At 68.2% G+C, this 56,666-nt stretch carries 51 protein-coding genes and 1 pseudogene (1 of these 52 running past the window's edge); 34 read left to right on the top strand and 18 right to left on the bottom strand.

What is annotated here, in order from left to right; all coding sequences use genetic code 11:
- From fahA to GSQ95_RS12905, 10 genes are all read left to right on the top strand, one after another.
- Positions 1 to 98, top strand: partial view of a fumarylacetoacetase gene (fahA, locus tag GSQ95_RS12950; RefSeq protein ID WP_158893220.1) — the final stretch only. The gene continues 1,201 nt to the left of window position 1, outside the view; 98 of the gene's 1,299 nt are visible here — the last part of the coding sequence; its start codon lies beyond the left edge, outside the window; the stop codon is at positions 96 to 98.
- A 124-nt stretch (positions 99 to 222) separates the two neighbouring features.
- Positions 223 to 861, top strand: a complete 639-nt coding sequence (gene maiA, locus GSQ95_RS12945) for a maleylacetoacetate isomerase (protein WP_158893222.1) — start codon at positions 223 to 225, stop codon at positions 859 to 861.
- A gap of 137 nt (positions 862 to 998) precedes the next feature.
- Positions 999 to 2,078 carry a 4-hydroxyphenylpyruvate dioxygenase gene (hppD, locus tag GSQ95_RS12940; protein ID WP_158893224.1) on the top strand — a complete coding sequence of 360 codons (1,080 nt, stop codon included), beginning with the start codon at positions 999 to 1,001 and terminating at the stop codon, positions 2,076 to 2,078.
- A gap of 94 nt (positions 2,079 to 2,172) precedes the next feature.
- Entirely contained in the window at positions 2,173 to 3,264 is a 1,092-nt protein-coding gene (locus GSQ95_RS12935; RefSeq protein ID WP_158893226.1) for a sugar diacid recognition domain-containing protein, read from the top strand.
- 81 nt (positions 3,265 to 3,345) lie between these two features.
- Entirely contained in the window at positions 3,346 to 4,482 is a 1,137-nt protein-coding gene (locus GSQ95_RS12930) for a glycerate kinase (protein WP_158893228.1), read from the top strand.
- Between the two features lie 80 nt (positions 4,483 to 4,562).
- Positions 4,563 to 4,967, top strand: a complete 405-nt coding sequence (locus GSQ95_RS12925; protein WP_158893230.1) for a hypothetical protein — start codon at positions 4,563 to 4,565, stop codon at positions 4,965 to 4,967.
- Positions 4,968 to 5,124: 157 nt separating this feature from the next.
- Positions 5,125 to 5,826: a haloacid dehalogenase type II gene (locus GSQ95_RS12920; RefSeq protein WP_158893232.1), complete on the top strand. Its 702-nt coding sequence runs from the start codon at positions 5,125 to 5,127 to the stop codon at positions 5,824 to 5,826.
- Entirely contained in the window at positions 5,823 to 6,905 is a 1,083-nt protein-coding gene (locus GSQ95_RS12915) for a phosphotransferase (protein WP_158893234.1), read from the top strand. The genes GSQ95_RS12920 and GSQ95_RS12915 overlap by 4 nt, the downstream gene beginning before the upstream one ends.
- Positions 6,889 to 8,244, top strand: coding sequence for an aspartate aminotransferase family protein (locus GSQ95_RS12910; protein WP_158893236.1), 1,356 nt, complete (start codon positions 6,889 to 6,891; stop codon positions 8,242 to 8,244). The genes GSQ95_RS12915 and GSQ95_RS12910 overlap by 17 nt, the downstream gene beginning before the upstream one ends.
- Before the next feature lie 25 nt (positions 8,245 to 8,269).
- Positions 8,270 to 8,785, top strand: a complete 516-nt coding sequence (locus GSQ95_RS12905; protein WP_158893238.1) for an Lrp/AsnC family transcriptional regulator — start codon at positions 8,270 to 8,272, stop codon at positions 8,783 to 8,785.
- Positions 8,786 to 8,924: 139 nt separating this feature from the next.
- On the opposite strand, the gene GSQ95_RS12900 is transcribed toward GSQ95_RS12905, so the two are convergent.
- Entirely contained in the window at positions 8,925 to 9,767 is an 843-nt protein-coding gene (locus GSQ95_RS12900; protein WP_158893240.1) for a GNAT family N-acetyltransferase, read from the bottom strand.
- Positions 9,768 to 9,950: 183 nt separating this feature from the next.
- Between GSQ95_RS12900 and GSQ95_RS12895 the strand changes: the two genes are divergently transcribed.
- From GSQ95_RS12895 to argE (GSQ95_RS12845), 11 genes are all read left to right on the top strand, one after another.
- Positions 9,951 to 11,426: an aldehyde dehydrogenase gene (locus tag GSQ95_RS12895; RefSeq protein WP_158893242.1), complete on the top strand. Its 1,476-nt coding sequence runs from the start codon at positions 9,951 to 9,953 to the stop codon at positions 11,424 to 11,426.
- 324 nt (positions 11,427 to 11,750) lie between these two features.
- Entirely contained in the window at positions 11,751 to 12,422 is a 672-nt protein-coding gene (locus GSQ95_RS12890; RefSeq protein WP_158893244.1) for a haloacid dehalogenase type II, read from the top strand.
- Between the two features lie 27 nt (positions 12,423 to 12,449).
- Positions 12,450 to 13,742, top strand: coding sequence for an FAD-binding oxidoreductase (locus GSQ95_RS12885; protein ID WP_158893246.1), 1,293 nt, complete (start codon positions 12,450 to 12,452; stop codon positions 13,740 to 13,742).
- Between the two features lie 439 nt (positions 13,743 to 14,181).
- The gene (locus GSQ95_RS12880) at positions 14,182 to 15,819 is read left to right on the top strand and encodes an ABC transporter substrate-binding protein (RefSeq protein ID WP_158893248.1); all 1,638 of its coding nucleotides are present in this window, start codon (positions 14,182 to 14,184) and stop codon (positions 15,817 to 15,819) included.
- A gap of 71 nt (positions 15,820 to 15,890) precedes the next feature.
- Positions 15,891 to 16,847, top strand: a complete 957-nt coding sequence (locus GSQ95_RS12875) for an ABC transporter permease (protein WP_007161786.1) — start codon at positions 15,891 to 15,893, stop codon at positions 16,845 to 16,847.
- Entirely contained in the window at positions 16,844 to 17,746 is a 903-nt protein-coding gene (locus GSQ95_RS12870) for an ABC transporter permease (protein ID WP_158893250.1), read from the top strand. Before GSQ95_RS12875 ends, GSQ95_RS12870 begins: the two co-directional genes overlap by 4 nt.
- A gap of 1 nt (position 17,747) precedes the next feature.
- Positions 17,748 to 19,592 (top strand): ABC transporter ATP-binding protein, encoded by a 1,845-nt coding sequence (locus GSQ95_RS12865; RefSeq protein WP_158893252.1) that lies wholly within the window; start codon positions 17,748 to 17,750, stop codon positions 19,590 to 19,592.
- Positions 19,589 to 19,894 carry a (2Fe-2S)-binding protein gene (locus GSQ95_RS12860; protein WP_133861768.1) on the top strand — a complete coding sequence of 102 codons (306 nt, stop codon included), beginning with the start codon at positions 19,589 to 19,591 and terminating at the stop codon, positions 19,892 to 19,894. Before GSQ95_RS12865 ends, GSQ95_RS12860 begins: the two co-directional genes overlap by 4 nt.
- On the top strand, positions 19,879 to 21,294 hold the full coding sequence (locus GSQ95_RS12855) for an NAD(P)/FAD-dependent oxidoreductase (protein WP_158893254.1): 1,416 nt from the start codon (positions 19,879 to 19,881) through the stop codon (positions 21,292 to 21,294). The genes GSQ95_RS12860 and GSQ95_RS12855 overlap by 16 nt, the downstream gene beginning before the upstream one ends.
- Positions 21,291 to 22,451, top strand: coding sequence for an FAD-binding oxidoreductase (locus GSQ95_RS12850; RefSeq protein WP_158893256.1), 1,161 nt, complete (start codon positions 21,291 to 21,293; stop codon positions 22,449 to 22,451). The genes GSQ95_RS12855 and GSQ95_RS12850 overlap by 4 nt, the downstream gene beginning before the upstream one ends.
- Positions 22,448 to 23,599, top strand: coding sequence for an acetylornithine deacetylase (gene argE, locus GSQ95_RS12845; protein WP_158893259.1), 1,152 nt, complete (start codon positions 22,448 to 22,450; stop codon positions 23,597 to 23,599). Before GSQ95_RS12850 ends, argE (GSQ95_RS12845) begins: the two co-directional genes overlap by 4 nt.
- An 18-nt stretch (positions 23,600 to 23,617) precedes the next feature.
- On the opposite strand, the gene GSQ95_RS12840 is transcribed toward argE (GSQ95_RS12845), so the two are convergent.
- Complete coding sequence (locus tag GSQ95_RS12840; RefSeq protein WP_158893261.1) at positions 23,618 to 24,544, bottom strand: glyoxylate/hydroxypyruvate reductase A; 927 nt, start codon at positions 24,542 to 24,544, stop codon at positions 23,618 to 23,620.
- 231 nt (positions 24,545 to 24,775) lie between these two features.
- Here GSQ95_RS12840 and GSQ95_RS12835 point away from each other — a divergent pair, with 231 nt between their 5' ends.
- A complete protein-coding gene (locus GSQ95_RS12835) occupies positions 24,776 to 25,489 on the top strand; it encodes a cupin domain-containing protein (protein ID WP_158973819.1) in 714 nt (237 codons plus the stop codon).
- A 52-nt stretch (positions 25,490 to 25,541) separates the two neighbouring features.
- Here the strand turns inward: GSQ95_RS12835 and GSQ95_RS12830 are convergent, their stop codons facing one another.
- The 5 genes and pseudogenes from GSQ95_RS12830 to GSQ95_RS12810 all read right to left on the bottom strand — a co-directional run bounded on the left by GSQ95_RS12830 (position 25,542) and on the right by GSQ95_RS12810 (position 30,757).
- A complete protein-coding gene (locus tag GSQ95_RS12830) occupies positions 25,542 to 26,033 on the bottom strand; it encodes an Lrp/AsnC family transcriptional regulator (RefSeq protein ID WP_158896697.1) in 492 nt (163 codons plus the stop codon).
- A 29-nt stretch (positions 26,034 to 26,062) separates the two neighbouring features.
- Positions 26,063 to 26,752 carry a haloacid dehalogenase gene (locus GSQ95_RS12825; RefSeq protein ID WP_133861762.1) on the bottom strand — a complete coding sequence of 230 codons (690 nt, stop codon included), beginning with the start codon at positions 26,750 to 26,752 and terminating at the stop codon, positions 26,063 to 26,065.
- 55 nt (positions 26,753 to 26,807) lie between these two features.
- Positions 26,808 to 28,097 carry a 4-aminobutyrate--2-oxoglutarate transaminase gene (gene gabT / locus GSQ95_RS12820; RefSeq protein WP_158896698.1) on the bottom strand — a complete coding sequence of 430 codons (1,290 nt, stop codon included), beginning with the start codon at positions 28,095 to 28,097 and terminating at the stop codon, positions 26,808 to 26,810.
- Between the two features lie 143 nt (positions 28,098 to 28,240).
- Complete coding sequence (locus tag GSQ95_RS12815) at positions 28,241 to 29,704, bottom strand: NAD-dependent succinate-semialdehyde dehydrogenase (protein ID WP_158896699.1); 1,464 nt, start codon at positions 29,702 to 29,704, stop codon at positions 28,241 to 28,243.
- A 144-nt stretch (positions 29,705 to 29,848) separates the two neighbouring features.
- Positions 29,849 to 30,757, bottom strand: a pseudogene (locus GSQ95_RS12810) (LysR family transcriptional regulator).
- Between the two features lie 95 nt (positions 30,758 to 30,852).
- On the opposite strand from GSQ95_RS12810, the gene GSQ95_RS12805 reads away from it, so the two are divergent.
- Genes GSQ95_RS12805 through GSQ95_RS12790 form a run of 4 tightly spaced genes read left to right on the top strand, consistent with a single transcriptional unit; the run spans position 30,853 to position 34,727 of the window.
- Positions 30,853 to 31,989, top strand: a complete 1,137-nt coding sequence (locus GSQ95_RS12805) for a DSD1 family PLP-dependent enzyme (RefSeq protein ID WP_158973817.1) — start codon at positions 30,853 to 30,855, stop codon at positions 31,987 to 31,989.
- A complete protein-coding gene (locus GSQ95_RS12800; RefSeq protein ID WP_158897138.1) occupies positions 31,979 to 32,368 on the top strand; it encodes a RidA family protein in 390 nt (129 codons plus the stop codon). Before GSQ95_RS12805 ends, GSQ95_RS12800 begins: the two co-directional genes overlap by 11 nt.
- Positions 32,369 to 32,394: 26 nt before the next feature.
- The gene (locus tag GSQ95_RS12795) at positions 32,395 to 33,243 is read left to right on the top strand and encodes a GNAT family N-acetyltransferase (protein ID WP_158897139.1); all 849 of its coding nucleotides are present in this window, start codon (positions 32,395 to 32,397) and stop codon (positions 33,241 to 33,243) included.
- 29 nt (positions 33,244 to 33,272) lie between these two features.
- Positions 33,273 to 34,727: an aldehyde dehydrogenase family protein gene (locus GSQ95_RS12790; RefSeq protein ID WP_158897140.1), complete on the top strand. Its 1,455-nt coding sequence runs from the start codon at positions 33,273 to 33,275 to the stop codon at positions 34,725 to 34,727.
- Here GSQ95_RS12790 and GSQ95_RS12785 read toward each other — a convergent pair.
- The 11 genes from GSQ95_RS12785 to GSQ95_RS12735 form a co-directional block, all read right to left on the bottom strand.
- Positions 34,721 to 35,620 carry a LysR family transcriptional regulator gene (locus GSQ95_RS12785; protein WP_158897142.1) on the bottom strand — a complete coding sequence of 300 codons (900 nt, stop codon included), beginning with the start codon at positions 35,618 to 35,620 and terminating at the stop codon, positions 34,721 to 34,723. The two genes, GSQ95_RS12790 and GSQ95_RS12785, sit on opposite strands and share 7 nt — an antisense overlap.
- A 76-nt stretch (positions 35,621 to 35,696) precedes the next feature.
- A complete protein-coding gene (locus GSQ95_RS12780) occupies positions 35,697 to 37,724 on the bottom strand; it encodes a pyridoxamine 5'-phosphate oxidase family protein (protein WP_158897141.1) in 2,028 nt (675 codons plus the stop codon).
- 31 nt (positions 37,725 to 37,755) lie between these two features.
- Positions 37,756 to 38,367: a glutathione S-transferase family protein gene (locus GSQ95_RS12775; RefSeq protein WP_158973815.1), complete on the bottom strand. Its 612-nt coding sequence runs from the start codon at positions 38,365 to 38,367 to the stop codon at positions 37,756 to 37,758.
- Positions 38,368 to 38,492: 125 nt separating this feature from the next.
- On the bottom strand, positions 38,493 to 39,644 hold the full coding sequence (gene argE, locus GSQ95_RS12770; RefSeq protein WP_158895563.1) for an acetylornithine deacetylase: 1,152 nt from the start codon (positions 39,642 to 39,644) through the stop codon (positions 38,493 to 38,495).
- Positions 39,641 to 40,318 (bottom strand): DUF1028 domain-containing protein, encoded by a 678-nt coding sequence (locus tag GSQ95_RS12765; protein WP_158895565.1) that lies wholly within the window; start codon positions 40,316 to 40,318, stop codon positions 39,641 to 39,643. Before GSQ95_RS12765 ends, argE (GSQ95_RS12770) begins: the two co-directional genes overlap by 4 nt.
- 9 nt (positions 40,319 to 40,327) lie before the next feature.
- A complete protein-coding gene (locus GSQ95_RS12760; RefSeq protein ID WP_158895567.1) occupies positions 40,328 to 40,744 on the bottom strand; it encodes a RidA family protein in 417 nt (138 codons plus the stop codon).
- 28 nt (positions 40,745 to 40,772) lie between these two features.
- The gene (locus GSQ95_RS12755) at positions 40,773 to 42,065 is read right to left on the bottom strand and encodes an NAD(P)/FAD-dependent oxidoreductase (protein WP_158895569.1); all 1,293 of its coding nucleotides are present in this window, start codon (positions 42,063 to 42,065) and stop codon (positions 40,773 to 40,775) included.
- Between the two features lie 80 nt (positions 42,066 to 42,145).
- Complete coding sequence (locus GSQ95_RS12750) at positions 42,146 to 42,877, bottom strand: class II aldolase and adducin N-terminal domain-containing protein (protein WP_158895571.1); 732 nt, start codon at positions 42,875 to 42,877, stop codon at positions 42,146 to 42,148.
- A 19-nt stretch (positions 42,878 to 42,896) separates the two neighbouring features.
- Positions 42,897 to 43,736, bottom strand: coding sequence for an ABC transporter substrate-binding protein (locus tag GSQ95_RS12745; protein WP_158895573.1), 840 nt, complete (start codon positions 43,734 to 43,736; stop codon positions 42,897 to 42,899).
- Positions 43,737 to 43,764: 28 nt separating this feature from the next.
- Positions 43,765 to 44,637, bottom strand: coding sequence for a phytanoyl-CoA dioxygenase family protein (locus GSQ95_RS12740; RefSeq protein WP_158895575.1), 873 nt, complete (start codon positions 44,635 to 44,637; stop codon positions 43,765 to 43,767).
- A 28-nt stretch (positions 44,638 to 44,665) separates the two neighbouring features.
- Positions 44,666 to 46,186, bottom strand: coding sequence for an amino acid ABC transporter permease/ATP-binding protein (locus GSQ95_RS12735; RefSeq protein WP_158895577.1), 1,521 nt, complete (start codon positions 46,184 to 46,186; stop codon positions 44,666 to 44,668).
- Between the two features lie 379 nt (positions 46,187 to 46,565).
- Between GSQ95_RS12735 and GSQ95_RS12730 the strand changes: the two genes are divergently transcribed.
- The 8 genes from GSQ95_RS12730 to GSQ95_RS12695 all read left to right on the top strand — a co-directional run.
- Positions 46,566 to 47,495: a LysR family transcriptional regulator gene (locus tag GSQ95_RS12730; RefSeq protein WP_158895579.1), complete on the top strand. Its 930-nt coding sequence runs from the start codon at positions 46,566 to 46,568 to the stop codon at positions 47,493 to 47,495.
- A 129-nt stretch (positions 47,496 to 47,624) separates the two neighbouring features.
- Positions 47,625 to 48,137, top strand: coding sequence for a sigma-70 family RNA polymerase sigma factor (locus tag GSQ95_RS12725; RefSeq protein ID WP_158895581.1), 513 nt, complete (start codon positions 47,625 to 47,627; stop codon positions 48,135 to 48,137).
- The gene (locus GSQ95_RS12720) at positions 48,134 to 49,078 is read left to right on the top strand and encodes a FecR domain-containing protein (protein ID WP_372240089.1); all 945 of its coding nucleotides are present in this window, start codon (positions 48,134 to 48,136) and stop codon (positions 49,076 to 49,078) included. The genes GSQ95_RS12725 and GSQ95_RS12720 overlap by 4 nt, the downstream gene beginning before the upstream one ends.
- Positions 49,079 to 49,147: 69 nt before the next feature.
- The gene (locus GSQ95_RS12715) at positions 49,148 to 51,544 is read left to right on the top strand and encodes a TonB-dependent receptor (RefSeq protein ID WP_158895585.1); all 2,397 of its coding nucleotides are present in this window, start codon (positions 49,148 to 49,150) and stop codon (positions 51,542 to 51,544) included.
- Between the two features lie 339 nt (positions 51,545 to 51,883).
- Positions 51,884 to 53,257, top strand: a complete 1,374-nt coding sequence (locus GSQ95_RS12710; RefSeq protein WP_158895587.1) for a diaminobutyrate--2-oxoglutarate transaminase — start codon at positions 51,884 to 51,886, stop codon at positions 53,255 to 53,257.
- Positions 53,258 to 53,327: 70 nt separating this feature from the next.
- A complete protein-coding gene (locus tag GSQ95_RS12705) occupies positions 53,328 to 55,100 on the top strand; it encodes an IucA/IucC family siderophore biosynthesis protein (RefSeq protein WP_158895589.1) in 1,773 nt (590 codons plus the stop codon).
- Complete coding sequence (locus GSQ95_RS12700) at positions 55,093 to 56,301, top strand: type III PLP-dependent enzyme (protein ID WP_158895591.1); 1,209 nt, start codon at positions 55,093 to 55,095, stop codon at positions 56,299 to 56,301. Before GSQ95_RS12705 ends, GSQ95_RS12700 begins: the two co-directional genes overlap by 8 nt.
- The coding region (locus GSQ95_RS12695) for an MFS transporter (protein WP_158973813.1) at positions 56,298 to 56,666 on the top strand (369 nt) is incomplete at its 3' end. The genes GSQ95_RS12700 and GSQ95_RS12695, both read left to right, overlap by 4 nt.

Here is a 56,666-nt window from a genome sequence, read left to right as displayed (position 1 = left end):
ACGGCGACGAGGTCATCCTCAGGGCGCGCTGTCAGCGGCCTGGACTGCCCACGATCGGCTTCGGCGAATGTCGCGGCCAGGTGCTGGCGGCAGGGTAGGGCAGCGCGGAGTGGCCAACGACCTGAGTGCCGTTGACAAGGCCCCTGGGCAGGCGCAGATTCCTTTTAACGTAATGAACTTACGCATAATAAGAAGCCGGCAGGCAATCGCGGGGCAGTGTCGATGGACCTCTTCACCTATTACCGTTCGACCTCGGCCTATCGGGTCCGTCTGGCCCTGGCGCTGAAGGGATTGGACTACCAGGCCGTGCCGGTCAATCTGCTGGCCGGCGAGCAGCGCCAGCCGGCCTATCGCACGCTCAATGCCCAGGGACGGCTGCCCAGCCTGCGCCTCGACAGCGGCGAGGTGCTGATCCAGTCGCCCGCCATCCTCGAATACCTGGAAGAACGCTATCCGGCGGTTCCGCTCCTGCCGGCCGAGCCGCTGTTGCGCGCCCGGCATCGGGGGGTCGCCGCCCTGATCGGCTGCGATGTCCATCCGCTGCACAACGTCTCGGTGCTCAACCGCCTGCGCGGTCTGGGCCTGGAAGAGCCGGCCATCCTCGACTGGATCTCGCACTGGATCGGCGAGGGCCTGGCGGCGGTGGAGGCGCAGATCGGGTCCGCTGGCTTCTGTTTCGGCGACGTGGGGCTGGCGGACGTCTATCTGCTGCCCCAGCTCTATGCGGCGCGGCGTTTCCAGGTGGACCTGTCGCCCTATCCGCGCCTCCTGCGGGTGGAGGCCCTGGCCGCCGCGCATCCGGCTTTCCAGCAGGCGCGCCCCGAGGTTCAGCCGGATACCCCGGCACAGGTGGCCTCGTGAAGCGCCTGGGCTGTCAGCTTCTCCTGGGTGATTTCCTCGCCCGCAGCGTGCGCGGCATTTCCTGCGCGCCGCCCCTGACGGGGTGCTAGCCCGCGTTACCGACAACGTCCGTCACGTTACCCGTCAAGGAGCCAGTCATGGCCGATCTGTTTGAAAATCCCATGGGCCTCATGGGTTTCGAGTTCATCGAATTCGCCTCGCCCACGCCCAACGTCATCGAACCCGTACTGGAAAGCCTTGGCTTCAGCCACGTCGCCAACCACCGATCCAAGGACGTGGTGCTGTTCCGCCAGGGCGACATCAACGCCATCGTCAATCGCGAGAAGACCGGCCATGCGGCCTATTTCGCCGCCGAGCACGGACCTTCGGTCTGCGGCATGGCCTTTCGTTGCCGCGACTCCCACCACGCCTATGCCAAGGCGCTGGAGCTGGGCGCCCAGGCGGTGGACATGCCTACCGGCCCGATGGAACTGCGGCTACCGGCGATCAGGGGCATCGGCGGTGCGCCGCTGTACCTCATCGATCGCTACGAGGAGGGCAGCTCGATCTACGACATCGATTTCGTATTTCTGGAGGGAGTCGAGCGCAAGCCGGTGGGCGCCGGTCTCAAGGTCATCGACCACCTAACCCACAACGTCTATCGCGGGCGCATGGCCTACTGGGCCGACTTCTACGAGCGGCTGTTCAACTTCCGCGAGCTGCGCTACTTCGACATCAAGGGCGAGTACAGCGGTCTGACCTCCAAGGCCATGACCGCGCCGGACGGCCTGGTGCGCATCCCGCTCAACGAGGAGTCCTCCAAGGGGGCTGGGCAGATCGAGGAATTCCTCATGCAGTTCAACGGCGAGGGCATCCAGCACGTGGCCTTTCTCACCGACGACCTGGTCGCCACCTGGGATCGGCTCAAGGCCTATGGCACGCGGTTCATGACCGCGCCGCCGGAGACCTACTACGAGATGCTGGAAGGGCGGGTGCCCAACCATGGCGAACCGGTGGAGCAGCTGCAAGCCCGCGGCATTCTCCTCGACGGTACCTCCGAAGGTGGCGAGCGGCGCCTGCTGCTGCAGATCTTCTCCCAGACTCTACTGGGACCGGTGTTCTTCGAATTCATCCAGCGCAAGGGCGACACCGGTTTCGGCGAGGGCAACTTCAAGGCGCTGTTCGAATCCATCGAGCGCGATCAGGTGCGGCGTGGGGTGCTGAGCACCTCGGCGTAACGGCCTCCGGCCTCCTGGCGGCTTGCCCAGCGGCAGGTGACGCCTCTAAGGTGACGGCGCGTCGCAAGGACGCGCGCCAACCTTGGAGGTGGCCATGGAGCTGAGCCAGACCCTGGCGCAGGAAATCGTCGAACGCGCCATGCGCATCCTGCCAGGCAACGTCAATGTCATGGATGCATCCGGGCTGATCATCGGCTCGGGCGATCCGGCGCGACTGTTCACCCGCCATGCCGGCGCGCGCCAGGTCATCGCCGAAGGCCGTGCGGTGGCGCTGGATGCCGTCGCCGCCGCTCGGCTGGCTGGCGCCCAGGCTGGTATCAACCTGCCGTTGTATCGCGCAGGCGAGCTGGTCGGGGTCCTTGGCGTGTCCGGGGCGGACGCCGAGCACTTGCGCCTGCCTGCCGAGCTCCTGCGCCTTACCGCGGAAATGCTCATCGAGCAGGCCGCCGGGCAGCCGCCCGTGACCAGCCGCATGACCGCCCCCCTGCTGCGTCAGCTGCTCGCACCGGGCGCCGCGCCCGAAGTGGGTCGCCATGCCAGTCTGCTCGGCTTGCGGCCGGAGCTGCCGCGAGACGTGCTGCTGCTCGAATTCGCCGTGCCTGCACCGGGCTTTGGCGACTGGGCCCAGCAGCGGCTGACCCACAGCTGGTGCCTGCCGCGCGAAGAGGGGCAGTGGCTCTGGTATCGACCCGGCGCGCAAGCGCCTGAGGCGCTGCTGGGGGAGCTGCCGGGGCAGGGCTGGTCGTTGCAGCGCAGTGCCTGGATCCCGGAGGCCCGACTCTGGTCGGGGTTGGCCGAGACGACTCAGCGGGCCCTGGATCTGCTGACGGTGGCCAGGCGCCTGCGACCTGACCGCGTCCGGGTGGCGCAGGACGACCTGGCCCTGCCCACCTGGCTCCAGGGTCAGGCCGAGCGCTCGCACGGCGCCTGGTTGCTGGAGCCGTTGCTGCGCTTGCGTCAGGCCGACCGGGACGGCCAGCTGCTGGCGACGCTGCGCAGCTGGTTCGCCCAGGACGCCAGCCCCCAGGCCTGCGCCGAGGCGCTGGGGCTGCATCGCAATGGCCTGCGGCATCGGCTGGAGCGGATCCAGGCGCTGACCGGACGGGATCCGCGGCGTTTCGCCGAGGCCGCCGAGTTGTATTGCGCACTGCTGCTGGATCAGGACTGGGCGAATTCACAGTCTTGACCTCGCTGCGTTGGGCTTTTGTCCGGTTGTGGCGCCGGCCAAAGCGGGAAACACTCGACGCATAACAACGGAGAATCGCCCATGAAAATCGTCGTCGCCCCGGATTCCTTCAAGGAGAGCCTGTCCGCTGCCGGTGTCGCCCGCGCCCTGGCCCGTGGCCTGCGTCAGGCCCTGCCCGATGCCGAGATCCTCGAGTGCCCCCTGGGCGATGGCGGTGAAGGCACCCTGGATGCCGTACTGGCCGCGACCGGCGGCGAGGTGCGCGAGGCGCAGGTGACCGGTCCGCTGGGCGAGCCGGTGACCGCCCGCTGGGGCTGGCTGGCCGAGCAGCGCACCGCCTTCGTCGAGATGGCCAGCGCCAGCGGCCTGGAGCTGGTGCCCAGGAGCCGGCGCGACGTGCTGGTCGCCACCTCCCGCGGTACGGGCGAGCTCCTGCACGCCGCCCTGGACGCCGGCGCCGAGCGCCTGGTGCTGGCCATCGGCGGCAGTGCCACCAATGACGGCGGCGCGGGGCTGCTGCAAGCGCTGGGGGTGCGCCTTTTGGACAGGCAGGGCCAGACGCTGGGGCCGGGCAGGGCAGCCCTGGCGATGTTGGCCAGCCTGGACGTGACGGCGCTGCACCCACGGCTGGCGGAGGTGGAGGTGGTCATTGCCGCCGATGTCGACAATCCGCTCTGTGGTCCCCAGGGCGCCAGCCAGATCTTCGGCCCGCAGAAGGGCGCTTCGCCCGAGCAGGTTCGCCAACTCGACGCGGCCCTGGCGCATTTCGCCACCGTTACCGCCGCGACCCTTGGGCGTGACGTCCGGGAGCAGCCGGGTGCCGGCGCCGCCGGTGGCGTCGGCTTTGCCGCCCTGGCCTTTCTCCAGGCAACCTTCCGCCCCGGCATCGAGGTGGTGGCGGAACTGGTCGGTCTGGACGACGCCCTGATCGACGCCGATCTGGCAGTGACCGGCGAAGGGCGGCTGGACGGCCAGACCCTGAGGGGCAAGACCCCGGCAGGTGTACTGCGCCTGGCCCAGCGCCACGGCGTGCCGGTGGTGGCCGTGGCCGGATCGCTGGGCGAGGGCTACGACGCCCTCTATGAGCAGGGTCTCGCCGCCGCCTTCAGCCTGGTGCCGGGCCCGCTGAGTCTGGAAGAGGCCATGGCCCAGGCCGAGGGGCTGCTGGAACGCACCGCCCGCGATATCGGTCGGCTGTGGCGGACGGCGAAAGACTAGTCCCAGAGGGATGGGAGGTGGCTGGCAGGGCTGCGGGATTTACCTCATGCTGGGCGTCCCGCTCCAGACCGACTGCCGCTATGACCCCGACTGCGATCCTGCGTACCGGCCTGCTCACCGCGGCCCTGCTGCTGACAGTGCCCGCCGTCCAGGCAGCCATTCCCAGTCTCAAACCGGCCGACACCTGCGTGCGCAGCGCCTTCGTGCTGCGCTGTCAGGACGGGCAGGGCGGTTGGTACGGGGTGGCGGTGCAGGGCAACGACACCCTGATGCGTGGCTATGATCCGGTATCGGGCCGCTCCTGGGCCCAGACCAGTACGCGGCTGGGACGGCTGCAGTTCTTCAGCGGCCTGACCAGCGACGGCACCCTCTGGCTGGGCCGCACCCGGCAGCTGGGCTGGAGCGTCATCAGTCGCTTCTCCACGTCCCAGGGCGACCGCGCCCGCACCAGCTGCAACCGCGTGGCGGGGTGCGAGTGGCGTTGACCGGCGACTCGTCGGAAAGCCTCCCGCAGATCCTGCCAGCAGGCGCGGATTTGCGCAGGAATCTGCCTGAGCGCCCCTGTCGTAGAGCATCCCAGCGGGCGCGAACTCCCTAAGCTTGAGGCATCACCCCTCACCCAGGCGCTGGAGTTCGCGACACATGACGTACAAGCCGAAATTCATCAGCTTCGACTGCTATGGCACGCTCATCAACTTCGAAATGGGACCCACCGCGAAAAAGCTGTTCGCGGATCGTGTGCCGAGCGAGCGGATGCCAGCCTTCCTCGACAGTTTCCGTTTCTATCGCCTCGATGAAGTCCTGGGCGATTGGAAGCCCTTTTTCGAGGTAGTGGAAAACGCCATTCAACGCGCCTGCGCCAAGCACGCTGTGGACTATCGCGCGGCCGATGCGCTGGCCCTGTACCAGGCCGTGCCCACCTGGCAGCCGCATCCGCATGTCGTCGAGACGCTCAGGGCCATCGCGCCGCAGGTACCGCTGGTGATCCTGTCGAACTCCATGGTCGATCTGATTCCCGCCAGCGTCGCCCACCTGCAGGCGGATTTTCACGCGGTCTACACGGCGGAGGAGGCGCGCGCCTACAAACCGAGGGCGCAGGCATTCGAGTACATGTTCGAGCAGCTGGGCTGCGGGCCGCAGGACATGATGCATGTCTCTTCGAGCTTTCGTTATGACCTGATGACGGCCGCGGACCTGGGCTTCATGGCCCGGGCCTTCATCGACCGCGGGCATGAGCCGGCCTGCGACGGCTATGGCGTCGAGCGCCTGACCGATATCCGCCAACTTCCGGGGCTGCTCGGTCTGCCAGGCCTCGCCGAGACCGCCTTGCTGAGGCAGGGATGATGGTCGCCACCGCGCAGCCAGGCGTCTCGGCGACCATGGAGACGCCGCCACCGACCCTCGCGCCGGACGAGGTGCAGCAGCTCGTTCGGCGTCTCTACGGTATCGATGGCCGGGTCGACCCGCTGTTGGGTGAGCGGGATCAGAATTGCCGCGTGGAGACGGCGGTGGGCGAGCGCTACGTCGTCAAGATCAGCAATCCGTCCGAATCCCTGGCGGTGGTGGATTTTCAGATCGCCGCGCTCGACCATATTGGCTGCGTGGCGCCCAGCCTTCCGGTACCTCGGGTGGTGCGGACGCTGGAAGGGCAGACGCACGCTACCCTGGTGCTCCCGGACGGATCGGCGACCTGCGTGCGGATGCTGACCTATCTCGACGGGGTGCAGATTCGCGATACCCGTCGCACCGCCACCCAGCGCCGAGCGATGGGCACCTTCCTGGCCGAATTGAACCTCGCCTTGCGCGACTTCGCGCTCCCGTCCGCGACCCACGATCTGCTGTGGAACGTGTCCACGGCCCATCGCCTGGCGGCCAAGGTCGATAGCATCGAAGAGGGCCCGCGCCGCGCCCTGGTCAGGATGTTCATGGCGCGCTTCGACCGGCACGTGCTGCCACTGTTGCCGCACCTGAGGGCCCAGGTCATCCACAACGGCTACCACCTCTACAACGTGCTGGCGGCGCCCCAGGACCACGAGCGCATCGTCGGGATCATAGACTTCGGCGACATGCTGCATGCGCCCCTGGTGGGCGAGGTCGCCACCGCCGCGGCCTTCCACATGGGCGGCCCTATCGATCCACTCCTGGGCCCCGCGCAATTCCTCGGCGCCTATCACGCCACGCTGCCGCTTGAAGACAGCGAGCAGGAGATCGTTGCCGACCTCATGGCGACGCGTCACCTGATCACCGTGCTGATCTCGGAGTGGCGGGCCAGGCGCTATCCGGAAAACTACGACTACATCATGCGCCACAACGCAGCCTCCTGGGAGGCACTGACCTTGCTGGCCGATCTGTCCCGAGATCAGGCACGCGAGCTGCTACTTACCGACGTATGCACAGGACCACGCCATGAACAGCACCCCTGACCTCAACATGGTCAACGCCTACATACCGGGCCGCGTCGAGCTGAACGCCGCGACGGCGGCGCTGATCGAACGCCGCGATGCCCTGCTCGGGCCGGCCTATCGCCTGATGTACGAGCATCCCCTGCATATCGTGCGGGGCGAGGGCGCCTGGCTGATCGATCCGGAGGGACGCCGCTATCTGGACGCCTACAACAATGTCGCCTCGCTCGGCCATTGCCACCCCGCGGTGACCGAGGCGATCTGCCGGCAGGTGCAGACCCTCGCGACCAATACCCGTTATCTGCACGACACCATTCTCGAACTGGCCGAGCGCCTGCTCGCCACCGTGCCCGAGACCGAGCTGGCGCATCTCATGCTCACCTGCACCGGGAGCGAGGCAAACGACGTCGCCTATCGGATCGCCCAGGTGCGCACGGGCGGCACGGGCGTGATCGTCACCGAGACCGCCTATCACGGCTTCACCGATGCGGTCGCGAAGTTCTCGCCGTCGCTGGGCGTCACGGTGGACCTCGGCGCCCACGTGCGGCTGGTGCCGGCGCCGCGCGCCTACCACGCCGGCGCGGTGGATGTCGCTGAGCGCTTCACCCGCGACGTCGAGGCGGCGATCCGCGACCTGCAACGCCACGGCATCAAGCCGGCGGCGCTGATCGTGGACTCGATCTTTACCAGCGATGGCATCCTGCCCGAGCCGGCGGGTCTGCTGAAGGGCGCGGTCGAGGCGATCAAGCGGGCCGGTGGTATCTTCATCGCCGACGAAGTCCAACCGGGCTTTGGCAGGACCGGCGAGCACCTGTGGGGCTTCCAGCGTCACGGCGTGATCCCGGATATCGTCACCCTGGGCAAGCCGATGGGCAACGGGCAACCGGTCGCCGGGCTGCTGGCCACGGCTGACGTACTGGCCGAGTTTGGTAGGAACTCTCGGTATTTCAATACCTTCGGGGGCAATAACGTGTCCTGCGCCGCCGCCCTGGCGGTGCTCGACACGATCGAGAAGGAACGCCTGGTGCAACATGCCGCCGAGGTGGGCACGCTGCTGCGAGAGGGTATCGCGACGCTGGCCCACCGGCACGCGGCCATTGGCGATGTGCGGGGGGTAGGTATGTTCGTCGGGGTGGAGCTCGTGGCCGATCGGCTGACACGAGAGCCGGATCGAGCCTTGACGACCCGGGTGGTCAATCTGATGCGCGACAAGGGCGTTCTGCTCAGCGGCTGCGCCATGGGCCACAACGTGCTGAAGATTCGCCCCCCCCTGGTGCTCACCGCGGAACAGGCCGGCCTGGTGATAGAGACGCTCGACGCGGCGCTGACCGAAGCGCACTCTGCAGTTCCCCGGGTCTAGCGCTCAGCGTTCAAGGCAGCCCCATATGCAACCTCCGGCGTCCCTCGATGCGTTCGATATCAAGATTCTCGTGTATCTGCAACGCGAGGGACGCTGTTCGAATGTCGAGCTTTCTTCCGCGATATCGCTGAGCGAGAGCCCCTGCCTGCTTCGCACCAAGCGACTGCAGGATGCCGGGGTGATCCGCGGCTATCACGCCGACATCGCCCTGGAGAAGGTGGGCAGTCATGTCATCGTCTTCTCCGAGGTCACCCTCAGCAGCCATCGACCCGCCGACTTTCGCACCTTTGAAGCGGGAATCACCCGCTATCAGGAGATCGTCGAGTGCCACAACGTGAGTGGCGGCTACGACTATCTGCTCAAGATCGTGGTGCCGAGCATCAACTGGTTGCAGGCCCTGATGGATCGACTACTGGAGGACACTATCGGTATCGAGAAATTTGCCAGCCGCATCGTCCTGCGCCAGCCCCTGCGCCAAGGCGGCTATCCACTGGAAACCCTCGTCAATGAACGGCCCAGCTGGGCCGAGGAAGGACGCTAGCCAGCGCGTCTGACGTTGCAGGCAGCTGTGCCGAGAGCGCGCCTGCGGGTCTGGACGGGTCGCCGATTTCGCCCAGCAGAGCGGTGAGGCGGCCGCGCCGCCTGCCGCGGGGATACCGCTCGCGCGAGGCCGCGGTCGCTCAGCCCAACGCCTGAGTCAGCAGGGCGAACTGATCCAGGCCATCGCGGGACAGCGGCGCCTTGCCCCGGGCCATCTGCTCGACCTCATCGACCTGGGGAACGCCGATTTCGCTCAGCCAGGGATTGAGGCCGCTGCGGGCCGTCACGTCGAATCTCACGTAGCGCCCTTCGGCGTGGCGCAGCAGCGCGAGGATCAGCGCCTTGGCCTGGTCGGTGGATTCGGCGATCACCGGGCCGACCGACAGGCCGCGGCCGTAGGGGCGCAGCAGGGCGAAGCCGCGTAGCTGGCCCTCCTGCTCAAAGCCGACGATGCGCTCGGCCTGGGGCAGCAATTCCTGCAGCAGGGCGCTGCGGTCCAGGCCGGTAGCCGCCTGGGCGAGGGGCTCCAGCTGCGGCGCCGCGGCCGGATGTAACGTGCGGACCTGGCCTTCCAGCGAATGACGTTCCCCCATGGCCGGCAGACTCGGCACCTGGTGCTGGTAGATGCGCTCATAGGAGTCGAAGCCCTGGCTGCGGTAGAGCGGAGCACCGCGCAGGGTGGCGACCAGCAGTGGCGTGCGGTTGCCGGCCAGTTGCAGCAGGCCGTCCATGAGGCGGCGACCATGGCCCTGGCCCTGGTGGCTGTCGGCGACGATCACCAGGCCGATGGTGGCGAAGTCGCCCTGGGGCACGCAGAAGCCGGTGCCGAACACGCCCTGGTCGTCTTCCAGCACCAGGCCTTCGCCGGTGTGGAACAGGCACTGCCAGTCTTCCGGGCGATGGGGCCAGTGCAGCGCCTGGGACAGCTGGTGGGCGGTGGCGAGGTCGGTTACGCGCAGGGGTCTTAGGGTGGCATGGGACACGGCAGGGCTCCGATTCGGGTCTGGCTGATTCAGGCGTCAGCCTAGCAAGCCGCGACGGCAGATTCGGTTGCCGAGGGGTGGACGCGCCACTGCGCGCCGCCGAAGGCCCCTGCCAGTTCGGCAAAAGATGGCGACCCGCGCGCCTAGCATGGGGCCAAGCCCACAGCCCTAGCGGAGCGCGCCATGGCCTCGTTCGACCCCAGAGCAATAACGGTTCGTTGTGCCCACTTCATCGACGGTCGCACCTGCGATGCCCGCGCCGAGCTGGAGGTGTTCCGGCCGTCCGATGGTGGCTTCCAGAGCGGCCTGCCGTGCGCCTCGGCGGATCTGGTGGACGAGGTGGTGGAGGGCACTTGGCGCGCCTGGAAGGCCAGCGACTGGGCCAGTCGGCCGCCGCGTGAACGCGCGCGGGTGATGCGCCGCTGGGCCGATCTGGTGGAGGCCGATGGCGAAGTCCTCGGCCCGCTGGAGGCGGTGGGTTCTACCCGTCCGCTGCGCGAGGTGCTGGCCTGGGATATTCCCTATGTCGCCGAGGGCATCCGCTTCTTCGCCGAATTCGCCGACAAGCACGGCGGCGAGGTGGCGGCCACCGCCACCAGCCACCTGGGTCTGCAGATCACCGAGCCCTATGGCGTGGTGGGCGCCATCGCGCCCTGGAATTTCCCCCTGAGCATGGCCGGCTGGAAGATGGCGCCGGCGCTCGCCGCCGGCAATGCCGTGGTGATCAAGCCTTCGGAGCTGACGCCCTTTTCCATCCTGCGCCTGGCGGAACTGGCCGTGCTGGCGGGCCTGCCGGCCGGCATCCTCAGCGTGGTCCAGGGTGATGGCCGGACCACCGGCGACGCCCTGTGTCGTCATCCGCGCATCGGCAAGGTCACCTTTACCGGCTCCACCGGGACCGGCACCGCCATCATGGTCGCCTGCGCCGAGAGCGGCCCCAAGCCGGTGACCCTGGAGCTGGGCGGCAAGAGTCCGCAACTGGTGTTCGCCGACGCCCCGGATCTGGCCCGTACCGCCCGTAGCGTGGCCGCCGCCATCACCGGCAACGCCGGCCAGGTGTGCGTCTCGGGTTCGCGACTGCTGGTCCAGCGGGCGGCTCTCGAACCGATGCTGGAGGGCATCCAGGCGGCCTTCGCCGCCTTGCGCCCGGGCCCGACCTGGTCGGCGGAGGCCACCCTGGCGCCGATCATTTCCCACCGCCAGGGCCAGCGCATCCAGGACATCGTCTCGCGCAGTCGGGCGGCGGGCGCGGAGATCCTGGTCGGTGGCGCCCTGGAGGAAGGCATGGGCGGCGCCTACTATCAGCCGACGCTGATCACCGGGGTCGAGGCCGACACTCCCGCGGTGCACGAGGAAATCTTCGGCCCGGTGCTGACCGTGCAGGTGTTCGACGACGAAGCCGAGGCCCTGGCCCTGGCCGACCACCCCACCTACGGCCTGGCCGCCGGGGTGCACACCGCCGATCTCGGACGGGCGTTGCGCCTGACGCGGGCGCTGGAAGCCGGTACCGTCTGGGTCAATCGCTATGGCCGCAGCCACGACTGGATCATCCCCACCGGCGGCTACAAGCGCTCCGGCATCGGCAAGGACCTGGGCCGCGCCGCCTATGAGGCGACCCTGCGCAGCAAGAGCGTGCTGATCGACCTGGAGCATTCCTGAGGCTCGGCTGATAAGTCGCTGAGCGATGGTCAGGCAAGGCAAAAATCAGCGAGGAAGCGGATCGGACTCGCGCTCGAGTTTACGAAGGGTAAATGAGCATTCCGAGATGATTTTTAACGCAGCATGGCCGAGCGCAGGCACTTTTCAGCCAAAGCCTGAGGTCGCCGCAAACAATGCTGGGCCTTACCGCTAAAACGGTTTTTTCTGTCTCCCGCGACGCCTGAAAGCGGACAACTGTCAGGCTCGCCGGTGCTGTAATGCTTGCCAGGGACGCTACCGGCGCCCCGGCCTCTCACTCACGACCCCTGTCAAAGGATCCTTGCCATGACCGCCTTTCGGCCCAAGTACATCACCTTCGACTGCTACGGCACCCTGACCCGTTTCCGCATGTCCGACATGGCCCGCGAGATGTTCGCCGACCGCATTCCCGCCGAGGCGATGGACCAGTTCTGCAAGGACTTCAACGGCTATCGCTTCGACGAGGTGCTTGGCGCCTGGAAGCCCTATTCGGAGGTGCTGTACGCGGCGGTGGAGCGCACCTGCAAGCGCTGGGGCATCTCCTTCACCGACGCCGAGGCCAATGCCTACTACGAGGCGGTGCCGAGCTGGGGACCGCATCCGGACGTGACCGCGGGCCTGGCCAAGATCGCCGACAAGATCCCGCTGGTGATCTATTCCAACGCCGCCGACGAGCAGATCATGTCCAACGTCGACAAGCTGGGCGTGCCCTTCCACCGCGTCTTCACCGCCGAGCAGGGCCAGGCCTACAAGCCGCGCCTGCAGGCTTTCGAATACATGCTGGACACCCTCGGCTGCGGCCCGGAAGACGTGCTGCACGTGTCGTCGAGCTTTCGCTACGACCTCATTCCGGCCGATTACATGAACATCAAGAACAAGGTGTTCGTGAATCGCGGCCATGAGCCGAGCACGCCGTTCTACCGCAACACCGAGATCAAGGACATCGGCGGCCTGGCCGCGGTCGTCGGTCTCGAATAACCCCCTGAGCTGCCGGAGCGCCCGCCCATGAGTCTTGGCCCAGCATCGTCCGATTCCTACTGGCTCGCGACCGCGCCGGGCTTTACCGGGGCCACCCCGGGGCCGGTGGCGGGCGAGGTGGATGTCGCCGTCATCGGCGGCGGCTTCACCGGGCTTTCCGCGGCCGTCGCCCTGCGCCGGCGCGGTGCCAGCGTGGCGGTGCTGGAGGCCGGGCGGGTGATCGGCGAAGCCTCCGGGCGCAACGGCGGCCACTGCAACACCGGCGTCGCCCAGGACTACGCGGCCCTGCACGCCAGCCTGGGCGCCGAAAAGGCCCGGGCGTTCTACCAGGCCTATGCCGATGCGGTGGCCAGCGTCGAGGCGGTGATCGCCGAAGAGGGTATCGCCTGCGACTTCCACAAGGCCGGCAAGCTCAAGCTGGCGGCCAAGCCGCAGCACTATGACAACCTCGCGCGCACCTGCGAACTGATCCGCCAGGAGGTGGACCCGCAGGTCGAGCTGCTCGACGCCGCCCAGGTGCGCGCTGAGGTGGCGTCCGACGATTTCCATGGGGGTCTGCTGCAGCACAACGGCGCCCAGATGCACATGGGGCGCTTCGGCGTCGGGTTGGCGGAGGCGGCCGTGCGGCGGGGCGCCCAGGTGTACGAGGGCGCGGCGGTCAGCGATCTGCAGCGACTGCCCGATGGCAGCTTTCGGGTGATCAGCGCCAGGGGCGAGTTGCGCGCTCGCCAGGTGCTGGTGGCCACGGGCAACGCCAGCGTCGGCCCCTTCCAGTGGTTTCGCCGCCGCATCGCCTCGGTGGGCAGCTTCATCATCGCCACCGCGCCCCTGCCCAAGGCGCAGCTGGACGGGTTGCTGCCCAATCGGCGCACCTATGTCACCAGCCGCATCATTGGCAACTATTTCCGTACCACGCCAGACCACCGGCTGATCTTCGGTGGGCGGGCGCGTTTCGCCCTGTCCGATCCACGCCAGGACGCCAAGAGCGGCGCCGTGCTGCGCGCCGCGCTGGGCCAGCTCTTTCCCAGCCTGGCCCAGACGCCCATCGACTATTGCTGGGGCGGCCTGGTGGACATGACCGCCGATCGCCTGCCCCGTGCCGGCGAGCAGGACGGCCTGTTCTACGCCATGGGCTACAGCGGCCATGGCGTGCAGATGTCGGTGCACATGGGCCGGGTGATGGCCGAGGTGCTGGAAGGTCGCGGCCAGGCCAATCCCTGGCGGGTGCTGGACTGGCCGGCGATTCCCGGGCATTTCGGCAAGCCCTGGTTCCTGCCACTGGTAGGACTCTACTACCGCGTCCAGGATCGCCTGCACTAGCCTTCGCTCCCGCAACCGCCCGCCCAGGCCCTGCCACGCGCAGTGCCTGCGTGGGCGGTTTTGCGTTTCCGCAGCCCGGCGGCCGCTGACCGGCAGCGTTGCGCAGAAACTGCTGCTACCGTGGGCTTCTCGCGGCCATCCAGCCTTCCATCGCGGCCCGCACCGCGCTCCGTCACCCCAAGCGAAACGCCGCCCCAGCGCGCCAAAGACGGGCATGGCGGGCCCTGATGCGCCGTCGCGACGCACACCGCAAACAATGCTGAGCGGCTCGGTCAAAACGGTCTTTTCTGTCTCGCCGCAGGGGCAATTCGACGGTAATCGGCGAGGGGCCGGTGCTGTAATGAACCAGGCCGCATGACAAGGCGGCCAAGAGGACAGCGCCGTGCGCCCGGGGAGGGGTGTATGGACTGGTGACCGAGCCCCCAACGAGCGAGCCGACATGACCGAGAAAAAGACTGGAAGTCCCCTGATAGGAGCTGCTGAAAGCGTTCGGGCCTTCGAGGCCCTGCATCGGGGGGTGTCGCGGCGCGATGCGCTGCGCCTGCTGGGCGCCGCCGGATTGCTGGCGACCGGGGTGGGTGGTCTGCTCGGCCGTGACGGCCAGGCCTTCGCCGCAGAAGATGCGGTCAGCGGCACCCCGCGCCGTGGCGGTCGGGTGCGCGCCGCAGCGGCCGGGTCGTCCACCGCCGATACGCTCGATCCGGCCCGCGGCGCCTTCTCGGGCGACTATGCCCGGCAATACTTCTTCTACAACGGCCTGACCGTCTTCGACAGCCACCTCGAACCCCAGATGGCGCTGGCCACGAGTTTCGATACCCAGGACGCCCTGACCTGGACGATCAAGCTGCGCCAGGGTGTGCAATTCCACAACGGCAAGACCTTCGACAGCGCCGACGTCGTCTACTCGCTGTTGCGCCACAAGGATCCGGCGGTGGGTTCCAAGGTCAAGGCGCTGGCCGATCAGTTCGCCGAGGTCACCGCAGTGGCGCCCGACGAGGTGCGCATCCGCCTGGTGGCGCCGAACTCCGAGCTGCCCGCGGTGCTGGCCATCTCGCCGTTCCTGATCATCGCCGACGGCACCAAGGATTTCTCCACCGCCAACGGCACCGGGCCCTTCAAGGTCAAGGAATTCAAGCCGGGCGTGCGTACCGTGGGCGTGCGCAACGAAAACTACTGGAAGTCCGGCAAGCCCTATCTGGACGAGATCGAGCTGATCGGCATCGGCGACGAGCCCTCGCGGGTCAATGCCCTGCTGGCCGGCGACGTCCAGCTGACCGTGTCGGTGGATCCGCGCTCCGCCGAGCGCCTCAAGCAGAGCGGCAAGCTCAAGGTGGTGGCCAACACCTCGGGTAGCTACACCGATCTGATCATGCGCATTCCCAACCGGCCATTCAACGACCCCAATGTGGTCGAGGGCATGAAGCTGCTGTTCGACCGCGAGCAGATCCTCAAGTCGGTGTTCCTTGGCTATGGCACCATCGGCAACGACCAGCCGATCATGCCGGGCACACCCTATTACGCGGCGGATCTGCCCCAGCGGCCCTACGATCCGGACAAGGCCAAGTTCCTCTTCCAGAAGGCCGGCATCGCCGGCGCGCGGATGCCGCTGGTGACCTCCACCGCCGCCGACAACGCCAACGAGATGGCCCTGGTGCTGCAGCAGTCGGCGCGCCAGGCCGGCCTCAACCTGATGGTCAATCGGGTCAGCGCCGACGGCTACTGGGACAACCACTGGATGAAGGATCCGCTGGGCTTCGGCAACATCAACGCCCGGCCCACCGCCAACATCCTGCTGTCGCAGTTCTTCAAGTCCGATGCGCCCTGGAACGAATCCGGCTGGAAGAACGAACAATTCGACCAGCTACTGGTGGCCTCCCGCGGCGAGACGGATGTCGCCAAGCGCAAGCAGATGTACGCCGACATGCAGCTGCTGATCCACCAGCACTGCGGCATCGGCCTGCCGATCTTCACCAGCTCCATCGATGCCCATTCGCCCAAGCTCGGTGGCTACGGAATCATCCCCATCGGCGGCTTCATGGGTTACATGTTCGCCGAGCACGTCTGGCTGGAGGCCTGACGCTCGTTGCCTCACGGCGAGTCGCTCCGCTGCGACCGGCTCGCCGCTCCACGCTCAAGCAGGAGGTGGCTTTGGACCTTTCCGTCTTTTCCCTCATCGCCAGACGCCTCGGGGGCGGGTTGCTGACCCTGCTCATCGTCTCGTTGCTGGTGTTCTTCGTCTCCGCGCTGTTGCCGGGCGATGCCGCGCAGCAGGCGCTGGGCCAGTTCGCGCTGCCCGAGCAGGTCGCTGCGCTGCGGGCCCAGATGGGCCTCGACCAGCCGGCGCTGCTGCGCTACGTCCACTGGTTGAGCGGCCTCCTGCACGGTGATCTCGGCCAGTCGCTGGCGAGCCAGATGCCCATCTCCGCCATGATCGGCGATCGACTGGGCGGCTCCCTGATGCTGGCCGGGGTCACCGCCCTGGTGTCGGTACCCCTGGCGCTGGGCCTGGGCATCGCCTCCGCGATGAACGCCGGCGGTCGCCTGGACCGCGCCCTCAACGTCTTTACCCTGGGCATCGTCGCGGTGCCGGAATTCCTGGTGGCGACCCTGGCGGTGCTGGTCTTCGCCGTGCACCTGCAGTGGACCTCGGCGCTGACCTTCGCCCATGACATCGACGGCCCCCTGGACTTCCTGCGCGCCTATGCGCTGCCGGTGGGCACCCTGTGCTGCGTGATCGTGGCGCAGATGGCGCGGATGACCCGCGCCGCCCTGGTGGAGCAGCTGCAGAGTCCCTATGTGGAGATGGCGCGACTCAAGGGCGTCGGTCCGGTCCGCGCCGTGCTGCGCCATGCCTTGCCCAATGCCGTGGGCCCCATCGCCAACTCCATCGCCCTGAGTCTTTCCTACCTGATGGGTGGGGTGGTGATCGTCGAGACCATCTTCAACTACCCGGGCATCGCCCAGCTGATGGTGGACGGCGTCGCCAGTCGCGACCTGCCGCTGATCCAGGCCTGCGCCATGCTGTTCTGCTGCGCCTACCTGGTGCTCATGACCCTGGCGGACCTCTGCGCCATCCTGTCCAATCCGAGGCTGAGAACGCTATGACCCGACCCGTGATTCCCGTACGTGCCGCGTCCGTCGTGCCGGTGGATGGCAAGACGCTCGACGCCCAGCTGTCACCGCCGCGGACCCGTCGGCGCAGCCACTGGTCCCTGACCGGCATCATTGGCGGCGTGCTGGTGGCCTTCTGGCTGTTCATCGCCGTGTTCGGCGCCTGGTTGACCCCCTATGACCCGGGCGCCCTGGGCGATAGCGCGGTGCTGGCCGGTTACAGTCAGGCGCACCTGCTGGGTACCGACTACCTGGGGCGCGACGTGCTCAGCCGCATCCTCGACGGCGCCCGTTTCACCGTGGGCCTGGCACTGGTGGCAGCCGTGCTGGCCTGCGTCCTGGGCGCCGGACTCGGTCTGCTGGCGGCGCTGTCCGGCCGCTGGGTGGACGAGCCGCTGTCACGGCTGATCGATGCGCTGATCTCGCTGCCGAGCAAGATGCTGGCGCTGGTCATGGTCTCGGCCTTCGGCTCTTCGGTGCCGCTGCTGATCGTCATGGCGGTAGTGGGCTATGCCCCCGGCTGCTACCGCATCGCCCGCAGCCTGGCGATGAACCTCACCGAGCTGGAGTACGTCCAGGTCGCCCGCACCCGCGGCGAAGGCCGGCTGTACATCGCCCTGCGCGAGATGCTGCCCAACATGCGCCTGCCGCTGCTCACTGATCTGGGCCTGAGATTCGTCTACATCGTGCTGCTGCTCAGCGGCATGAGCTTTCTCGGCCTCGGCGTGCAACCGCCGAATGCCGACCTCGGCTCCCTGGTGCGGGAAAACATCGGCGGTCTGGCCGACGGCGCCCCGGCGGTGCTGATGCCGGCGCTGGCCATCGGCACCCTGACCGTGGGCGTGAACCTGCTCATCGACCGGTTCGGCGCGCGACGCCGGGGAGGGCGCTGAGATGGAATTGCTGGTAGAGGTCAAGGACCTGCGGGTGGTCGCCCAGGGCGACGACGGCAGCGAAACCACCATCGTCAAGGACGTCGGCTTCAGCCTGGCCAAGGGCGAGGTGCTGGCGCTGATCGGCGAGTCGGGCTCGGGCAAGACCACCATCGCCCTGTCGTTGCTCGGCTATGCCCGGGCGGGCTGTCGGTTGGACGGTGGCTCGATCCGCGTCGGCGACACCCAGGTGCTGGAGCTGGACGCCGGGGGCCTGCGCCGGCTGCGTGGCCGCACCGTGGCCTATATCGCCCAGAGTGCGGCGGCGGCCTTCAATCCGTCGCGGCGGCTGATGGAGCAGATCATCGAAAGCGCGCTGATCCATGGCGTGCTGACGCGCCGGGAAGCCGAGGCGCGGGCGCTGCAGCTGTTCAAGGAGCTGGCGCTGCCGGATCCCGAGCGCATCGGCCAGCGCTATCCGCACCAGGTCTCGGGTGGGCAGTTGCAGCGGCTGATGGCGGCCATGGCGCTGATCACCGATCCGACCCTGGTGATCCTCGACGAACCCACCACGGCACTGGACGTCACTACCCAGATCGAGGTGCTGCGCGTCTTCAAACAGGTGGTGCGCGAGCGCGGCGTGACCGCCATCTACGTCTCCCACGACCTGGCCGTGGTGGCCCAGATGGCCGACCGCATCCTGGTGCTCAACGGCGGCGAGGTCTATGAGAATCGCCGCACCGAGCGCCTGCTGGCCAATGCCCGCCATCCCTATACCCGTAGCCTGCTGGCCGCGGCCCGCCCGGAGCCCCTGGCGGAACGTGGCCTGCCCACCGTGGAGACCGCCGCCCCGGTGCTGGAGGTCAAGGACCTGGTGGCCGGCTATGGCCCCATCGGCGCCGATGGCCTGCCGCGCTATCGGGTGCTGGAGGGCATCGACCTGCGCATCGGCGCCGGCCAGGCCCTGGGCGTGATCGGCGAATCCGGGTCGGGCAAGTCGACCCTGGCGCGGGTGATCGCCGGCCTGCTGCCGCCGGCCCAGGGCAGCGTACGCCTGGGTGGCGAATTACTGCCGCCGGGTCTGGACGGTCGCACCCGCGAGCAGTTCCGCCGGGTGCAGCTGGTCTACCAGAATGCCGACACGGCGCTCAATCCGGCCCACAGCGTGGAGCGCATCCTCATGCGCCCGCTGGAGACCTATCACGCCTTCGACAAGGCCACCCGCCAGCGCAAGGTCCGCGAGTTGCTCGACCGCGTGCAACTCCCGGCCAGCCTCGCCAGCCGGCGTCCGGGCGAACTGTCCGGTGGCCAGAAGCAGCGGGTCAACCTGGCCCGGGCGCTGGCCGCCGAACCCGAGCTGATCCTCTGCGACGAAGTCACCTCGGCGCTGGATACCGTGGTCGGCGCCGCCATCCTCGATCTGCTCGCCGAATTGCGCCGCGAGCTGGGGCTGGCCTATCTGTTCATCAGCCACGACATCTCCACGGTGCGCAGTCTCTGCGACGAGGTGCTGGTGCTCTATGCCGGCCAGCCGGTGGAGCTGGGCACCCCGACCACGCTGCAGCATCCGCCGCTGCATCCCTACACCGAATTGCTCACCGCCTCGGTACCGGCGCTGCGTCAGGGCTGGCTGGAAGAGCAACCCATCCGCACCGCGGTTCCCCTGGTCTCGTCGCCGCCCGCCAGCGGTCGGCTCTGCAGCTTCCTGCAGCGCTGCCCGGTACGGCTCGAAGGCCGCTGCGACCGGGTGCCGCCCCGGCCCCAGACCCTCGCCGGGGGCAACCGCATCCTCTGTCATCATGACGGCGAGACCCTGCAGCGCCTGCAGGGTGGCGCCCTGCTGCACACCCAAGGAGTTCGCGCATGACTACCCGCTTCCAGCGCCTCGGCGAAACTGGCCGACCGCAGGTCAGCCTCAGTGTCGATGGCCTGCCGGTCACGGCCCTGGCCGGCGACACCCTGATGGTCGCCTTGCTCACCAACGGCCCGGCGCTGCGCCGCTCCGAATTCGGCGACGAACGTCGCGCCGGCTTCTGCCTGATGGGCGCCTGCCAGGATTGCTGGGTCTGGACGGCCGAGGGCGAACGCCTGCGCGCCTGCGGCACCGAGGTACGCGAAGGGCTGCAGATCCTGACCACGCAACCGGAGGCCGTATGGAATCTGGCCTAGTTCAACAAGGCGCGAACCCGCCGCGGGTGGTCATCGTCGGGGCGGGTCCGGCCGGCGTGCGCTGTGCGGAAACCCTGCTTTCCGCGGGTATCGCCCCGGTAGTGATCGACGAGAATCGCCGCGATGGCGGCCAGATCTATCGGCGCCAGCCCGAGGGCTTCCAGCGGCCCTACGCCACCCTCTATGGCAGCGAGGCAGGCAAGGCCGAGGCCTTGCACCGCACCTTCGACGGCTTGCGCGGGCGCCTCGACTACCGCCCGGATACCCTGGCCTGGCACCTGCACGAGCGTACCCTCTATACGGCGCAGGGCAATCGCCAGCGCACCCTGGATTTCGACGCCCTGGTGCTCTGTACCGGGGCCGGTGACCGCCTGCTGCCGATGCCGGGCTGGAACCTGTCCGGCACCTATACCCTGGGTGGCGCCCAGATCGCCCTCAAGGCCCAGGCGGTGTCCATCGGCCGCCGGGTGATCTTCATGGGCAGCGGGCCCTTGCTCTATCTCGTCGCCGCCCAGTACCAGCAGGCCGGCGCCACGGTGGCGGCGGTACTCGACACTGCGCCGCTGCGCCTGCGTGCCCTGGCGACGCCCAAGCTGCTGGCCCGCCCGGGCGTGGCCTGGAAGGGCGTGCAGCTCATGGCCGCGCTCAAGCGCGCGGGTGTGCCGCTGCATTTCGGCGTCACGCCGCTGGAAATCCTCGGCGACCCCGAGCAGGGGGTTGCCGGCGTGGCCTTCGCCGATGCCCGTGGCCTGCGCCAGGAGGTGGCGGGCGACGCCGTGGGCCTGGGTTATCACCTGCGCCCCGAGACCCAGCTGGGCGATCTCGCCCGCTGCGCCTTCGAATTCGAGCGCGCCACTGGCCAATGGGTGCTGCAACTGGACGGCGACGGCCGCACCTCGACGCCTGGCGTCTATGCCGCCGGGGATGGAGCGCGGGTACGGGGCGCCGACGGCGCCGAGCTGGCCGGGCAACTGGCCGCCTGCGCGGTCCTGACCGATCTCGGCCGCACGGCGCCCAGCGGCCTCGCCGAGCGCTGCCGCGAGGCGCTGGCGGTGCAGGAGCGCTTTCGCCTGGGCCTGGCCGAGGCCTTTCCCTGGCCCGCGAAACAGATGGCCAGCCTGCCGGATACCGCGGTGGTCTGCCGCTGCGAGGGCATCACCGCCGGAGAATTGCGCGCCGTGGTGCGTGAAAAGGGCGCCCGTGAAGCCAACCGCGCCAAGGCCTTCAGCCGGGTCGGCATGGGGCGGTGCCAGGGTCGCTATTGCGCCCAGGCCGGGGCCGAGATCATCGCCGCCGAATCCGGGGTGCCGGTGGAAACCGTCGGCCGCCTGCGTGGCCAGGCACCGATCCGGCCATTGCCGCTGGGCATCGTCACCAGCGAAGAGGAGGTTTCATCATGAGTCCGCAGGCCGCCAACCGGGCCGATGTCATCATCGTCGGCGCCGGCATCATGGGTAGTGCCAGCGCGTTTTTCCTGCGCCGCCGGGGCTTGTCGGTGCTCCTGCTGGAACGTGACCAGGTCGGGCGCTTCGCCAGTGGCACCAATTTCGGCAATGTCCGACGTCAGGGCCGCTACCTGAGTCAGGTCGCGCTGGCCACGCGGTCGCGGGGGATCTGGGGTCGCCTGCCGGAGCTTATCGGTGACGATCTGGAATTCATTCCCGGCGGCCACCTGCGGGTGGTCTACGATCCGGCGCGCATCGCCATGCTGCACGAGTATGCCCGGGCGCCGGAGACCGCCGCCCTGGAACTCCAGGTACTTGAAGGCGCGGCGCTGCACGAGAAGTTTCCCTACCTGGGCCCCGAGGTGGTGGCCGGCTCCTATGCGCCCCACGATGGCCATGCCAATCCGCGCCTGGCCGCCCCGGCATTCGCCCGCGCCGCGGTGCGCGAGGGCGTCAACTTGCAGGAAGGGGTGGAGATCACCCAGGTCACCAAGCCGGATGGCGATTTCCTGGTGCAGGCCGCCGATGGCCGCCGCTATCGCGCGCCGCGGCTGCTGATCACCGCCGGGGCCTGGGGCAGTCGGTTGTCGAGCCAGTTCGGCGAGCCGGTGCCCATCGAGACCCACGGACCGCAGATGGGTGTCACCGAGCCCTTGCCCTATGCCTTCAAGGAAGCGGTGGGCGTGTCTTCGCCGCTGGTGAGCGAGACCATCTATTTCCGCCAGATCCCACGGGGCAACGTCATCTTTGGTGGCTGCTTCCGCACCCGCCCGGACCTGGATACCCGCCTGGCCCGGGCCGAGCCCCATGGCCTGCTCAACCAACTGGCCCAGCTGCGCCGCTTGGCGCCGGCGCTGGCCAGGGTCAACGTGATCCGCACCTGGAGCGGGGTGGAAGGCTATATCGCCGACGACCTGCCGATCATGGGCCCGAGTAGCCAGGTGGAGGGTCTCTACTACGCCTTCGGCTTCTGTGGCGCCGGCTTCCAGCTCGGCCCGGGCGTGGGCGACACCATGGCCGAGCTGATCGCCACCGGTCGTACCGAGACGCCCCTGGCGGCCTTCGACATCGGCCGCTTCGCGCAACCGCGCAGCGAGAGCCTCGCCGGATGAACAGCCAGGACCTGCTGCGCACCCTGATCGGCTTTCCCACCGTCTCCGCCGACTCCAACCTGGCGCTGATCCAGCATGTGCAGGGCCTGCTGGAAGGTGCCGGTATCGCCTGCCGCCTGGTGCTCGACGAGAGCGGGCGCAAGGCCAATCTCTTCGCCAGCGTCGGCCCAGGCGACGTACCCGGCGTGCTGCTCTCCGGGCATACGGACGTGGTGCCCGTGGCCGGCCAGGCCTGGACGCTGCCGCCATTCGAGGGGACCCTCAAGGACGGCCGGATCCATGGCCGCGGCGCCTGCGACATGAAGGGCTTCGTCGCCTGTGCGGTAGTGGCGCTGCTGGACGCCGCTCGCGGTGAACCCCTGAAACGACCCTTGCAGCTGGCGCTCTCCCACGACGAGGAGATCGGCTGTGTCGGAGTACGGCGACTGCTGGATGTGCTGGAGCTGGCGCCGGTGCGGCCTTTCCTCTGCATCGTCGGCGAACCCACGAACATGCAGGTCGCCCTCGGTCACAAGGGCAAGGCCGCGCTGCGCGCCCACTGCCATGGCCAGGAAGGTCATTCCTCCCTGGCGCCGCGGCACGTCAACGCCATCCACCTGGCCAGCGACCTGGTCGGCGCCCTGCGTGCCAGCCAGCGGCGCCTGGCGGAAGAGGGCGCCCACGACGCGGCCTACGACATTCCCTACACCACCCTGCATGTCGGGCGGATCGAGGGCGGCAAGGCGCTGAACATCGTGCCCAATCTCTGCACTCTGGACTTCGAGATCCGTCACCTGCCGGCGGACGATCCCGCCAGTCTGGTCGCCGCGCTGCAGGAAACGGCGGACAGCCTGGTCCGGGAGGCACGGCAAACCTCGGCCAAGGCCGCCATCGAGATCGAGACGGTCAACGCCTATCCGGGCCTGGACACCCATCCCAGCATCGAAGCCGTACGCTTCCTGCAGACCCTGGTCGAGCCGGGCACCGCCCAGCTCAAGGTGGCCTTCGGCACCGAGGGCGGACTTTTCGCCAGTCGCCTGGACACCCCGGTGGTGGTCTGCGGCCCCGGCAGCATCGAGCAGGCGCACAAGCCGGATGAGTATGTCGAATTGAGCCAGCTCGCTGCCTGTGACGCCTTGCTGGGACGGTTGCGGGTGGCCCTGGGCTGAGGCCACCCCGAGCCTCGGCTAGCACCCTCGCTGCCGATCCACCAATCCCCGCAGCGGCTCACCACGCTGGTGGCGGCGGATATTGTCCAGCAGCACGGTGAAGGCCGTTTCCGGCACCGTCATGGCGCCCACGTGGGGCGTCAGCCAGATCCGCGGATGCTGCCAGAAGGGATGGTCGGCTGCGGGCGGTTCCGGCTCCACCACGTCCAGCACCGCCTGGCTCAGCTGACCGCTGTCCAGGGCTGCCAGCAGCTCGGCTTCCACCAGCTGGGCGCCACGCCCCAGATTGATCAGGCTGGCGCCGCGAGGCAGGGCGGCGAAGAGTTCGGCATCAAGAATTCCACGCGTTTCCCGGGTCAGGGGCAGCAGGCAGATGAGGATCTCGCAATCGGCCAGGAACGCCGGCAGCTGCGCGGCGCCGGCATGGCAGCGCACCCCCGGCAGCTCATGGGCCGAGCGCGACCAGCCCGAGAGCCGGAAGCCAAAGGTGGCGAGCCGCTCCAGCACCGCCTGGCCGATCTGACCGAGGCCCAGCACGCCGACGCGTCTGTTGTTCGCCGTCACCAGGGCATGTTCCTGCCAGCGTCCCGCGCCCTGCTGGTCGAGATAGAGCGGCAACTGGCGATGCAGGGCCAGGACCATGAGGGTGGCGTACTCGACCATGCCGGCGACGATACCGGGATCCAGCATGCGCACCACCGGCAGGTCGGCAGGCAGCAGGCTCAGGTCGAACTGATCGACCCCGGCCGAGGTGGCGAACAGCACCTCCAGGTTGGGAAAGCGGCTGGCAAGGTTCTCCGGCGGTTGCCAGCAGGCCAGGTAGCGCACCTCAGCGGCATTGCCCACCTCCGGCCATTGGCGGAATTCGATATCGGGCGCGCGTTCCTGGAACAGGCGTCGCCAGGCCTGGCCACGTTCGGGATCGGCCTTGTAGAGCAGCGTCATGGGAAGGTCTCCGGCAAAGCCCAAGGATGGCGCAACGGGGCGGTAGTTTGTCCTGAAATCCCGGGCAGCGCCGTCATGATCGGTGGTGCGGTGGAAACTGCGCCGCATCCGGGAAAAACGGTAGCTTCTGTGCTGGTCCGGGGCGCAAACGCCATAACCCAGGCGCCTTGGCGGTCGATACTGGCCAGGTCCGCGGCACGCCCGCCGCACCTCTTAGCCTGAGGATTCGCCATGCCCTTGCTGCACTACTGCCAGCCGCCCAATGACCGCCAGCTGCCGCGCGCGCCGCAACCCCTGCACGCTGATCCCCTGGCCGCCGGCCGCGAATTGCACCTGCACGATGGCCGCCTGGGCTATGTGATGGGCAGCGCCGTCGCCCATTCCGCCGACTGCCAGCTGGACGACTACCCCTGGGTGGAAGTCAGCCTCATCGAGGCCGGCGAGTTGCAGCTGGAATGGGAGGGGAATGCCCTTTACCTCAAGGCCGGCGATGCCTTCATCCTGCCGCGTGGCCTGAGCTGCCGCTGGCGTCACAGCGGTGAACTGCGGCGCCTGTTCATGGCCTTTCCCGGTCGGGCCAGCGAAGGCCCCATGCCCCAGGCACCCGTGCTGCTGGATCCCGCGGCGTTGCGCGAACCCTCGCCACCGCCGGCGGCCAGCGTACTGCTCAGTCCCGAGCCCACGGCCACCGGCTGCGACCTGTTCGAAAGCGGTGGCGGGGCCCTGCGGATCGGGATGTGGGAGTGCACGGCCTATAGGCGCAAGGCGGTGAGCAATCCCCACTGCGAGCTGATGCTGCTCTATGCTGGCGCCGTGACCCTGGCGGTCGAGGGCGAAGCACCCTGCACGGTCAACGCGGGCGAGGCGGTGCTGGTACCGGCGGAAACCCCCATGGCCTGGGACAGCCGGGAGCGGGTGCGCAAGCTCTATTGCATCCTGCGCTGAGAAGAGGACGCTCCGGCAGCGGGATGCTGGCGGAGCGTCGCGGCGAGGGAGGTCAGCCCGCCCTGATCAGGCTGCGCAGCGGCAGGGCGTTCTTGACCACCGGCGACTTGATGACGATGTAGCTGAAGTACTTCTCGATACCGACGTTGCGGTCGAGGATGGATTCCATCAGCTCCTGGTAATGGCCGATGCTGCTGCACATGAACCGCAGCAGGTAGTCGTAGCCGCCGCTGATGAGGTGACATTCGAGAATCTCGTCGACCCCGCGGATGAAGGACTCGAACTTCACGAAGTCGGCGCGCTTGTGGTCGGAGAGGGTGACCTCGGTAAAGACCGTCACCGAGTTGGCGATCTTGGCGAGGTTGACGTGGGCTTCGTAGCCGCTGATGTAGCCGGCGGCCTCCAGGCGCTTGACGCGCTGCAGGCAGGGGCTGGGCGAGAGGCCCACGGCTTCGGCGAGACTGACATTGGTCATCCGGCCATCCTTCTGCAGTTGCACCAGGATGTTGATGTCGATGCGGTCCAGTTTTGTTGCGGCGTCCATCGTCGTTCCTCGCAGTCGTGAACGTCAGGCTAGGCACGCAGGGCGGTCTGATGCGCATGCACCAGATCGGCGAGACTCGCGTACTCGCACCGCGTGCCATCCAGGGCCTGCCGTGAAAGGTTCCAGGGCCGCGAGCGATCACGGCGCAAGGTACACAGCGGAAAATCCACCAGGGGGTTCCAGGGGTCGTCCGGTTCGCTGCCTCTTACCGGCAGCAGATCCCCGCGCGCCAGGCCAAGCTCCTCCAGGGTGTTGTCCAGCGCTAGGCGCAGATCGCCGCCGCGGTTGGGGATCACGGCGGCGAACACCTCCGGCAGCCGCGCCGTGACCGCTGCCGCGTCGCCGTCATCGGGCGAGGCCAGCAACACCAATCGATAGAACTTGCTCAGGTACTGCAGCGCGCCCGGCGCATCCTCGAACACCGGCCAGCACGTCGTGGCGTTTCCAAAGGCCACGCTGGCATCCAGATCGTCTTCCTGCTGCAACTCTTGCGCCAGACGCTGGTGGATACGCAGGTGCAGACTGGTCTGGCTGGCGTTGGGCGCGGCCTGGCGCAGCTCGCGGGCGAGGCGGTGATAGCTGCCGAGCAGCCAGTCGGGATGGGTGCTGAGGCCCGCCTGCGCCACAAGGGGGCGCAGGGCTTCAAGGATGCCCCCTTCGCGGTCGACGAGGGTGCCGTAGCAGGAAAAGCCTATGGCCTGGTAACGCGTGATTCTCATGGGCGGTTTCCCCTTGGCGCCGCTCTGCCGATGTCAGGCGGCGTTACGTTCGACCTCAGGCACCGGCCTGGGCGAGGGCTTGGCCGAACATGTGCAAGGCTTCGGCCAGTTGTGCCTCGGTGGTCACCAGGGGTGCCAGGAAGCGGATGACGTTGCGTTCGACACCGCACTTGATCACCAGCAGGCCCGCCTGGCGGGCGCCGTCGATGACCTGCTGGGCGAGGGCGGCGTCCGGGCTGTGGCCATCGGCGCCGACCATTTCCACCGCCAGCATGAAGCCGCGGCCGCGCACCTCACCGATGCGTGGATGCCGCCGCTGCAGTTCGAGCAGACCGCTGCGCAACTGCTCGCCGAGGGCGACGCCGCGGGCGACCAGGTCCTCTTCCGCGAATACGTCCAGCACCGCCAGGGCCGCGGCGCAAGCCAGGGCGTTGCCGCCGTAGGTACCGCCGAGGCCGCCGGGCAGGGGCGCATCCATGATGGCGGCGCGACCGACCACCCCGGAGAGCGGCAGGCCACCGGCCAGGCTCTTGGCCACCGTCACCAGGTCGGGCTGGACGCCGGTCTGCTGGAAGGCGAAGAGGCTGCCGGTCCGGCCGAAGCCGGTCTGGATCTCGTCGGCGATGAGCACGATGCCGTGCTGGTCGCAGAGGGCGCGCAGCGCCTGGAGGAATTCCACCGGTGCCGGGCGGAAGCCGCCGTCGCCCTGCACCGGTTCGATCAGAATGGCGGCCACCTGGTCGGGCGCGACCTGGATGGCGAAGACCTCGCGCAAGCCGGCCAGGGCCTGCTGGCTATCCACTCCGCGGAAGGCATCGGGGTAGGGCGCGTGGTAGATGTCACCGGGGAAGGGGCCGAAGTTCTGCTTGTAGGGCTGGGCGAAGCCGGTGAGGGTCACGCCGAGCAGGGTGCGACCGTGGAAGCCGCCGCGAAAGGCGATCACCCCGGGCCTCTTGGTGTGGGCGCGGGCGATCTTGATGGCATTTTCCACGGCTTCGGCGCCAGAGGTCAGCAGCAGCGTCTTGTAGGCTTCGCCGTTGCCGATGAGGGTGTTGAGACGATTGGCCAGCTCCAGGTAGGGCTCGTAGGCCATCACCTGGAAGCTGGCGTGGGAGATCTCCCCGACCTGACGGCGCACGGCCTCCACCACCCGTGGGTGGTTGTGACCGACGTTGAGCACGCCGATGCCGCCGACGAAGTCGAGGTAGCGGCGACCGTCCACGTCCCAGACTTCACTGCCCTGGGCGCGGGCCACCACGACGGGATGGGCGGTGATGATGCCGCGGGGCACGCCTTGTTCGCGAAGACCCAGCAGGCGGTCGGTGGCTTTGGCAGCGGAATTCATGCAGCGATACTCCAGGCAGGGGCGAGAGTTCCAGCCTACGCAGGCCGCAGGGTCGGTAACGCTGAAGTTGCCGGCCCCGGCATCGTGATCGGCTGTTTTGCTTGGGGGCGGCGGCATTTTCGGTTGCCTGCCGCCAATGGCTTTCAGTTGAGGCCGCCGAGGTGCCAGGCCTTCACCTCCAGGTACTCGTCCAGCCCCAGGTGCGAGCCCTCGCGGCCCAGGCCGGATTGCTTCACGCCGCCAAAGGGCGCGACCTCCATCGACAGGGTGCCGGTGTTGAGGGCCACCATGCCGAATTCCAGCTGTTCGCCGACGCGCCAGGCACGGCGCAGGTCCTGGGTGTAGTAGTAGGCGCCCAGACCGTAGGGCGTGGCATTGGCCAGCGCCAGGGCCTCGGCTTCGTCGCGGAAGCGGAACAGCGGTGCCACCGGGCCGAAGGTCTCCTCGCGGGCCAGCAGCATGTCCGCCGTGGCGCCGGTGAGCACCGTGGGCGCGACGAACTGGTCGCGGCCGCTGGGCGGTCCGCCGAACAGTGCCTTGGCGCCCTGGGTCAGGGCGTCGTCGACATGGCGCGCCACCTTGTCCACCGCCTGGCGATTGATCAGCGGACCCAAGGTCACGCCGGCCTCCAGGCCGTTGCCCACCCTGAATTTGGCCACCTCGGCGGCCAGCCGCTCGGCGAAGCGGTCGTGGATGCCGTCCTGCACCAGGATGCGGTTGGCGCAGACGCAGGTCTGGCCGGCGTTACGGAATTTGCTCTGCAGCACCCCGGCGATGGCCAGGTCCAGGTCGGCGTCGTCGAAGACAATGAAGGGCGCATTGCCGCCCAGTTCCATGCTGGTGCGCTTCACCGTGGCCGCGCACTGGGCCAGCAGCAGCTGACCGATGCGCGTGGAGCCGGTAAAGGACAGCTTGCGCACCGCGGGATTGCCGGTCAGTTCGCCGCCGATGCCGGCGGGCATCCCGGTGAGCACGTTGAATACTCCGGGCGGAAAGCCGGCGCGCTCGGCCAGTTCGGCCAGCGCCAGGGCCGACAGCGGGGTGAGGTCCGAGGGCTTGATCACCACCGGGCAACCGGCGGCCAGCGCCGGCGCGGCCTTGCGGGTGATCATGGCGTTGGGGAAATTCCAGGGGGTGATGGCGGCGGCGACCCCCACCGGTTGCCGCAGCACCAGCACCCGGCGATCCCGGGCGGGGGCGGGCAGGATGTCGCCAAAGCTGCGCCGGGCTTCCTCGGCGAACCATTTGACGAAGCTGGCGCCATAGGCGATCTCGCCGCGCGCCTCGGCCAGGGGCTTGCCCTGTTCCAGGGTCATCAGCAGGGCCAGGTCGTCCTGGTGCTCCAGCATCAGCGCGTGCCAGCGCTCCAGCAGGGCCGCGCGCTCGGCTGCGGGACGCTCGCGCCAGGCCGGCCAGGCCGCTTCCGCGGCGGCGATGGCGCGGGCGGTTTCCGTCGCCTCCAGCGCCGCCACCTGGGCGATGACGGCGCCGGTGGCAGGATTTTCCACGGCGAAGGTGGCGCCGTTGTCGGCGGCTATCCAGTGACCGTCGACATAGGCGGATTCCTTGAACAGGCGTGGGTCTCGCAGATCGGGGTGCAGTGGCATGGTGGCGCTCCCAGTGGCAGGTCAGCCCCTGAGTCTAGGGAGCGGCCACGGTGGCGAATGCCGAAATGCAGGGTGCCTGAGCGCTGCCCGCGGTGTTCCTTAGCGCCTCGCCGCAGTTTCTGCGGCGGCCCTCGGGCGTTGCCTTTATTGCGCGTCGGTGTCCGCCTCCAGCCCCTTCACCGCCCCGTCGAGGAAGCGCGCCAGCGCCTGGAGCCGGGCGCTGCGCTGCTTGCGCGCGGGGACCAGCAGGGTGATGGGCGCACGATCGAAACGCCAGTCCGGCAGCAAGCGGACCAGCGCGCCGCGGGCGATGGCGTCGGCCACGTCCCATTCGGAGCGCAGCACGATGCCCTGACCCTGTTCCGCCCAGCGTCGGGCCACGCTGCCATCGTTGGTCGGCAGCGCGGGCTCGATGCGCAGCGTGCGGCGCTCCTCTGCGTGGCGGAGTTGCCAGAGCGTCACGTCCTCGTCGTTCTCGCGGATGCAGATGCAGCGGTGCCGCAGCAGGTCCTGCGGCTCCCCGGGCACGCCGTGCTCGGCCAGGTAGGCCGGACTGGCGCACAGCCAGCGCTCGTTGTGCGCCAGGGGCTTGGCGATCCAGGAGCTGTCCTCGATGACGCCGATATGGATGACCGCGTCGCTGTCGTGTCGATCGGGCCAGGGCGTCTCGCGCAGGTCCAGTTGCAGCCGCACGCCTGGATGCAGGCTGGCGAAGCGGGCCAGCAGCGGGGCGATACGCTAGCGACCGTAGCCGAAGGGCGCCGCCAGGCGCAGGGTACCCACCAATGGCTGGTCGTGGCGGGCGAACGCCTCGGGCAGGGCGTCCAGGCGTTCGAGCAGCTCGGCGCATTCCTGGGCCAGGCGTTCGCCATCGGGGGTGAGGCTGAGCCGCCGAGCATCGCGATTGGCCAGGGCCACGCTTAGGCGCGCCTCCAGCCTGCGCAGCCGAGTGGAGAGGGCGGGCGGCGAGACGTTCAGGGCGCGCGCCGCCGCGCTCAAGGAATCGGAACGTGCCAGCAGCACCATCAGGCGCAGGTCTTCGATGGCGATCATTAATCTGAGCTGAAGGAATGAGTCAATTTAATTGAAGCACAGGTTCAGGCTGGCTGGGTACAGTCGAGCCATCGCCCACTGGTCGAGTCCCTGCCATGACCCCGTCCCTGCTCACCCTCGATACCCCCGCCGCGCTCATCGACGAGACGCGGATGACCCGCAATATCCAGCTCATGCAAGCACGCATGGACGCCCTCGGCGTACGCCTGCGGCCCCACGTGAAGACCAGCAAGAGCGAGGCGGTCATGCGCCGGCAACTGGACGCGGGCGCCGGGGGCGTGACCGTTTCCACGCTGCAGGAGGCCGAGGCCTGCTTCGCCCTGGGCATCACCGACGTGCTCTATGCCGTGGCCATCGCCCCGGCGCGGCTGGAGCAGGTGCGGGCGCTGCGGCGGCGGGGCTGCCGGCTCGGCATTCTCACCGACAGCCTGGCGGGGGCGCGCGCCATCGTCGAAGCCGGGCAGCGCCATGCCGAAGCCTTCGACGTCTGGCTGGAGATCGACTGCGACGGTCATCGCGCCGGCCTGCAGCCGGACGATCCCAAACTGCTGCAGGTCGCCGAGGTGCTGCGGGCCGGCGGCATGACTCTCGTGGGCGTGCTCACCCACGCCGGCTCCAGCTACGAGTTGCACGAGCCCGCGGCCTTGCAGGCGCTGGCCGAGCAGGAGCGCGCCCTTTGCGTGGCGGCCGCCGAGCGGCTGCGGGCCCAGGGCTTCGTCTGTCCGCAGGTGAGTATCGGCTCGACACCCACGGCGCTGTCGGCCCTGGACCTGACCGGCGTCACCGAGGTGCGCGCCGGGGTCTATGTCTTCCAGGATCTGGTGATGCTCAATGTCGGCATCTGCCGCGCCGACGACCTGGCGCTGAGTGTCCTCACCACAGTGATCGGCCATCAGCCGGAAAAGGGCTGGGTGCTGGTGGACGCCGGCTGGATGGCGCTGAGTCGCGACCGCGGCACCCAGCGGCAGCAACGCGATTTCGGCTACGGCCAGGTCTGTGACCTGGACGGGACCTGGCTCGAAGGCGCGCTCCTGTCCGGCGCCAATCAGGAGCACGGCATGATCAGCTTCGCGGGAGGGGCGCCCGCCGATCTGGAGCAGCGCTTCCCGGTGGGCAGTCGCCTGCGGGTCCTGCCCAACCATGCCTGCGCCACCGGTGGCCAGTTCGATCACTATCACGCCGTGGACGCCACCGGCGCCCTCACTGCCTGGAGTCGCCTGCATGGCCGTTGATCCCGAATTCATCCAGACCGCCGCGGCCGCGCCACCGGGTGGGCATTACAGCCAGGCGGTGGCCTACCAGGGGTTGCTGCATGTCTCCGGGCAGCTGCCGGTGCGGCCCGATGGCAGCCACAGCGTGGCGGCGAGCTTCGCCGATCAGGCGCGCATCGCCCTGGACAACCTCTGCGCCATCCTGACCGCCGCCGGGCGTGGGCCGCAGGATCTGCTCAAGGTGACCGTCTACGTGGTGGGTATCGAGCATTGGCCCACCTTCGACCGCCTCTATGCCGGCTATCTGGGCGACCATCGCCCGGCGCGGGCGGTGGTGCCCGTGCCGCACCTGCACCATGGTTATCTCGTCGAGATCGAGGCGTTGGCCCGCGCCTGCTGATCCCGGACATCCCACCAGGAGCGCTCATGAACGCCTCGACCTACAGCTATCGCCCCGCCACCGCCCAGGACCTGCCGGCCGCCCACGCGCTGTCGCAACGGCTGCGCTGGCCGCATCGGGAAGCCGATTGGGCCCTGGTCCAGCGCACCGCCGACGGGTTCGTCGCCGAACACGAGGGGCAACTGGTGGGCATCGCCTTCGCCTGCCACCAGGGCAACTTTTCGTCCATCGGCCTGGTGATCGTCAGCGATGAGCAGCAGGGCAAGGGGATCGGTCGGCGCTTGAGGCAGCTGTGCCTGGACGCCACGGCGCCGCGCACGCCCATTCTCAATGCCACCGAGGTGGGCGCCCCGCTGTACGCCAGCCTGGGTTTCGCGACCTTCGACCATATCCAGCAGCACCAGGGCTGCCTGGCCAGTGCGCCCGCCGCGCCGGTGCTTGCCGAGTCGCACTGCCGCCGCCTGGCGCCGGCCGACTATCCGCAGGCGATCGCCCTGGCCAACGCCGCCAGCGGTCTGCAGCGTGATCGGCTGCTGGATGAGCTGCTGCCCGAGGCGCTGCAGGTAATGGGGCTGGAACGGGCGGGTGAATTGCGGGGGCTGGCCCTGCTCAGACGCTTTGGCCGGGGCCTGGTGATAGGCCCCGTGGTAGCGCCGGATGCCGAGGCGGCCAAGGCCCTGATCGCACCGCTGCTGGAGGCGACCCAGGGTGAATTCGTGCGCATCGACATCCTCGCCGATTGCGGCCTGGCCGACTGGCTGGTAGCCGCCGGCCTGGCCTGCGTGGATCGCGCCCCGCGCATGGCCAGAGGCACGCCGCCACGACCGTCGGGGAGTGTCCGATCCTTCGCCCTGGTGACCCAGGCGCTGGGTTGAGTCGCGTTCAATCTTCAGGAGACACCGCCATGCTGGACGCCACGCTGCACGACCTGCTCGATCCCCGGACCACCAGCCACTTCTATCTCGACGGTCGCTGGGTACCCGCCGCCCGCCCGGAACGGGTCAGGGTGATCAACCCGGCGAATGAACGTCCCCTGGCCGACGTGGCCCTGGGCAGCGCCGCCGAGGTTGATCGGGCCGTACAGGCCGCCCGCGCGGCCTTCAGCGACTGGTCCGGTCGCACCCCGGCCGCCCGGGCCCGGTTGCTGGAGCGAATCCATGGCCTGCTGACGCAGCGCAGCGAAAGCTTCGCCCAGGTCATCTCCCGGGAGATGGGCGCGCCCCTGGCCGCGGCGCGCGCCCTGCAGGTGCCCCTGGCCCTGGAACATCTGCGCGTCGCGCGCGAGGTCGCCCTCGACTACGCCTTCGAGCGCAGTGAAGGTGCGCTACGCATCCGCCGCGAGGCCATCGGCGTCTGCGCCCTCATCACCCCCTGGAACTGGCCGCTGTACCAGATCACCGCCAAAGTCGCGCCGGCGCTGGTCGCCGGCTGCACGGTAGTGCTCAAGCCCAGCGAACTGGCGCCATTGAGCGCCCTGCTGTTCGCCCAGGCGGTCCATGACGCGGGGATACCGGCCGGGGTGTTCAACCTGATCAACGGTGACGGCCCCACCGTTGGCGCCGCGCTGGCCGAGCATCCCGAGGTCGACATGATTTCCATCACCGGCTCCAATCGCGCCGGGGTGCAGGTAGCCCGGGCCGCCGCCGCCACCGTGAAGCGAGTGACCCAGGAGCTGGGTGGCAAGTCGCCGAACCTGCTGCTACCCGACGCCGACCTCGAGACGGCCGTGGCCAAGGGCGTGCTGGCCGCCTTCCGCAACAGCGGCCAGTCCTGCAGCGCGCCGACGCGGATGCTGGTGCCTCAGGCCCAGTTGGCGGAGGTGGAGCGCCTGGCGGCGGCCACCGTGGCCAGCCTCGTGGTCGGTGATCCCCTGGCGCCCGCGACGACCCATGGTCCCCTGGCCAATGGCGCCCAGTTCGCCCGGGTGCAGGAACTGATCGAGAGCGGCCTGGCCGAGGGCGCCAGGCTGGTCTGCGGCGGACCGGGGCGCCCGGACGGCTGCAGCACCGGCTTCTATGCCCGCCCCACGGTCTTCTCGGCGGTCACCACCGGCATGCGCATCGCCCAGGAGGAGATCTTCGGGCCGGTGCTCTGCCTGCTCCCCTACGGTTCCGTCGAGGAAGCCATAGCCCTCGCCAACGACAGCCGCTATGGCCTCAGCGCCCACATCCAGGGCCGGGATCCCGACCAGGTCGCCGCGGTGGCGGCCCGTCTTCGTGCCGGGCAGGTCCATCTCAACTATCCGGCCTGGAACCCCTTGGCACCCTTCGGCGGCTACAAGGGCTCCGGCAACGGGCGCGAATATGGCGTCCACGGCCTGGAGGAATACCTAGAGACCAAGGCGATCCTCGGTCACTGACGCGGGTTGAACAGCGGATTGCTCCGCAATCCCGCTACCGCCAGGTCGATGAATGCCCGGACCTTGGCCGGCGCCTGGCGCCCCTCGGGATAGATCAGATTGACCGGCAGCGGCGCCTCTTCGTGGTCTTCCAGTACCAGTTGCAGCACGCCGTCCGCCAGGGCCTGGGCGATCTGATAGTGGGGCACGCGGGTGAGGCCCAGACCCTTCTCGGCCGCGCTGATCGCGGCGGCATTAGTGTTGCTGTGCAGCAGGGGCTCGACCACTACCCGTTGCCCGCCGGCGAAACGCCATTCCAGCGACGACCAGGCGCTGTGGGACACCAGGACGCGGTGATCGCGCAGCGCGGCGGGCGTCACCGGGATGCCACGGGTTGCCAGGTAGCTGGGCGCGGCGCAGACCACCCGCCGCATGCAGCCGACCTGAATGGCGGTGAGGCCGGAGTCGGCCAGCTGGCCGATGCGCAGGGCGATGTCCATGCCTTCGTCGACGATGTTCACCGGCCTGTCGACGAAGAAGGTCCGGGCGCGCACGTCCGGATAACGCCCGAGGTAGTCCAGCACCAGCGGCAATACGTGCAGTTGGCCGAGGAGCAGCGGCGCGGTGATCGCCAGGGTGCCGACCGGCTTGGCGTAGTGCCCGGCCGCGGCCAGTTCCGCCTCGGCGATCTCGCCGAGGATGCGCCGGCAATCCTGCAGATAGCGAACGCCGGCCTCGGTGGGTTTCACCGATCGGGTGGTGCGCACCAGCAAGCGGGCGCCAACCAGCGCTTCCAGGCCGGCCACCAGGCGGGTCACCGCCGGGGCGCTCAGGTGCAGATCCCGGGCCGCGCGGGCGAAACTCTCGGTCTCGGCCACCTTCACGAACACGCGCATCGCCTGCCAACGATCCATCTGCGGGGTCTTCCTCAGGGCGCCGGAGCGGCCCGGCAAGACGTCCATGGTAGTCGACCCGGCCAGGCTGGCCAGCCTAGAGATCCAGTTCCAGTGGCGCGGACCCGGTGGCGGGCCGCGCGCAACAGAGCAGGACCTGGTCGGCGGCGACCGCCGCGGCGGGTTCCTGGGCATAGGTGACCGCGCCCTGGAGCAGTCCCGTGCGACAGCTGCCACAGTGCCCCTCGCGACAGCTGAAGGCGGGCTCCAGGGCCTGGGCCTCGGCCAGCTCCAGCAGGCTGCCGGAGGCGGGCGTCCACTGCGCCTCCCGAGCGGACGCCGCGAAGCGCACCCGGACGGCCTCGGTAGAGGCGGCAGGCCGTACGGCCTCAGCCGTCGCCGCACCGCTGCGCACCAGGCCGGCCGGCCCGAAGGCTTCGGCATGGATACGGCCATCCTCGATGCCAAAACCGCGCAAGCCGTCATAGAGGCCCTGGGTAAAGGCCGCGGGACCGCAGAGGTAGAAGTCATAGTCACCGAAGGGCAGCTGGCGGCCCAGCAGCGCCATGTCGATGCGTCCGGCGACGTCATGGTCCACCCCGGGAAGGGCAGCCGCGGGATCGCTCAGCACCCTGATCACCCGTAGCGTTTCCGGAGCCCTGGCCGTCAGCTCGGCGAGTTCCCGGTCGAAGGCCCGTTCCGCCAGGGTCCGGGCGCCATAGAACAGCGTGACTGGCCGCCGACCCTGATGGACCGCCTGGCGCAGCATGGCCAGCAACGGAGTGATACCGATCCCGGCGGCCAGGAACACCAGGGGGCGCTCCGCCGCGGCCGCCAGGGTGAAGTCGCCGGCGGGCGCCCGGGCCTCGATCAGGTCGCCTTCGCGCAGCCGGTCGTGCAGCAGTCGCGAGACCAGGCCGTCGCGCTTGACGCTGATGCGGTAATGGCCGTCGGCGGGGAGGGAAGTCAGGGTATAGGTTCGCACCAAGGAGGGTTGCCCCGCCTCGGCTGTCACCCGGATCGGCAGGAATTGACCGGCCTGGTAGGGGGGCAGGGCTGAACCGTCCACCGATTCGAGGTGGAAGGAGCGAATGGTGGCGCTCTCCTGGACGATCCGGATGATGCGCAGCGGACGCCAGTGCCGGTCCTGGGCCCTGGCCCGCAGGCGCAACTCGGCTTCCGCCCAACTGCCGGTCAGCCGACTGCTGTCCGACTCGCCGCCGGGCTGCGCCTGCCAGCGCAACGCCAGGGCACCACGGCGACGGACGATACGCTGAGGGCGAAAGGTCCAGAGGCGTTCGGCGCCTTCGAAGGCGGCGATTTCGGGCGAGTCGAACAGCACCTCGGCGGTACCGCTCAGCTGCAGCAGATCGCCGCGCTCCAGGTCCGCGAACAGCAGTCCGGCCCGGCCATTGGCGACGACATTGCCCAGGGTGTTGAAGAACAGATTGCCGTTGAAGTCGGGAATGGTCAGCAGGCCCTCGGCGTCTACCCGGACGAAGCCCGGCTTGCCGCCCCGGTGCGAGACATCGACCCGTCGCTGGCCGTGCTGGTCGGCGTAGGAGGCGACGAAAAAGGCATCGGCGCCGGCAATGAGCGCGCGAGCCGCCACATCCAGGCTGGCGAGCTGCTCCCCGGGCGTGACCGGGGCGGCGCCCGGTTCGTGGGCGAAGCTCAGGTCGCGCAGCTGGATATAGCGCGGGCAGTTGCCGAAGCTCTGGTCTACCGTCACGCGCAGTCCCTGGGCCGTGGGGCTGAGGCTGCCGTTCATGCGATTGCGGCGGCGGCTGTGCCACTCGATGCCCAGCAGGCCCACGGCCGCGCCCGCGCCCAGCCCGGGCGCCGCTGGATCCTCGCTGGCGGGGCGGGCGGCGATATCCAGGGTGGTGGACGTGGGCGAGGCGAGAAAGCCCGGCTGGCCTTCCAGGATCGTCGCCCAGGCGTCGCCGGCGGCATCCACGCTGCCCAGTATCACGAAGGGCAGCTGGGCGAAGAACTGCCGATGCTGGTCGGGCATGAACGGCCGGATCACCCGCGGCCCCAGGGCCTCCAGGCGTTCGCGGACGCCCAGCCGTTCCTGGATGAAGGTTTCCCCGGCGTGCCAGGTGGGTAGGGGCTCGTGCATGACCTTGGCCTCCAGTAGGGTGACGACGCGATCAGGCCCGGAGGCCGGCCGCGGTCTCGGGAAAGGGCACGAAGCCGGGCAGGGCCTCCACCCGCTGCAGGAAGGCGCGCACTGCCGTATAGGGCGCCAGCTGCACATTGCCTTCCAGCGCTCCGGCCAGGTAGCTGTAGAGGGCGATGTCGGCGATGGTCGGGTGATCGGCAGCCAGCCACTTGCCCGTGGTCAGGTGCGCCTCCAGGCGTTCGAGCAGGACATGGGCGCGGGCGATGACTTCTTCCGGATTCAGGCGGGCGCCGAACACCGTGATCAGCCGCGCCGCTGCCGGGCCATAGGCCAGTTCTCCGGCGGCCACCGACAGCCAGCGCTGGACGGCGGCGGCACCGGCCGGATCTTCCGGTAGCCAATCGGTGCGCCCGGCCTTTTTCGCCAGGTAGACGAGGATGGCGTTGGAGTCGGCGACGACCACGCCGTCGTCTTCCAGTACCGGCACCTGGCCTAAGGGATTGAGGGCGAGGAATGCCGGCGTGCGATTGGCGCCGCCCGGAATATCGATGTCGATCAGCTCGACCTCTAGACCCAGCAGCGAGGCGAAGAGCACGGCGCGATGGGCATGACCGGACAGCGGGGTGTGATAGAGCTTCATGATCCAACTCCTGGCAGGCAGCGGGCCGAGGGGGCCCGATAGGTGCTACCAGCTTGGGATCAGATCGCTTGCGTGGGAATCGGCCTTCTGGTCAGTTCAGCATTCCGCAAAATGGAATGATCGGGCTAGCGGCAGGCGAAGGCCAACACCCGCCCCAGCATGGCATCGCAGCCATCCAGCTGGGCCTGGGTGATGAATTCGTCCGGTTTGTGGCCCTGGGCCATGCTGCCGGGGCCGCAGACCACAGTGGGGATGCCCGCTGCCGCGAACAGCCCCCCTTCGGTACCGAAGGCCACCGTGCCGAATTCGCGGGAGCCACAGAACTGTGCGATCCAGTCGGCCGCCTCGCTTTCGATGGCGGTATCCAGGCCGGGATAGCTCGACAGCTCGGTGAAGCGGATGGCGCTCTGGCCGCTGATGGCGCGCATGGCCGGCAGCAGGGTCGCCTCGGCATGGGCCTGCAGCTGATGGATCACCTGGTAGGGGTCCTGGGCGGGCAGGGCGCGGATCTCGAAATCGAAGGTGCAGTCCTGGGGCACGATGTTCAGGGCCTGGCCGCCACCGATGAGGCCGGTCTGCACCGTGGAGAAGGGCGGATCGAAGCGGGGGTCCTGGCGTTCCGCTGTCTTGAGCGCCTCGCCGAGCCGGCCGAGTTCGACGATCAGGCGCGCGGCGTATTCGACGGCGTTGACGCCCTGGGGTGCATAGGCCGAATGACAGGCCGCGCCGTGCACCTGGCAACGCATGGCTACCTTGCCCTTGTGACCGAGCACGGGTTTCAGCTCCGTGGGCTCGCCAATCAGGCACAGCAGCGGCTTGACCGGACGCTGGGCCAACTGGTCGACCAGGCTGCGCACGCCCAGGCAGCCGACTTCCTCGTCGTAGGACAGCGCCAGGTGCAGCGGGCGGCGCAGGGCCGCACGGCTGGCCGCGGGCACCAGTGCCAGCAGGCAGGCCAGAAAGCCCTTCATGTCGGCGGTGCCGCGACCGTAGAGCCGATCGGCGCTTTCGCTGAGGGCGAAGGGGGGACGGGTCCAGGCCTGGCCGTCTACCGGCACCACGTCGGTATGCCCCGAGAGCACGATGCCCGGAACGTCCGCCGGCCCCAGGGTGGCGAACAGATTGGCCTTGGTGCCTGCGCCGTTGTGGATCAGCTCGTAGGGTACGCCTAAGCCCTCCAGGTAGCCGGCGACGAAGTCGATCAGCGCCAGGTTGGATTCGCGACTGGTGGTGTCGAAGGCCACCAGCTGCGCCAGCAGTTCGCGGCTGGTGCTCATCGGTCGTCTCCCGGGACGCCGTAGCCGGGAGCGAGATCTGGACGCACCGCGCGGTCGAGGTAGTCCTGCAACTGGGGTTCATAGGCGCGCCACAGCGCCGCCAGCTCGCCGATGGGGTCCGTCTCGGCCCAGTCGACCCGCAGATTGACGATGGGCCAGCTGGCGTCGCCCACCACCAGCAGCGCCGCCGAGTGCACCGGGCCGGCCTCGCCGCCGGCAGCCATCGCCGCCTGCATGGCCAGCACCAAGCGCTGGGCAAGAGCGCCCTGGCTCCTTTCGAAGCTCTCCACCAGCGCCTCTACCACCGCGGGGCTCGCCAGCATGTTGCCGGCGCCCACGCAGTCCCGGCCGCTGCGCGCCTGGTGCACGCCCAGGGTATGGGCACCGCTGTGGTGGGCACTGCGCCCCTGGGCGTCGATGACGGTCACCTGGCGATACTCGGCGTAGCCGTCGCCAGCCAGGCTCTCGGCCAGGGCCGCCGCGGGTGTCAGACCCTGCGCCAGGCGCTCCAGGGTGCGCGGTCCCAGGGCGGGCAGGGTGATGTTCTGCGAGCTGACCGCACCGACCCCGGGTTGCAGCCAGGGACAGCGGGCGCCTACGGCGATGCTCGACGAGCTGATGGCGATGCCGAACTGGCCGGTCTCGGCGCAGCGGGCGATGAGGGAAAAGGTCATGGGGCGGCCTCAGTCGGGGATCACGGCGATGACGTCGATCTCCATCAGCCACTGGGGCTGGCCCAGGGCCGCGACCACCAGGCCGGTGGAGATGGGGAAGACGCCCTTGAGCCACTTGCCGACCTCCTGGTACACCGGCTCGCGATAGCGCGGATCGGTCAGGTAGGTGGTGGTCTTGACGATGTGGCTGAGGTCGCTGCCGGCTTCTTCCAGCAGTTGCTTGACGTTCTTCATCGCTTGCTCGGCCTGGGCCCGGGGATCGCCCAGCCCGACCAGGTTGCCCTCGAAGTCGGTGCCCACCTGGCCGCGTACATAGACGGTGTTGCCAGCTCGCACGGCCTGGCAGAGGTCGTTGTCCAGGGTCTGGTTGGGGTAGGTGTCCTTGGTGTTGAACATGCGGATACGGGTGTGGGTCGGGGTGGCCATGGGGGATCTCCGGGTCTCGATAAGGGCGTCAGGCGCTACGCGACTGCTGGGGGTGGGCGGTCGTCTCGATGCTGGGACGGTAGTCCTGGTAGCGGCGCTGGATGGCGATCTGGTCGGCCACGTGGCGGGCGTCGTGCCAGCAGCCCCAGATAAAGGCCGAGCCGCGACGACTGAGCCAGGGCAGCCCGACGAAATAGATGCCCGGCTCGGCGCCGACGCCGCGCTGGTGCCTGGGCTTGCCGTTGTCGGCAAAGGTATCCACCTGCAGCCAGCTGAAGTCGGTGGCATAGCCGGTGGCCCAGATCACCGCGCTGACGCCTGCAGCCCGCAGATCCAGTTCCTTGAGCGGTTCACGGATGCAGTCGGCGTCCGCCACCCGCTCGCGGGCAGCGGGCTCCTCGGGCAGATCCAGGCCGTGGCGGGCGGCATAGGCGTCGGCGGCGTCGAGCAGGGCCAGGTAGTTGGCGTCGCCGGCATCGAGATTCTGGTTGAGGTCCGGGCGAAAGCGCACCACCCCGTCGACGAAGCTGTCGGTGAGGCCCACCAGGGTCATGCCGGCCTGGGCCAAGCGGCGGAAGTCCACGGTATGGCCGCCGCGGGCGCCGCTCACGGCGATGGTCACGTGCTCGCGGCCTGGCTGCATGGTCTCGGTATCCCACAGGCCGAGCACGCCCAGCCACCAGCAGAAGTCGCGGCCGCGATAGGCCCGCGGCGGCCGGTCATGGGGGCCGACGGAGAGATAGACGCGCTTGCCGGCGCGCAGCAATTCCTCGGCGATCTGCACCCCGGAGGAGCCGGCGCCCACCACCAGCACCGCGCCCTCGGGCAGTTGCTGCGGATTGAAATAATGGGCGGAGTGGATCTGGTAGAGGCCCTCGTCCGTGGGTGCGATGGCCGGGATCACCGGCTTCTGGAAGGGACCGGTGGCCACCACCACGCGCTGGGCGTTCAGGCTGCCCGCCGAGGTTTCCACCAGAAAGCCCGCCTGGCCGGCCTGACGGGTCACCCGGGTGACGGCGACGCCGGTGCGGATGGGCGCGCCGATCTGCCGGGCATAGGTCTCGAAGTAGGCGGCGATCTCGTCCTTGCCGGGAAAGCCGTCCGGCGGCGTCTGGAATTCCAGCCCGGGGAAGCGGTCGTGCCAGGCCGGGCCGTTGGCCACCAGGGAATCCCAGCGACCGGTGCGCCAGGCTTCGGCGATGCGATTCTTTTCCAGCACCAGGTGCTCGATGCCGAGCCGTCCCAGGTGCTCGCTCATGGCGACGCCGGCTTGGCCAGCGCCTATCACCAGGGTGTCGATCGTGGTCGGTAACGTGGACATGAGGGTACCCTTCGGCCACGCGGCGGGGTGCGGCCGTCATCTAAGCAGTAGGAGGGCGGAGCGCGCAGGCTCCGCGGCGATCAATCCAGTACGGAAGGGTCCTGCTGGATCATCAGTTCTTTCATCTCGGCGAAGTGCTGCTCGGAGAAGTCGGTGATGCCTTCCCAGGCGCGGGCGGTCTTCTCGGCGACCTCGGCGGAGAGCACCTTGAGCGGCTGGCCGGTGGACCAGGCGGTGACCAGGATCTGGCAGGCGCGCTCCAGGGTCCAGATATCGTCGAAGGCCTGGCCGATGGTGGGGGCGATCACCATGACGCCGTGGTTGCCCATCAGCAGGCGCTGCTTGCCATCCAGCAACCCGGCCAGGCGCGCACCCTCGGCCTCGGTGTCGGCCATGCCGCCATAGAGTTCGTCCACCGCCAGGCGATTGAAGTAGCGCGCGGTGTTCTGGTCGATGGGCGGCACCTCGGGTTTGGCCAGGCAGGCCACCGCCGTGATGTAGACCGGGTGCAGGTGCAGCACCACCCGGGCTTCCGGCAGCCGGCGATGGATCTGCCCATGGATCGACCAGGCCGTCCGATCCACGTCGGGCCGTTCGGCGCCCTGCGGATCCTCCGCGTCGAGCAGCAGCAGATCACTGGCGCGGATGCGCGAGAAGTGCTTCCACTTGGGGTTGATCAGGAAGCGCTTGCCGTCGGCGGAGACGGCGGCGCTGAAGTGGTTGGCGACGGCTTCGTGCATGTCGAGGTGGGCGATGATGCGAAAGGTCGCCGCCAGATCGATGCGCAGCCGTTCCTCGGGAGAAAGTGCCATGGTCGTGCCTCCGGAAGGCTCAGGGCTTGGGCATCAGGGCGGCGATGTCCGCCTCGGTGGGCGCCTGGAAGTTGTACTTCTGCAGCAGGGCGGCGTACTCCGGGGTGGCGCTGTATTGCTTGAGCGCCTCCACCAGGGCGGTCTTGACCTGGTCATTGCCCTTCTTCACGCCAAAGCCGTTGAGCACCGGGTAGATCAGGCTGTCCGAGGAGATCACCACGCGATTGCCGAGCTTTTCCACCAGGCCGCGGGCCACGGCGGCGTCGGTGATCTGCGCTTCCACGGCCTTGGCCAGCAGCGCCTGGGTGGTCTGGGGATCGGTGCCGTATTCGCTCACGGCGATCGGCTTGAGGCCGTTCTTCACGCAATACTCGTCGGAGAGCTTGTGCAGTTGCTGCAGCCAGGAGGTGGCGCCCATGGAGCCGATCTTGTGGCCGCAGAAGTCTTCCGGCTTCTTGGGCTGATAGCTGCTGCCCTTGAGCGCGATGATCGACTCGCCGCTCTTCAGGTAGGGGATCATGTCGATCACCTTGAGGCGGTCCGCGGTGATGTACATCGAGGAGTTGGTGATGTCGAAGCGCCCGCCCTGCAGCCCGGTGATGAGGTTGGGAAAACGGGTGTCCAGCGTTTCCACGGAGCGCCCCATGAGCTTGCCCAGCCCCTCGACGAATTCGATGTCGAAGCCTGCCGGCTTGTTGTCCTGCACGTATTCGTAGGGGAAGAAGGTCAGGTCGGAACCGGCGACGAGTTTGCCCGGCTGCAGGAAGTCGGCCGAGGCCAGGCTGGAGACCAGCGCCAGGCCGGCGCCCAGTACGGCGGCGGAGAGGATTCGAATCGAGGCTTTGCTGAATCTTTGCATGACGAAGCTCCTTGAAGAGTAGGAAGGGTCAAACGGCAGCCTGGTCGAGCCCGGCCTGCTGGACGAAGAAGGACGCGCCGCGCGGTTTCTGCGGCAGCCGCACGCTGTTGGCCACGCTGCGCACCAGCCCGCTTTCCTGGCCGGCCACCAGCACCCCGGCGTGCTCGCTGGGCAGCGGATTCTCGCCGAAGGGCAGGGCGTCCTCGGCGGCATAGACGCTGATGAACAGGGTGCGCGGCAGCTCGGTCTGGTTGGGGCTGGAGGCATGCAGCAGGCGGGTGTGCATGAAGCACACCGAGCCGGCCGGGCCGAAGCAGGCCACGGGCTCGCCGCAGCGCTCGGCCACCACGTTGTCGTCGACCGCGCCGGTGAAACGGCCGTCCTGCCAGTGCGACCACAGCGGGCCCCGGTGGCTGCCGGGGATGACGGTGAGGGGACCGTTCTCCGGGGTCACCTCGCTCACCATCAGCAGCGCGGTGACCACGTCATCGTTGCTGTGGGGCGTGAAGAGGAAATCCTGGTGCCACTTCACCTGGGTGGCGGTGCGCGGCAGCTTCGAATTGATCTTGCTGTGGTGGAATCGCGTGCCGCTGCCACCGATGAGCTGAGCCGCGACCTGGGCCATCCGCGAGGTGAAGGCGACCTGGCGATAGGCCGCGGAGATCTCGGTGGGCGAACTGACCCGGCGCAGGGAGGGGTGATCGGGCCGGTGATCCAGTTCGACGTCGAAGCGGGCACGGCCGTCCTGGGTCTCGCCCCAGGCCTCGGCGTGGCTGCGACTGTCTTCGACCCAGCGCTCGAAATCGGCCTGCAGGGTGGCGATTTCCTCGGCCGTCAGCAGGTTCTCGACCACCAGGTAGCCGTCGCGATGAAACTGGTCCAGTTGCGCTTGCTCGATCATAGGGGTTCTCCAGAAGCCAAGGGTGGGGTCAAGCCAGGGACACGTCCTTGAGGAAAGCCTCGACGCGGGGATGCTGGCCGTTGCGCAGTACCTGGGGCGCGTCGTCGCAGACCACGCGGCCCTTTTCCATGAACACGATGCGGTCCGAGACCTTGAAGGCGAAGTTCATCTCGTGGGTGACGATCACCATGGTGATGCCCTCCTGGGCCAGGGCCTCGATCACCTGCAGCACCTCGTTGACCTTTTCCGGATCCAGCGCCGAGGTGGGCTCGTCGAACAGCATGATCTGGGGTCGCATCATCAGCGCCCGGGCGATGGCCACGCGCTGCTGCTGGCCGCCGGACAGCTGGTGCGGATACTTCCAGGTGTGATCGAGCATCCCGACCTTGTGCAGCAGCGCATAGGCCTGCTGCCTGAGCGCCGCGGGGGTATCCAGGCGGTGATAGCGCGGCGCGAGCAGCAGGTTGTCCAGCACCGTGAGGTGGGGGAAGAGGTTGAAGCTCTGGAACACCATGCCGATGTCCAGGCGATGCTCGCTGTGCTCGATGAAGCGCGGCTTCTGGGCGCCGTCCTTGTGCAGGTGGATGAAGGGCTGGTCGTTGATGCGGATCTCGCCGTTGTCCAGTTGCTCCAGGCCGTTGAGCAGGCGGATCAGGGTGGTCTTGCCCGAGCCGGACGGGCCGATCACCGAGACCACCTCGCCGGGCTGGACGCGCAGGTTGACCGAACCCAGCACCTCGACGTCGTTGTAGGCCTTGTGCAGGCGCGCTGCCTGCAGCGCGGGAGTGCTGGCGTCCCACTGCGGCTTGGCGCTGGCGGTCGACGCCTGGGTGGCCAGGGCCAGCACCTGTTCATCGGGGGTCCGCACCACCTTGCGCTGGGTGACGTCGAGGTAGCGCTCCAGGCGTTTGAGCAGGAAGTCGAACAGGGTGACGATCAGCACGTAGTAGAAGGCCACCGCCACCATGGTCTCCATGACCAGGAAATTCTGCGAATAGAGCCGCTGGCCGACCATCAGGATCTCGGTGAGGGAGATCACCGACACCAGGGAGCTGAGCTTGACGATGGAGATGTATTCGTTGGCCAGCGACGGCAGGGCCACGCGCAGGGCCTGGGGAATGACGATGCGCCACTGGGTGCCGAGAAAGCGCAGCCCGAGTGCCCGCGCCGCCTCACCCTGGCCCTTGGGAATCGACAGCAGGCCACCGCGGTGGATCTCGGCGACATAGGCCGTCTCGCTGATGACCAGGCCGATCAGGCCGGCCCAGAAGGGATCGGCCAGCACCACCGAGGTGCCCGGCAGCGCCTGCGGCAGGTTGTAGATGAAGATCAGCAGCACCAGCAGCGGCACGCTGCGAAAGAACCAGATGTAGGCACGGGCCGGCAGGTTGAGCGCGGGATGCCGGGACTGCTTGGCCAGGGCGATGAAGAAGCCCAGGGCGATGCTGATGACCCAGGTGAGGGTACTGAGTTTGATGACGGTCCAGGTTGCCAGCCAGAATTGAGTGTCGCCGATAAGGCCGAACATGTAGTTCCAGTCGAAAGTCATCGTTAAAACCTGTCGCCATTCATTGGAAGGACAGGCCCGAAGAGGGCTGTCCGGTCGCTGCAATTACAGAATTGGCAATCGGCGGACTTATCGTCAATTAACAAATTACGGGCCTCTGTATAGGACTTTGCTATACAGAGGCAGCGGCTCCTTGAGGCTTTTCCCCCTATGCCCTTATAAGGGGCAAAGTGCCGCCATAAAAGGCCATAGTGCAGGATTTTGGTGCATCAGCGCGGCAGGGATACAACGAAGATCCGCTGGATATTCAAGGGTTTGATAGGAGTGGGCGGCGGCCGCAAGCGGCCTGGCATAGCTTTCGCTTCGAGAGTAAAGGCTATGCAGAGGCGAGTTCTGTACAGTTTTTCTCTATAGGTAATCCGTGACCCACTTTACGCTCAGGCAACTTCGTTATTTCGTCGCGGTGGTCGAGGAAGACAGCATCGTCGAGGCGGCGCGACAACTGCACATATCCCAGCCGTCGATTTCCGTCGCCATCAAGAATCTCGAAGAAAGTTTCGAGCAGAAGTTGTTTATCCGCCATCACGCCCAGGGCGTTTCCCTGACCGCCAGCGGGCGCCGACTCTACGAAAAGGCCAAGGAACTGTTGCGGCTGTCCCACGAGCTGGAACAGAACGCCAAGGCGGAAAACGAGATGGTCTCGGGGACCGTGGCCATCGGCTGTTTCGAATCCGCGGCGCCGCTCTACCTGCCCAAGCTGGTCGCCGGCTTCAAGCGGCTCTATCCGGAAATCACCATCCAGCTGCACGACGGCGAGCAGCACGAACTCATGCACGGCGTGCACCGGGGACGCTTCGACCTGGTGTTTCTCTACGATCTGGAGCTGGGCGATTCCATCACCAAGGAAAAGCTCAATGCGCCGCACAAGCCCTATGCCCTGTTGCCCATTGCCCACCCCCTGGCGGGCAAGAAGGCGGTGACGCTCAAGGAGCTGAGTCGCGAGCCCATGATCCTGCTGGACGTGGTGCCCAGCCGTAACTACTTCATCGACATCTTCAAGGAGAAGGGCTACCACCCCACGGTGGCCTACAGCTCCCCCTCCATCGAGATGGTGCGCTGCATGGTGGGGCAGGGGCTGGGCTTTTCCGTGCTGGTCACCCGGCCGACCACCGACCTGACCTACGACGGCAAGCGCCTGGCCCAGGTCAACATCCACGACGACATGCCGGCCTCGACCTTCATCATGGCCTACCTGCGCAACAACGAGCCGACCAAGGCGACGCGGCTGTTTATGGACTATTGCCGGAGTGTCGATCTGTCGCCGGTGCCGGCGGAAAGCCCGGCGGGCTGAACTCCGTGCTGGCAGTTACCCATCTTCCGGGCGAAAGGGCAGGGATAGACGGCTCCGGGCTGGTCGCCGATGCGTGATGTAAAGTAGAATCAATATCATCTAAGCATCATCGAGCAGGCAGCACCCGTCATGAGTGATATGGCTCTCGCATCCTCACGCCATCTTCATCGGCTCTATTGCGACCACAGCGGCTGGCTACAGGCCTGGTTGCGGCGGCGACTGGGCAGCGAATGGGATGCGGCCGATCTCAGCCAGGAGGCCTTTCTGCGGCTGGTGCGCAACCCCGAGGTGCTGGGCGAACTGCAGGAGCCGCGGGCGTACCTGGTGACCATCGGCAAGCGCCTGCTGATCAATTTCCAGCGTCGGCGCAGCCTGGAGCAGGCTTATCTCGACGCCCTGGCCGAGCTGCCCGAGGCCTGCGCGCCATCGCCCGAGCAACGCTGGGTCCTGCTGGAAACCCTGCAGGCCCTCGATGAGCTGCTCGACGGCCTGCCCGCCAAGGTGCGCCATGCGTTCCTGCTCAGCCAGCTCGAAGACCTCACCTACCGCGAGATCGCCGAGCGCTTGCAGGTCTCCGAGCGCACCATCAAGAGATACATGGCGCAGGCCTATGAACATTGCCTGCTGGCGGAGCTGTGCTGAACGGCGCCCAGGACCGGCGGCGGACCGCGATCCGCGAGGCCGCGGGCTGGCTGGCGTTGCTGGAATCCGGTGCGGCTGGCGAGCGCGAACACCAGCAGCTGCAGGCCTGGCGCCAGGCCCATGCCGAGCACGAGCGCGCCTGGCAGGCGGCCTTGGCGCTGCAGCAACGCTTCGCCGCGGTGCCGTCGCGCCTGGCCATGGCCAGTCTGCAACCGGCCGATCGCGGCCGACGTACCGCCCTGCGGCAGTTGCTGGGCCTGGCGGTGGTGGTACCGACGGGGTGGTGGCTGACCCAGGAAGTGCCGCTGGACGCCTGGACCGCCGATCTCAGCACCGCCACCGGCGAACGCCGCAGCCTTACCCTGGCGGATGGCAGCCTGCTGCAACTCAATACCGCGACCGCCGTGGACCTGGATCAGACCCGGCGACGCCTGACCCTGGTTCGCGGCGAGCTCTCGCTGCGCGTACCCGGTACCCAGGCGCTGAGGCTGGATACCCGCTTCGGGACCCTGATGGTGGAGCAGGCCGAGGTCTGCGTGCAGCAGGACGATGAAGGATGCGACGTGCGCGTGGTCAGCGGTAGCGTGGGGGTGCGACCGCTGAGCGGGCCGGGGCTGGAACTGGGCAAGGGCCAGCAGTTGCGCCTGAGTACCCTGGGGATCGGTGCCATAGAGCCGTTTTCCGCGACGCTGCTGAGCTGGCGCCAGGGCGTGCTGATCGCCCAGGACCAGCCACTGGGCGAATTCCTGCAGCAATTCAGTCGCTATCGTCCTGGCCTGCTGCGCTGGGATCCCGCGGTGGCCGACCTCAGGGTCACCGGCAGCTTTCAGCTCGCTGATACCGACCGGGTACTGGCGCTGCTGGCGGCGACGCTGCCGGTGGAGTTGCACTGGCGTACCCGCTTCTGGGTGACCCTGAAACCTCGCGCGGTCGCCGCCTGAAAAAAGTCTGTCCCCTTTTCCGTACCTGTCGGTCATTAACGGCATAGGACAATCAAAGGAGGGGATTCGATGGTGGCGTTGGTATTGCGTCCGTTGCTGCGCACGGGCTTGCTGGTGGCGTTGAGTGGTACTCCCTGGTGGGCGGGTTCCGCCTGGGCCCAGGAGGCCGCCCGCCGGCATTACGAGATTCCCGCCGGCAATCTCGCCCAGACGCTGACGCGCTTCGCCGCGGAGTCCGGCGTCAATCTGGCGGTGGATCCGGGACTGGTGGGCAAGCGCGACAGCGCTGGCCTCAACGGCGACTATGGCGTGGAGGAGGGCTTCAACCGCCTGCTCGCCGGCTCGGGGCTGCGGCTGCAACCGCTGGGGGAGCGCGACTTCACCCTGGCGCCAGCGCCGCAGGACAGCGGCGTCCAGGAGCTGGCCAGCACCTCCATCGTCGCCACCAGTCTGCAGGCGGATGACACGCCCTACGCCGGCGGCCAGGTCGCGCGGCAGGGCTCCCAGGGACTGCTGGGCAATCGCGACTTCATGGACACGCCCTTCAGCCAGACCTCCTACACCGCCCAGACCGTCCAGAATCTCCAGGCCCGCACCCTTACCGACCTGATCGCCAGTGATCCCTCGGTGCGCTCCACCAATCCGTCGGGTGGTCGCTTCGAGCAATTCACCATCCGCGGTTTCAGCCTGTTCAACAGCGACGTCGCCTACAACGGGCTCTATGGCGTGCTGCCGACCTATTCCATCGACATGGAGATGGCCGAACGGGTCGACATCCTCAAGGGGCCGAGCCAGCTGCTCAACGGCATCTCGCCTCGCGGCAGCGTCGGCGGGGGCATCAACGTGGTGCCCAAGCGTGCCACCGATCAGCCCATCACCGAAATCACCGGCAGCTATGCCTCCGACAGCCAGGTGGGCGGCGCCGTGGACATCGGCCGTCGCTTCGGCGCGGACAATCGCTTCGGGATGCGCTTCGACGGCGTCAAGCAATCCGGCGACACCACCTGGGATCACCAGCATGTCGACCGGCAGATGGGCGTGCTCGGTCTGGACTATCGCGTGGAACGCCTGCGCCTGGGCCTCGATCTCGGCCACACCGAGCGCGACACCGATGCGCCCCAGGAGCGGGTGCTGGTCGGCGCCAATGCCCGGGTGCCCGATGCCGACGACGTGCGCCACAACTATGCCCAGCGCTGGACCCGGGCCCAGACCAAGGACACCTTCGGTGCCCTGCGTGGCGAATTCGACGTCGACGATTCGCTGATGGTCTACGGCGCCGTGGGCGCGCGCCGCAGCGATCACGATTTCCTCCGCCACAATGTGTCCCTCACCAACGACGCCGGCGATTTCACCGTCCAGCCGCGCGACTTCACCCGCGACGAAAACGTCCGCACCGCCAACCTGGGCGCGCGCAAATGGCTGCAGACCGGGCCGGTCAGCCACGAGCTCAATGTCAGTGCCGACTACTTCTACATGGACTTCGAGAACGGTGGCGGGCGCTACGCCAGCGGGGCGAGCAACCTCTATGCGCCCCGCGACCTGCCCGCGCCGGGCGTGCGCACCCGGTCCGATGCCAAGGACTACACCGAGAACCGCTTCAGTGGCGTGGCCCTGGCCGACACCCTGGGCTTTTTCGACGACCGCCTGCTGGTCACCCTCGGCGCCCGCTGGCAGCGGGTCAAGGTGGACGACTGGTCCGATGGGGTGAAGCAAACCACCGCCTACGACGAGGAAAAGGTCTCGCCCTCGGCGGGGGTGCTGTTCAAGGCCACCGAGCGCCTGTCGCTCTATGCCAACTACATGGAAGGTCTCAGCCAGGGCAAGATCGCGCCGTCCACCGCGCTGAACGAGGACGAGATCTTCCCGCCCTTCATCAGCCGCCAGGCGGAGGTGGGCGCCAAGTACGACTTCGGTGCCGTGGCCGTGACCGCGAGTGCCTTCCGCATCAAGCAGCCAGCCTATGAGACCAACGCCGCCAGCCGTACCTTCGGTCCCAACGGCAAGCGGGTTAATGACGGAGCGGAGCTAAGCGTGTTCGGCGAGCCGCTGGCCGGCTTCCGCGTGCTGGGCGGCCTGATGTACATCGACAGCGAACTCAAGGACACCGTGGGCGGCACCTTCGACGGCAATCGCGCCCCGGCCACGCCCAGGCTCAATGCCAACCTCGGCGCCGAACTGGACATCCCGGCGGTGCCCGGCCTGACCCTGACCGGACGGGGGATCTACACCAGCTCCCAGTATCTGGACCAGGCCAACAGCAAGGAAATCGACGCCTGGCATCGCTTCGACGTGGGCGCGCGCTACGCCTTCAAGGTCGACGCCACCCGCGTGACCCTGAGGGCCTCGGTGGAGAACGTGATGAACGAGCGCTACTGGGCCTCCGCCGGCGCGTCCGACGACAGCGAACCCGGCCTGACGATCTCCACGCCGCGGACCTTCGTCTTCTCCACCACCCTGGCGTTCTGACGCCGCCGGAGCCCGCTGCCGCGCAAGGCTGGTGCAGTCCTGCGCGGCGGCACATTTATGAGCAGTTAATTAACGGAATAGCCTTGCTGCATTATTCGATTGAAATTCGTTGTTCATCGACAGGAGTGCCCTGCGGATATAGCTGAAACAAGATCCTTATCAGGCTTATCGCCGAGCTATTTCAATAACGGACTGTAGTGAATTCGGGTTTTTTATCGTCCGCAGATTGGCCAAAGTTGGGCGAGTTCAAAGACTGGGCTATTTACCGGAATAGCGGTTGAAAGATGAGAATGAAACTGATTATCGTTACCGAAGATAAACGTCCCGAGGTCTGACGCCATGCTTCAACCATCCCTCAGTCGCGATACCGCAGTAGCCGACAACGCCTTCTTTCTCGCTCGCCAGGCGCGCTTCGAATCAAATGTCCGCAGCTATCCGCGCAAGCTGCCGCTGGCCATCGCCAAGGCCGCTGGTGTCTGGGTGACCGACGTCGAAGGCCAGACCTACCTGGATTGCCTGGCCGGGGCCGGCACCCTGGCCCTTGGGCACAACCATCCGGCGGTCACCGCAGCCATCACCGATTTTCTCGGCAGCGGTCTGCCCATGCATAGCCTGGACCTCACCACGCCGCTCAAGGACGCCTTCAGCGAGCGCCTGCTGGGCCTGCTGCCGGGTCGGGCGGAAGACTACTGCCTGCAATTCTGCGGGCCGTCCGGCGCCGATGCGGTGGAAGCGGCGCTGAAGCTGGCCAAGAAGGTCACCGGACGCAGCAACGTGGTGGCCTTCTCCGGCGGCTACCACGGCATGACCCACGGCGCCCTGGCCGTGACCGGCAATCTCGCGCCCAAGCAGGGCGTGGCGGGGTTGATGCCCGGGGTGCAATTCCTGCCCTATCCCCATGAGTACCGCTGCCCGCTGGGCCTGGGAGGCGAGCAGGGCGCCGCGGCCCTGGCGCGCTATCTGGAGCGGTTCTTCGGCGATGTGGAGAGCGGCGTCTGTCGGCCGGCGGCGGTGATCGTCGAGGCGGTCCAGGGGGAGGGCGGCGTCAACCCGGCATCGGCGGCCTGGCTGCGGACCCTGCGCCAGGTCACCCGGGCGCACGGCATCCTGCTCATCGTCGACGAGGTCCAGACCGGCTTCGGTCGTACCGGCGAGCTATTCGCCTGCCAGCATGCCGGCATCGAGCCCGACATCCTGGTGCTGTCCAAGGCCGTGGGCGGTGGCCTGCCGCTGGCCCTGCTGGCGATTCGCCGCGAATTCGACGCCTGGGAGCCCGGTGGCCATACCGGGACCTTCCGCGGCAACCAGCTGGCGATGGCCACGGGGCTGGCCACCCTGGAGGTCATCGAGCGCGAAGGCCTGGTCAGCCATGCCGCCCAGCTCGGTGGCTGGCTCAAGCGGCATCTGGAGCGGCTGCGCGAACGTTTCCCCGCCATCGGCAATGTCCGTGGCCTCGGCCTGATGCTGGGCCTGGAGATCGTCGCTGCGGGTGGCGAAGCGGATTCGCTCGGCAGCCTGCCCGCCGATCCCGCCCTGGCGGCGGCCATCCAGCGCCACTGTTTCGCCCAGGGGCTGCTGCTGGAGCGCGGCGGCCGCGACGGCAACGTGGTGCGCCTGCTGCCCCCGCTGATCCTGCAGGAAAGCCACTGCCTGGTGCTGCTCGAACGCCTGGAGGCGGCCCTCGTGGCGGCGCTGGCCGAGCCCCGTGGCTGAGCGCAAGGCACCACCCGAGTGCCGTGACACCGGATCGCTCCCCGCGACGCCCAACCTTCTGGACACTGCCATGACTTCTTTCGAATCCACGCTGCTTTCCCGCATCGTCAGCGAGCTGGCGTCTTCCCATGCCCTGATGAATTGCCTCATCAAGGAATTCGCGCTGCCGGAAAAGTGCCTGACTTATAACTGGCCGGAAGATCGGCGCGGTATAGCGCCGGCCAATCATCTGAGTTGGTTGCAAGACGGCGGCGTCCCCTTGCTGATCAACTTTCCTGGAGACCGCCAGTTCTTTCTGGTCGTCGATCGACAGGATGAACTCGGCAGTCAGCGTTATCTATCCGATATCTATGTAAGACGCGGGGACCAGCCCTGGTATTGCCCGGACTTTCCCGCCTTCATCGATTATCTGCTGGAGGCCTGCGAAGAACTCGCCGGCGCCCACAATGGCGAGTTGCTGCAGCAGGTCCTGCAGAGCCAGCGCCTGACCGCGGCCATCGTCGACCACGTGCAGGTCACGCGACATCTCGCTCCGCTCAGCGACTACCTGGCCAGCGAGCAGGGCCTCTGGTTCGGCCATCCCAATCACCCGGCGCCCAAGGCGCGGCGCTGGCCGGAGCCTCTGCCGGCCGAGGCCTATGCACCGGAGTTGCACACCAGCACCCCCATGCACGTGCTGGAGGTACCGCGCGCCGGGTTGCAGGTGGCTGGCAACGGCCTGAGCGATGCCCAGGTGCTGCAAGGCTTTGTGGACCAGGCGCAGGCCGCTCCGGAGCGGGCGCGGATCGTGCTGCACCCGGTCCAGGCGCAGCTGTTCCTGGGCGATCCGCGGGTCCAGGCGGTGGTCAGCCAGGGGCTGATCCATGACCTCGGGCCCAGCGGCGCCCTGGCCAGTCCCACTGCCTCCATGCGCACCTGGTACCGCGCGGGCCATACCTTTTTCGTCAAGGGCTCGCTGAATGTGCGCATCACCAATTGCGTGCGCAAGAACGCCTGGTACGAACTGCAGAGCAGCCTGATCGTCGATCGCCTCATGCAGCGTCTGCAGGGGCGGGTGGCGGGTCTGGACATGGTGCGCGAGCCGGGGGCCCTGAGCTGGGCACCGCCGGCGGCGAGTGCCGAGGACGAGCGCTGGTTCCGCGAGCAGACCGGCGCCATCCTGCGCGAGAATTTTTGCCTGGAGCATGGCGCCGACTGCTGCCTGCTGGCCGGCACCCTGTTTGCCCGCGACACCCGCCTGCAGCCGTTGCTGCAGGACTTCCTCAGCCGCTGCGGCGGTCGGGAACCCAGCGATCAGGCGCGGCTGGCCTGGTTCCAGGATTACCAGCGGCTGTTGCTGGGGCCGGTGCTGCGACTGTTCTTCGAGCACGGCGTGGTGCTGGAGCCGCACCTGCAGAATTGCGTGCTGGTGCATGACAATGGCCGGCCCGTCCGGCTGCTGCTGCGCGACTTCGAAGGCATCAAGCTGACCGATTCCCTGGGCGCCGAGGCCCTGGACGCCCACGTCCATCCCCGGGTGCGGCAGTCGTTGCTCTACAGCCGCGACCAGGGCTGGCGGCGCATCGCCTACTGCCTGTTCGTCAATAACCTCGCCGAGGCGGTGCTGGCGCTGAGCTGGGAGCGTCCGCACCTGGCGCCGCGTCTGTGGCGGCAGGTGGAAGCCGAGTTGATCGCCATCCGCCGGGATCTGCAACGCGCCGCGCCCGAGCTGGATGCGTTGATCGCCGGCCAGCCGATTCCCTGCAAGACCAATCTCAAGGTGCGCCTCGCCGCCCAGGCCGATCGCCAGGCCGGTTATGTGCAGTTGCCTTGCCCCTGGGGCGCGGAGGTGCGTCATGGGTGAGCTACCGGCCATGGTCCGCGCCGCCCTGCGGGAGGCCCAGGCGCAGTCCAGCGATCCCCTGGCGGCCTTCGTCTACGACCTCGATGCCCTGCGGCGGCACGTCGCCGCGCTGATGGCCGAATTGCCGCCGGGCGTGGAGCTGTACTACGCCATCAAGGCCAACAGCGAGGCGCCGATCCTGGCGGCCCTGGCGCCGCTGGTGCACGGCTTCGAGATCTCCTCCGGTGGCGAGATCGATCGCCTCGCCGCCTGCCCGCAGCGCAAGCCGTTCATCTTCTCCGGTCCGGGCAAGCTGGATTCCGACCTGCGCACCGCCCTGAGCGCCGGGGTCGAAGCCATCCACCTGGAGAGCCTCGGCGAGATCCAGCGCCTGCAACGCCTGGCCCGCTTCCTGGGGCGGCTACAGCCGGTGTACATCCGCATCAACCCACAATTGCCGGCCGGGCTGACCAGTACCCTGGCCATGGCCGGTACGGCGACGCCCTTCGGCTTCGACGAGGCCGACCTGCCCACCGCGGTGGCAGCGGTGGAGGCGGCCAGTCACCTGCAGCTGCAGGGTTTCCATGTGCATGCCCTGTCGCACCAGCACTCGGTCGAGCGCCATCTGCAATTGCTGGACTTCTACCTGGAACGCTGGCCGCACTGGCGCGGCCTGGCCCGGCGCCCGGAGAGCCTGGTGCGGCTCAACGTCGGGGGCGGTATCGGGGTGGATTACCGCGAAGGTCGGCGATTCGACTGGGCGCGGCTGTGCGGGCACCTGCGCGCTTGTCTGGCCGCCCAGGCGCAGCCGCCGCTGATCCGCTTCGAACCGGGCCGTTTCCTCGCGGCCTTCTGCGGCTACTACGCCATGGAGGTGCTGGATACCAAGACCAGCCACGGCCAGCACTTCCTGGTCTGCCGCGGCGGGACCCACCAGTTCCGCCTGCCGGTGGCCCAGGGGCACGATCACCCGGTGCTGCACCTGCCCCGCGAGGCGCGGGCGACCGCTACCGGAGGCAAGGCCTGGACGGTGGTGGGCCAGCTCTGTACTCCCAAGGACATCCTCAGCCGCGGCCAGCCGCTGGGTGAGGTACGGGTGGGCGACCTGCTGGTGCTGCCCCTGGCCGGCGCCTATGGCTACAACATCTCCCACGCGGACTTCCTCTGCCATCCGCGCCCACGGCAGCTGTTCCTCGACGGGAACGGGAGGGCCTCGGCGTGAGCGTGGCGATCCCGCGGGTCTGGGTGGCGGTGAACGTGCTGCTGGGCACGGTGACCGTCAGCCTGGCCAATACCGCGCTCAATCCGGCCCTGCCGGCCTTCATCGCCGCCTTCGACCTGGGTCCGCTGGCGGCCAGCTGGATCGTCGCCGGCTTCATGGTCGCCATGGGCATCACCATGCCGCTGACCGGTTTTCTGGCCGGGCGCCTCGGGCGGCGGCGGCTCTATCGCCTCGGGCTGCTGGCCTTCATCGCCGGCTCGGCGCTGGGCGCCCTGGCCGAGTCCATCGCCGGCGTGCTGCTGGCGCGCATAGTCCAGGGGGTGGCCAGCGGCCTGATGATTCCCCTGGCGCTGGGCATCATCTTC

It is taken from the genome of Pseudomonas sp. BAV 4579, assembly GCF_009765395.1.
GTDB classification, from domain to species: Bacteria; Pseudomonadota; Gammaproteobacteria; order Pseudomonadales; family Pseudomonadaceae; genus Chryseomonas; species Chryseomonas aestiva.
The sequence above is the reverse complement of the archived record's forward strand: the minus strand, read 5'-3'. Positions and strand labels throughout refer to the sequence as shown.

Coding starts and splice junctions, on each gene's coding strand:
- maiA (WP_158893222.1), top strand. CDS start 223: ATGGACCTCTTCACCTATTACCGTTCGACCTCGGCCTATCGGGTCCGT.
- hppD (WP_158893224.1), top strand. CDS start 999: ATGGCCGATCTGTTTGAAAATCCCATGGGCCTCATGGGTTTCGAGTTC.
- GSQ95_RS12935 (WP_158893226.1), top strand. CDS start 2,173: ATGGAGCTGAGCCAGACCCTGGCGCAGGAAATCGTCGAACGCGCCATG.
- GSQ95_RS12930 (WP_158893228.1), top strand. CDS start 3,346: ATGAAAATCGTCGTCGCCCCGGATTCCTTCAAGGAGAGCCTGTCCGCT.
- GSQ95_RS12925 (WP_158893230.1), top strand. CDS start 4,563: ATGACCCCGACTGCGATCCTGCGTACCGGCCTGCTCACCGCGGCCCTG.
- GSQ95_RS12920 (WP_158893232.1), top strand. CDS start 5,125: ATGACGTACAAGCCGAAATTCATCAGCTTCGACTGCTATGGCACGCTC.
- GSQ95_RS12915 (WP_158893234.1), top strand. CDS start 5,823: ATGATGGTCGCCACCGCGCAGCCAGGCGTCTCGGCGACCATGGAGACG.
- GSQ95_RS12910 (WP_158893236.1), top strand. CDS start 6,889: ATGAACAGCACCCCTGACCTCAACATGGTCAACGCCTACATACCGGGC.
- GSQ95_RS12905 (WP_158893238.1), top strand. CDS start 8,270: ATGCAACCTCCGGCGTCCCTCGATGCGTTCGATATCAAGATTCTCGTG.
- GSQ95_RS12895 (WP_158893242.1), top strand. CDS start 9,951: ATGGCCTCGTTCGACCCCAGAGCAATAACGGTTCGTTGTGCCCACTTC.
- GSQ95_RS12890 (WP_158893244.1), top strand. CDS start 11,751: ATGACCGCCTTTCGGCCCAAGTACATCACCTTCGACTGCTACGGCACC.
- GSQ95_RS12885 (WP_158893246.1), top strand. CDS start 12,450: ATGAGTCTTGGCCCAGCATCGTCCGATTCCTACTGGCTCGCGACCGCG.
- GSQ95_RS12880 (WP_158893248.1), top strand. CDS start 14,182: ATGACCGAGAAAAAGACTGGAAGTCCCCTGATAGGAGCTGCTGAAAGC.
- GSQ95_RS12870 (WP_158893250.1), top strand. CDS start 16,844: ATGACCCGACCCGTGATTCCCGTACGTGCCGCGTCCGTCGTGCCGGTG.
- GSQ95_RS12865 (WP_158893252.1), top strand. CDS start 17,748: ATGGAATTGCTGGTAGAGGTCAAGGACCTGCGGGTGGTCGCCCAGGGC.
- GSQ95_RS12860 (WP_133861768.1), top strand. CDS start 19,589: ATGACTACCCGCTTCCAGCGCCTCGGCGAAACTGGCCGACCGCAGGTC.
- GSQ95_RS12855 (WP_158893254.1), top strand. CDS start 19,879: ATGGAATCTGGCCTAGTTCAACAAGGCGCGAACCCGCCGCGGGTGGTC.
- GSQ95_RS12850 (WP_158893256.1), top strand. CDS start 21,291: ATGAGTCCGCAGGCCGCCAACCGGGCCGATGTCATCATCGTCGGCGCC.
- argE (WP_158893259.1), top strand. CDS start 22,448: ATGAACAGCCAGGACCTGCTGCGCACCCTGATCGGCTTTCCCACCGTC.
- GSQ95_RS12840 (WP_158893261.1), bottom strand. CDS start 24,544: ATGACGCTGCTCTACAAGGCCGATCCCGAACGTGGCCAGGCCTGGCGA.
- GSQ95_RS12835 (WP_158973819.1), top strand. CDS start 24,776: ATGCCCTTGCTGCACTACTGCCAGCCGCCCAATGACCGCCAGCTGCCG.
- GSQ95_RS12830 (WP_158896697.1), bottom strand. CDS start 26,033: ATGGACGCCGCAACAAAACTGGACCGCATCGACATCAACATCCTGGTG.
- GSQ95_RS12825 (WP_133861762.1), bottom strand. CDS start 26,752: ATGAGAATCACGCGTTACCAGGCCATAGGCTTTTCCTGCTACGGCACC.
- gabT (WP_158896698.1), bottom strand. CDS start 28,097: ATGAATTCCGCTGCCAAAGCCACCGACCGCCTGCTGGGTCTTCGCGAA.
- GSQ95_RS12815 (WP_158896699.1), bottom strand. CDS start 29,704: ATGCCACTGCACCCCGATCTGCGAGACCCACGCCTGTTCAAGGAATCC.
- GSQ95_RS12805 (WP_158973817.1), top strand. CDS start 30,853: ATGACCCCGTCCCTGCTCACCCTCGATACCCCCGCCGCGCTCATCGAC.
- GSQ95_RS12800 (WP_158897138.1), top strand. CDS start 31,979: ATGGCCGTTGATCCCGAATTCATCCAGACCGCCGCGGCCGCGCCACCG.
- GSQ95_RS12795 (WP_158897139.1), top strand. CDS start 32,395: ATGAACGCCTCGACCTACAGCTATCGCCCCGCCACCGCCCAGGACCTG.
- GSQ95_RS12790 (WP_158897140.1), top strand. CDS start 33,273: ATGCTGGACGCCACGCTGCACGACCTGCTCGATCCCCGGACCACCAGC.
- GSQ95_RS12785 (WP_158897142.1), bottom strand. CDS start 35,620: ATGGATCGTTGGCAGGCGATGCGCGTGTTCGTGAAGGTGGCCGAGACC.
- GSQ95_RS12780 (WP_158897141.1), bottom strand. CDS start 37,724: ATGCACGAGCCCCTACCCACCTGGCACGCCGGGGAAACCTTCATCCAG.
- GSQ95_RS12775 (WP_158973815.1), bottom strand. CDS start 38,367: ATGAAGCTCTATCACACCCCGCTGTCCGGTCATGCCCATCGCGCCGTG.
- argE (WP_158895563.1), bottom strand. CDS start 39,644: ATGAGCACCAGCCGCGAACTGCTGGCGCAGCTGGTGGCCTTCGACACC.
- GSQ95_RS12765 (WP_158895565.1), bottom strand. CDS start 40,318: ATGACCTTTTCCCTCATCGCCCGCTGCGCCGAGACCGGCCAGTTCGGC.
- GSQ95_RS12760 (WP_158895567.1), bottom strand. CDS start 40,744: ATGGCCACCCCGACCCACACCCGTATCCGCATGTTCAACACCAAGGAC.
- GSQ95_RS12755 (WP_158895569.1), bottom strand. CDS start 42,065: ATGTCCACGTTACCGACCACGATCGACACCCTGGTGATAGGCGCTGGC.
- GSQ95_RS12750 (WP_158895571.1), bottom strand. CDS start 42,877: ATGGCACTTTCTCCCGAGGAACGGCTGCGCATCGATCTGGCGGCGACC.
- GSQ95_RS12745 (WP_158895573.1), bottom strand. CDS start 43,736: ATGCAAAGATTCAGCAAAGCCTCGATTCGAATCCTCTCCGCCGCCGTA.
- GSQ95_RS12740 (WP_158895575.1), bottom strand. CDS start 44,637: ATGATCGAGCAAGCGCAACTGGACCAGTTTCATCGCGACGGCTACCTG.
- GSQ95_RS12735 (WP_158895577.1), bottom strand. CDS start 46,186: ATGACTTTCGACTGGAACTACATGTTCGGCCTTATCGGCGACACTCAA.
- GSQ95_RS12725 (WP_158895581.1), top strand. CDS start 47,625: ATGAGTGATATGGCTCTCGCATCCTCACGCCATCTTCATCGGCTCTAT.
- GSQ95_RS12715 (WP_158895585.1), top strand. CDS start 49,148: ATGGTGGCGTTGGTATTGCGTCCGTTGCTGCGCACGGGCTTGCTGGTG.
- GSQ95_RS12710 (WP_158895587.1), top strand. CDS start 51,884: ATGCTTCAACCATCCCTCAGTCGCGATACCGCAGTAGCCGACAACGCC.
- GSQ95_RS12705 (WP_158895589.1), top strand. CDS start 53,328: ATGACTTCTTTCGAATCCACGCTGCTTTCCCGCATCGTCAGCGAGCTG.
- GSQ95_RS12700 (WP_158895591.1), top strand. CDS start 55,093: ATGGGTGAGCTACCGGCCATGGTCCGCGCCGCCCTGCGGGAGGCCCAG.